Source organism: Paraburkholderia sp. BR10141 (assembly GCF_056155635.1).
Window position 1 is genome coordinate 1 of record NZ_JBMIQH010000016.1, and the last position, 55,329, is coordinate 55,329.

The window sequence follows — 55,329 nt, forward strand, 5'->3', positions numbered from 1 at the left end:
ACGTCCAGAACCCCGGTGTCTCCGAAAGAGAACCGGGGTTCTGGCGTTTGGGCGCCAGAAAGAACGATCATTTTCTGCGACCTGACTTATTCGCAGTCGATAGCGAAAATCTCCAAATCGCTTTAAATAGCATTTCATGCGTGCGTCAATACGCCTCAGAAGTCGCACAAATAAAAATCTAATTCGCATTAAATCGCAGCTTTCCTAAAGTTTTTCCCTAATCCGGCCGATAGACGCGTGTGTAGTCAGCAACTACAAACTAAAGATCACACGCTACACCAATAAAAACCGGGGAGCTTCTGCGCATGCGCTCGCGTGCGGGAAGCGAGAAACATGCACGACCGATGGAATGACTTGCGCGCGCAGCGAGGCACTGCGCCCTCTATCTCCGCCGCAGCGACGCTTGCGAGGACGCCCTGCGTGCTCCGCGTGCACGCCGCCGCCGTCTGGCTCCGCATCTCGCCGATCTCCCTTGTCCAGCCTCTTTTGCCCTGACAACAAGGAGAATTCATGAAGTCGTCCAAGACGTGGGGTGCGCTTCTCGCCGCCGCCACCATCGCAGCCCTTGGCGGTTGCGCGACCGAATCGTCGCGTTCGCTGCCCGTGCCGCCTGTCACCAGCGCGCAGCGCCCGCCCGTCGGTAAGCCGGTGCAGATCGCAGTCGGCAAGTTCGACAATCGCTCGAGCTACATGCGCGGCATCTTCTCCGACGGCATCGACCGGCTCGGCGGGCAGGCCAAGACCATCCTGATCACGTCGATGCAGCAAAGCGGCCGCTTCAGCGTGCTCGATCGCGACAACCTTGACGAGATCCGCCAGGAAGCGGGCTTCACCAGGAAGGCCCAGGCGATCAAGGGCGCCAACTACGTCATTACCGGCGACGTCACCGAGTTCGGTCGCAAGGAAGTCGGCGATCACCAGCTGTTCGGCATTCTCGGCAGCGGAAAGAACCAGATCGCCTACGCGAAGGTGAGCATCAACGTTGTCGATACCACGACTTCGGAAGTCGTCGCTTCGGCGCAGGGTGCGGGCGAGTACAGCCTCTCGAACCGCGAGATCATTGGCTTTGGCGGCACCGCGAGCTACGACTCGACGCTCAATGGCAAGGTGCTCGAGCTCGCGATCCAGGAAGCAGTCAACCATCTGGCCGACCAGGTCGACGCGGGCGCGCTGCGCTCCGCACACTGACCGCCTACGTCGGCCGCGCTTCACGCTGAATCAGAACAACTACTCATACGGGGTTTTCATGAAATACATCGGCACGCTTCGGGGGCTCTGCCTGCCCATCACGGCGGCAACGCTGCTGCTCGCAGGCTGCGCGAACACCACGCCGCCGCTCTACCAGTGGAGCGGCTATCAGCCCGGGGTCTACGACTACCTGAAGGGCGAGAAGGCACCGCAGCAACAGATCGATGCGCTCGAGAAGTCGCTGCAGGAAATCCGCGCGAAGGGCAACACGCCGCCGCCAGGCTTCCACGCGCAACTGGGCATGCTCTACGCGAACGTCGGCAACGACACGCAAGCCATGCAGGAATTCGACGCCGAGAAGCACCTCTTCCCGGAGTCGTCGACCTATATGGACTTCCTCATGAAGAAACCGAAACAACAATAAGCGAGCGTACCGATATGTCCAGATTTTCCACTCTCAAGCTCTGGCTGGCTCTGTCCGCGCTCGCATTGCTGGCCGCTTGTGCACAGCCGGTCAAGCACGCGGATTACACGGCGTTCAAGAATGCGCGCCCGCGCTCGATCCTCGTGCTGCCGCCCGACAACGCGACGACGGATGTGAATGCATCGAACAGCATGCTCTCCCAGATGACGATGCCGCTCGCCGAGGCGGGCTACTACGTGATTCCGGTCGCGGTCATGGAGGAGACGTTCAAGCAGAACGGACTGACGACGGCAGGCGACATCCAGCAGACCCCGCCGGAAAAGCTGCGCGAAATCTTCGGCGCCGATGCGGTGGTGTACTCGAAGATCACGCAATTCGGGACGCAATATCGTGTGATCGACAGCGCGACGGTGGTGACGGCGACGGCGAAACTCGTCGATCTGACAACCGGCAAGGTGCTGTGGCAAGGCGCGGCCAGCGCCAGCAGCAACGAAGGCAACAACAGCGGTGGCGGCGGCCTGATTGGCATGCTGGTGGTGGCGGCAATCAAGCAGGTCGCGAATTCGCTGACCGACAAGAGCCACGATATCGCAGGTGTCACGAGCTATCGTCTGTTGCACGCGGGGCCGCCGACGGGCCTGCTCTACGGTCCGCACTCGCCGAAATACGGCACGGACTGACCGGCGGCGCTCGCGCCGCATAAAGAAAAAGCCCGTCACCGGGAGGTGACGGGCTTTTTTCAATCCAGCTCAAGGGAGCGCAGCAGTAAAACCGCTTAGCGCTCCAGGAACGGACGCAGCTTGTCCGCGCGGCTCGGGTGCATCAGCTTGCGCATCGCCTTGCTTTCGATCTGGCGGATACGCTCGCGCGTCACGTCGAACTGCTTGCCCACTTCTTCGAGCGTGTGGTCCGACGTCGTGTCGATGCCGTAGCGCATGCGCAGCACCTTCGCTTCGCGCGGCGAGAGCGCCTTGAGCGCCTCGTCGATGGCAGCGCGCATGTTCGCGTGAATCGCAGCATCAGCCGGCGAGGCCGAACCTGCGTCCTCGATCATGTCGCCGAGCGTCGCGTCGCCGTCGTCGCCTACCGGGCTTTCGAGCGAGACCGGTTGCTTGGCGATCTTGAGGATGCCGCGCACCTTCTCTTCGGTCATGCCCATGCGCGCGGCGAGGTCCGCCGGATGCGCTTCCATGCCCGTTTGCTGCAGGATCTCGCGCGAAATGCGGTTGAGCTTGTTGATCGTTTCGATCATGTGCACCGGCACGCGGATCGTGCGCGCCTGGTCGGCGAGCGCGCGCGTCACGGCCTGACGCACCCACCACGTCGCGTACGTCGAGAACTTCCAGCCGCGGCGATATTCGAACTTGTCCACCGCCTTCATCAAGCCGATGTTGCCTTCCTGGATCAGGTCGAGGAACTGCATGCCGCGGTTCACGTACTTCTTCGCAATCGAGATCACGAGACGCAGGTTGGCCTTGACCATCTCGCCCTTCGCCTGACGCATCTTCGATTCGGCGACGGTCATGCGGCGATTGATCGCCTTGATCTGCTGCAGCGACAGCGATGCGGCCGCTTCGATCTCGGCGAGCTTGCGCTGCTCCGCCTGGATAGCCGGCAGGCTGCGCTCGATCGACGGACCGTACTTGCTCGACGCGGCTGCGGCGCGCACGCCCCAGTCCAGATCGGTTTCGTGGCCCGGGAACTGCTCGACGAAGGCTTCGCGCGGCATGCCGCAGCGATCGACGACGATGGAGAGCACGTTGCGCTCGATCGCGCGAATCTGCGCGACCTGCTCATGCAGCAGCGAGCACAGGCGGTCGATCGTGCGGGCCGTGAAGCGGATCGGCGCGAGTTCCGTCTGGATGTCGGCGCAGATCTTCATTTCCAGGGCCGTAGCGCGCGCATTGGCGTCCGTCGTACAGGCCATCTGTTCGAACAGCGCGCGAACGCGCGCGAAGATCGCGAGGCTGTCTGCCTTCAGTTGCGCCAGCAGGGCTTCGTTCGCCTTGCTGTTGTCGGCGTCGCTGTCTTCGTCGTCGCTCGAGTCGTCCGACTCTTCTTCTTCCGATGCCTGGGCTTCGACTTCTTCGCTCGCGTCTGCGTCGGCCGCCGTGGCCGGTTCCTGCGCCGCTTCGTCGCTGCCGATGCCGTCGACGAGTTCATCGATGCGCATCTCTTCAGCCGCGACGCGGTCGGCGTCGGCGAGGATGGTCGCGACGATCGACGGGCATGCCGCGATCGCCTGGATCATTTCCTGGAGGCCGTCTTCGATGCGCTTCGCCACTTCGATTTCGCCGGCGCGCGTGAGCAGCTCGCTCGAGCCCATTTCGCGCATGTACATGCGCACGGGGTCGGTCGTGCGGCCGAATTCGGAGTCGACGGTCGAGAGCGCGACTTCGACTTCTTCGTCGGCTTCGTCGTCGGCCTGCTGGTCGGCGCGGGAATCTTCGTTCAGGAGCAGCGTGTCGGCGTCGGGCGCCTGCTCGTACACCTGCACGCCCATGTCGTTGAACGTGGCGACGATCGTTTCCAGCGCGGCCGTCTGCGCGAAGTTGTCGGGCAGATGGTCGTTGATGTCCGCGTGGGTCAGATAACCGCGTTCGCGGCCGAGCTTGATGAGCGCCCGCATTTGATGCTGGCGTTTTTCGAGTTGCGAGCCTGCGTCCATGGGCGTCGTATCGCCGGTCTTGTCTTTGGACGAGCGGCGTGCGGGGCGGGCAGACGAGGTCAGCGCGTCGTCCCGGTCATGGCTTGTCAATACATTCTCCTCGAAGGGATAGCCCGACAAGGGCAAAAAGGGTCACGCGCCAGCGGCGTGGCGTCCTGGCGATGACGAAATTGCAGGGGAGTGGGCGGGGGCGCATGCCGGTCCCGCCAAGCGAGCGCCAAACGTCTGACGACGTGGCAGCCTGGATTTTCGTGCAATGCAGAAAGACCGCGTATGGTAGTGCGTTACGGCATGCGAGGCAACCTGAATCGTCGTGTTTGCGGCACATTGACCGCCTTCAGGGTCGTATCGTTTGGGTAGCGCTTCACCTTACATATTTCCTACATGAGTCCCTTAGACCATTTTTCAAGTGAGAAGTTCACGTTTTTGTCACTCGCCTGGCCTATGGCACGTTGATATTCCCCGCTGATTCCCAGTTGTCCGGTCGCCATGCTGGGCAGCGCTCACGCGCGAATCGCGACAATGCGTTGAACGCGTTTGCCGGAGGACCGGTTGACCGCCTCCTCGTCGAGCGCGATGGTCGTGCCCTCGAGCTGGCTGGTGACGAGCGCCGGATCGAACGCACTATATAGACGCCCCGCTGGGTCGCGCGCGCTGTCGCCGTCGGTGACGCGCCAGCTCAGATAGAGCACGCCGCCCGGCTCGAGCAGTTCGACGAGGCGGCGGCAGGCCGGGCCGATCTGCGCGACGGGCAAATGCATGATCACGGTCTCGCACAGGACGTTGTCAAAGCTCGCGGCGGGCACGCCCTCTAGCTCGGGCAACGTGGCCAGACCGAAAGCGCACTGCGGGTGGTCAGCGGTGGCCCGGGCGATCAGACCCTCCGACGCGTCGTAGCCCGTCGCGGGGTAACCATGGGCGTTCAGCCATGCCACGTCGCGGCCCGACCCGCAGCCGATATCCACGGTCCTTCCGTGGGGCCGGAAATACCGCATGAGACGCGCATAGAGGTCGTCGGGCGCAGACTGGTTCGCCCATTCGGCTGCGTAGTTTGCGGCGCCACTCGTGTACGTCTCGATCGTCATGGAGTCCATATGGGGCTCGCGGTTCCTGTGACAAGAGGAAGGGACGCTTCGAGACTAGCCGATCGACGCAACGAGAGGCAGTCGCGCGGCGATACCGGTATGGCCGCTGCTACGCTCGCCGCTTGGCGCCGCGCGACGGCCACGCTGCACGCAGCGTCGTCAGGGCGGGAATTCGTCGTATTGGGGCAGCGAGTCGGCGATCTCGAACCACGGCGCTTTCGAGCGCACGAAGATATGGCCGGCGGGGCGAATGGCCGGCGGATCGGTCAGCGTGCCGAGCGTCACGTGCACATACGCTCCTTCGCGCACGACTGAATAGAGCAGCGAGCCGCAGCGGCCGCAATGGATGTCGTGGGCGGCCTGCGGATCGCCGTAGACCAGCGTCTGCCCTGCGCCCTCGGTGAGTCGCAGCGCCTCGCTTTCGATGCCCGCAAACGGCTTGAACGCGGAACCCGTGGCGCGGCGGCACTGCGAGCAGTGGCAATTGAATGCGTAGCGGAACGCATTGGCTACCGCATAGCGCACGGCGCCGCAAAGGCACTGGCCGCGCAGCGTGGCGGGAGCATTCGTGTGGGTGGGGGCAGTGTCGGCGGACATGATGGGCGCGGTGCTCTGGTGGCAAGTGTCGAACATTGCGATCGGGCGGCTGCGGTGTGCGCACTCACATCATACGTTTGAGTCGCCCGCGGCGCAGGATAACGCAAAGGTCACCACATATGGGGATTGGCCGGCCAGTCATGGCCTCCGCACGGTTCGTGGCGCCCCTGTAGCCCCGAAATGCACGCCGAATTTCCCATGGATGGTTACCTTTGGCGCCCCCGCGCAAAACGCACCGCCCCAACCCATCCAGGCGAATCTACGCGCCCCGTTCCCTCAAGTCTTTCAATCCCTTGATGACGACAAGCAGCGCGCGGCCGTGCTCTTCCGAACCGTCCCACGCCTCGACGATCGCATTGCGCAGCAATTCGTTGTAGGCAGCCGCGTGCCGGCTGGACGGCAGCGCCTTCACACCATAGAAACTGCATAGCTTATTGAATGATGCGCTCCGGCGTACCCGCCGCCCGTTCGACGTGCGAAGACGCGAGACAGTAGGCTGGCTGACTCCGGAAAGCCGCGCAATTTCGCTGGCAGAGCGTGAATCGTCCGATAACCGCCGCAGCAGTTCCTGCACCGGAAAATGAGTATCTGGGGCTTCCATGTCATGCATTATACCTATACAGTAACGGTTATTGAATTGCTCGCCGAAATCGGCGGGCGGCTGCATTCCGAGGAAGTCGATGGCACTAAAACACCTACCGCCCACGTTTTGCTGGTCCCGTATCGGGCCAGAGGCCGGCGTGGATCTCCCCACGCTGATCCTGCGCAAGGAGTGGGAGCGTCGGCAGGGCGGAGGGCGCTTCCTGTGGGGCATCGGCCAGTCGCTTGGCAACAGCGCTCAAATCGCCGCGCTGCGCACCGGCTCGCTTCTCGCGCTGTTTTCGCCGGCGGCAAGCCGCCCGCGCGCTATGCAAGACAAGCGCGGCAAGCGTGCCGGCGTGGTCGTCTGGAATGCGTGGGTCGACGCGTGCGGTCAGGTGCGCCAGCTTCCGCAGCATGTGTTCGTTACGAGCAGCGCCACGCTGCCCTCGGGCGCCGCACGCGAGCATCACTACGCGCTCGTGTGCGTCTCGCCAACCGAACTGAGCGTCGGCAGCTCACTGCGGGTGGTTCCGGAGCGGCTGCGCAGCGTGAGCACGGCGAAGGCGCCATGCCGCTCGCAGGGCACGGTGGTGGTGGATTGCGTCGAGCGCGCCGCCCAGACGGGCGGCAAGAGCCATCCTCTCGTGTTCACGGCGGAGCTGGAGGCGCCATACTTCGTGCGACTCACACAGCCCACGCTCGTCAAGGCGCGCGACCTCGCGGCCATTCACGAGGCATCGCGCATGGGCGACTTCGACACCTACACAGATCTCACCAAACGCGTGCGCAGCGAAGCCTGCGCGCAGCAGGCGCGCGGCGTCACGCGCGATCTCTTCGACGTGCCGCCTGCCGATCACACGGCGTCTTCACGGCTTGGCGGAGCAAGAACACGCCATGTCTCCCGGGCGGGAGACTGGACCCAGCTCACAATGGAACTCTTCCATGGCGATTCACATCCGTTCACAAGAGGCCGAGGCCGCGCAACGCTTTTTTGAGGCGAGCCGCAACGTCGACCGGGCATTTCGCGCCCTGCGTGCCGAGGCCCACGACCACGTGGCCGCGCCGCTCGCCTATGGCGCCGCGCAATCACGGCTCGATCACGCGCTGGACGAACTGGCGCGTGCCGAGGCGTTGTTCGATTCGGTGACTGACGTACAAACGCGTCAGATGAGGGATCATCAGGATCACTGAGGAACTGGCGCAATGACCCGCGAAGCGGCACTCACCGGTACGGGTCCCGCTACGCTGGCGACCATCCCGAGCCCGCGGCATTCGCGCGGCGCGACTTCGCGCCCATGGGCCGCCCGCTGACTCGCATGCCGCTGGAACGCTGCGTCCTCGCGCAACGCGTGGAGCGCAGCGCTTTCTGAGCGCGCCGCAGAGGCGAGTTCACGAGCTAGCTCAGCCCTTTTCCCCTTCAACTGGCAACTCCAGCACGGCCGCCACGAGCGGCCAGCGCTTCGCGGCCGCCTGCCAGGCGTCCTCGGCTTGAACGTCGAGATAGCGGTCGCGGTCCACGCCCTCGACGAGACGCGCGAGCGCGTCGATATCGCTCGGCAACGCGGGACCACTGCGCGAACGCCGGCCGGACCCCCACAAGCGCATCGCCATCACTTGCCCTCCACCCACACGCCGTCGGGCGTATGGATCACATAGCCGGTTGGCGTCGTCATCGTCACCGTGCCTTCGTTTTCGCCGACCATGCGTGTCTGCGGCAGGTTGTTCGCATACTGCGCGAGCGGCGGCGCGCCGGTGGCGAACGGGCTGTGCGCCACGAGATTGGACAGCAGCTGCGCGAGCGCGAGATAGCTCGTGGGCGTGTCGATCGTCGTCACGCCGCCGGTGTGCTCGCTGCCGGCCGGCAGCCCCACCACCTTCACGCCCACCGGCACGTGGACGATGTTCGGCGTGGGGATCTCGCGCATGCCGGCAATCTGGTTCTCTTCGCCCTGCAGCGCCGCGCCGTGTTCGGGTACGAAGACGATCACCGCCTTGCGGCCCGACTGCGCGACGAGGTCGATCAGCTTGTCGACGTCTCCGAGCAGCCGCTGCAGGCGAATCGGGTAGGACTGCAGGCTCGTGAGCTTGTCGTTCGGCGCGGGCAGCCGGTTGCCGTCGTGCATCGAGACCGTGTTGTAGTAGAGCGCGACTGGCCCGCCGCCAGCGGCAATGCGCTGCTTGTACCAGCGCGAAAGCGCGTCGTAGTCGTCGGCCAGCGCGGAACCGTCGAACTCCTTCATGAACTCCGGGAAGCCTTCGTTCGCGGGGATCGTCACGCCCGGCACGCCGATTTCACTGATCACCGTGCTGCGGAAATTGTCGAAACGGCCGTTGTGGTTGAGCAGCGCGTTCGGCGTGTAGCCGGCCTGCGCGAGCTGCGCGAACAGGTGGCACTCGGCAGGCGCGGGGTCGTAGAGCGCCTTGTGCGGCTCTTGCCCGCAGGTGGCGCGCAGCACGCGGATCGCGGCGGGCCCGCTATAGCTGGCACCCGAGCTGAAGTTCTGGAAGATATAGTCGAAGCGCGAGAAGAGCGGGTTGTTGCGCATCTTCACGACATCCATGTCGTTCCACGAGAGCGAGCAGATGTGCACCATGATGATGTCGAACTGCGCGTTCGCGTCGGTGGTGAGCGGCGTGAAACTCACGTGCCGGCCTTCCTCGTTGGCGCGGAACGCCGCGAGCTGCTGGTCGTAGCTGCCCGACTGCTCGTCGCGCTTCTTGCCGGTGCCGCCGTCCTCGTCGCCGTTGCTGGCGAGTGAAGCGTTGGCGGTCGCATTCGCCACGAACGAGCCCACGCCCTGCCAGACCGGCATGACGACGAGCGCGATCAGCACGAGCGTCGTCACGCGTACCCAGCGGTTGATGAGGAAGTAGAGCAGCACGGCGATCACCGCCGACACGGCCATCGAAAGCGAAATCACGCGCCGCGTGAGCTCGAACATGTACGAGGGCGTGAAGGTGAGGAGCACGGGGATCTGCGAGATCGCCCGGCCGATGTCGGGCATGCTCGACTCGTGGTACGCAATGGCGATGCCCACGATCACGGCGATCACATCGCGCGCAATACGCAGCCACCGCCTGTGCAGCGGCACGAGCAGCAGGATGACGAAGGCGAAGTTCATCCACCACTCGGGCTTGAGCGTGCCGATCGAGTAGAGGTACAGCTTGGCGAGGAAGTAGAGATTCCAGAGACCCATAGTGTTTCGCGTTCCAGGGTGTAGCGGTGGTTCCGGTTATCAGGGCTGGCGGACCTGGCCGGCCCGGCGTCGCGTGAACAAGTTTTCCAGCGCGTCGAAGAACGCGTCGATGAGGCGCATGTAGCCTTGCCAGCTCAGCTCGATCAGCTGAATGAGGCCGTGCAGCGGCGCGTCTGAGGGCGGCACGTCCTCCCATTCGAGCCAGGCATCGGCGCGGCCGAACGTGCATTCCACGAGCTTGCGCTCCATCTCCATCGTCATGCCGACGAAGCGCACGCCGAGGCGCCGGTCGGCCAGACGCGCGACCACGGCGGGGAAGTCATGCTCCAGCACGCCGCGCGCGAGCGTCACGTTGATGCGCTCGCCGGGTTCGAGCTTCGCTACGGCGTCGGCGGGCAGCATGAGACCGAGGCCGCCCATCGAATAGTTCTCGGTCTTGCACGCGAGCGTGCGGCCGTCGGGCAGCGTGAGCATGGCGGGCACGCGCAGCGGAATGCGGTGCGCCACGCGCACCTGCTTCGCCTCTTTGGCCACGCCGAGCGCGAGCCCGAGAATGGTGAGATTCACGCCGGCCCAGAAGAGGTTCATGAACACGGTGGCGGGCTCGTCTGACCGCCAGATCGTGAGGCGGCCGATACCGGCGAGGACAGAGCACACGTTGATCGCGAGCAGCACGAGGTAGGGCTTCGAAATCGTCCAGTCGAGATACTCGTGCTCGATATGGCCGCCCTTCGAGGTCACGTTGAACTTGCCGAGCTTCGGATTGATGAGCGCCATGGTGGTGGGCAGCACGATGTACCACGCGAGCACGGACTCGTAGGCTTCGGCCCAGAACGAGTGCCGGTAGCGTCCCTGGATGCGCGAGTTGGCAATCGCGGCAATCACCAGATACGGCACCACGTAGGCGAGGATCACGGGCGCAGGCGTGTTGATCACGTGCAGTCCGAAATACAGGTACGCGCCGGGCATCACGAGGAAGATGAGCCGCGGGAAGCCGTAGAAGAAGTGCAGCATGGCGTTGCTGTAGCACATGCGCTGGAAGAACGAGAGTCCCTTGCCGATCCACGGATTGTCGACGCGGAAGATCTGCGTCATGCCGCGGGCCCAGCGGATGCGCTGGCCGATGTGGTCGGCGAGGCTGTCGGTGGCGAGGCCCGCCGCCTGCACGGTGCGCAGATAGGCCGACGTATAGCCGTGGCGATGCAGCCGCAGCGAGGTGTGGGCGTCCTCGGTCACGGTCTCGGTCGCGATGCCGCCAATGTGCTCGAGCGCCGAGCGCTTGATGACCGCGCACGAGCCGCAGAAGAACGTGGCGTCCCAGAAGTCGTTGCCGTCCTGGATCAGCCCGTAAAAGAGGCTGCCTTCGTTCGGCACGCGGTGGAACGTGTCGAAGTTGCGCTCGAACGGATCGGGCGAGAAGAAGTGGTGCGGCGTCTGCACCATCGCGCATTTCTTATCGGCGAGAAAGACGCCTATGGTCGTTTGCAGGAAGGAGCGCGTGGGGATGTGGTCGCAATCGAAAATCGCGATGTACTCGCCCTGCGTGAGCGGCATCGCGTGATTGATGTTGCCGGCCTTCGCATGCGTGTGTTCGTCGCGGCGCAGGTAGCCCACGCCCGCCTCGCGCGCGAAGTCGCGGAATTCGTCGCGGTCGCCGTCGTCGAGGATGTAGACGCGCAGCTTGTCGCGCGGCCAGTCGATCGAGCTTGCCGCGAACACGGTTGGCCGCACCACTGAAAGCGGCTCGTTGTAGGTCGGAATGTAGAGGTCGACGGTCGGCCAGTCGGCCGGATCGTCGGGCAGCGGCTGCGGCTTGCGGCGCAGCGGCCACGCGGTTTGCACGTAGCCGAAGATCAGCACGATCCACGTGTAAAGCTCGGCCGCGTAGAGGATGTAGCCGACGATGGCCTCGGCAGGGCTCGAAAGATGCAGTGTTTGCGTGCTGCGCCACCAGACGTAGCGGCCCGTCATGAGGATCGACAGCATCACCATGAGCATGGTGGCGAGGCGCCCCGGCAGGCGGCGCGCGATCATCACCACGACGTACACGAGCAGGAACAGCAGCACCTGGCCGGCGAACGGCAGCGGCGTCGTGCACACGGCGACAGCCGCGACGAACGCGAGCCACAGGAGGCCCTGGCGCAGGTAGGGCACGCTGTCGAGCGCCGCCGAAAGCTTTTCGAGGTGCTGCTCGATGCCTTCCCACGGCACGTCGGGCAGCCGCGCGCCGACTGCCGCGCTCGCGCGCGAGGCGCGGCGATAGACGGGTTCGAGGCGCCTGTCGAGCCACGCGCGCAGTGCGAAGCGATGGTGTCCTTGCGGCGCCTTGTGAAGCTTGCGCAGATCGGCGGCGAGACGCTGACGCGGGCGCCTCGGGCGCAGGAAGATGCGCAGGAGCCACGCTCCAGCGGTGCGGTCGCGGCCGATGTTCAGGCGCTGGCGGATGTCCTTGCCGAGCCGCGCGAAGGCGAGCGCGGGCACGTCGCGCTGGCCAGGGCGCGGCGGCCGGAAGAAGGCGCGCAGCAGCCACTGGCCACCCGGCGCGTCGGGCGCGAGATTGAACTCGGGCGCGCTCACGCGGCGCAGCGACAACCAGAACGCCGTCCACAGGGCAGCGATGCGCTCGCGGATCATGACGTGCTCCCGCGCGCGACGTGTTGCGCGAGCAGTTCGTCGGGCGCATCGAGGCTCGCACCCGTGCTCCAGTGCGAGAGCCACGAGGCGATGCCGTGAAGGTCGTGCGCGGCCTGCGAGCTGGGCGCGCTCAGGCAGAAGTTTTCTCCCGCGGCGAGTGCGGCGGGCACACCGGTGTCCGCATGCACGAGATACGGGAGCATGGCGGCGCCCAGGCGCGCGCGCAGCAGTGAAACGACGTCCATGTGCAACTGGCGCGCGGGCACGACCGCATTGGCGACGAACACGCTGCGCTTCTGTGCGCGCACGAGCGCGGCGATCAGGCGCGGCAGCGTCGCGCACGCGGTGGCGCAGGGTGTGAGGACGCCGAGCACGAGGTCGGCGGCGTCGATTGCCTGACGCGCGTGCGCCGAGGGCCACGTGCCCGCATCGACGAGCGCGATCGTCTGCGCCGGCAGGTCCACGCGGGCAAGCAGTTCGCGCAGCCAGCCGGGGCGCGCGTCGAGCAGGGCGCAGGCGTCATCGTCGCGCGGGTCATCGGATGCATGGCCGTCAGCGAGGCTGCCCCACGGCAGCACGAGCACGCCGTCGTCGCTTTGCAGCGCGGCGCGCGACCAGGCGTCGTCGGCGCCAGGGCCGCCCGCCAGATGCGTGACGAGGCCTTCGCGCGCGCTCTCGCGCAGCCCGAAATGGAGCGCCAGCACGTTGCGCGGGTCGCATTCCGCGGCGAGCGCAACATGTTCGCGCGCCGCCAGCAGACCGGCGAGCGCGGCGGTGAGGGTGGTGCGGCCCGCACCGCCCACGCTGGAGACGATGGCGATGGTCTTCATCGGCGCGGCCCCGTCTGGCTGAAACGGCGCTGGCCGCGAATCAGCAGGGCGTCGACCTGCGGCGGGAGCTGGAGCGGGCGCGAGCGCGCGGGGCGCAGCCACATGGGCACGAAGCGCGCGAGACGCAGGCGCCAGCCGATCCAGTAGAGCGGCACGGCCAGTATCAAGCCCCAGACGAAGTAACCGAGGAAGATGTTCATGTCGCTCTCCTATGCTTTGAGCGGCAGCGGCGCGCGCTGCGGCGCGGCTCGCGGTTTCGCGTTGTCGGTGCGCGCGGCGGCGTCGAGCGCGGGCAACAGGTCGCCGTTTATGGGAGCGATGTTGACGGGCACTGCGGGTTCCGGCACTGCGGTTTCTGTCGTGGCTGCCGTCGCTGAGCCCGATGCGATCGCGGAAGCCGCCGCAGGCGGCACGGTCTGGCCGTTGGCCTGCACCGAGACGGCCGCGGGCGCGGCGGGCTGCCCCTCGTTGATCGCGAGCCAGCCCGAATAGTCGGGCGGCGGCGTGGTGTCGATTTCCTCGCCGAGCGTGTCCAGCGCCTCCGTGATCGCGCGGCCGTCGCCGTAGCGCTCCTCGCCCTGGAACAGCTCCGCGAGCGAACGCTGGAACACGCGCCGGCACACGGCGTCGGCGTCGCTCATACGGCAGGCGAAGAAGAACACGTAGAGGCTGTCGCCGCTCGCCGTCACGATGTCGCCCGCGCGGCGCAGATGGCACGCCTTGAGCGCATCCACGTGCGCGACTTCCGGCATCAGCGCGAGGCGAATCAGCACGCTCGGCAGCTGGATCACGCGGCTGCGCTCCACCGCCGCGCGCACGAGTTCGACGAAGTGTGCCGCGCCCACGTAGCCGCTCTCTTCGCCATGCACCACGGCGGCGAGCGCCGCACGATAGTCGGCGGGCATGGGCCGCGAATACACCTGGCCCTGCAGACTGTCGACGATGGCCTCGACCTGCGCGAGCGGCGTCTGCCGCGCGATCACGCGGTTCGCGCCCAGGTTCAGCATGAGCGACTCGTAGCGCATGGCCACGGCGTCCTCGCGCACGATGATCTTGAGCGCTTCGCCGCACTGCAGCCGCAGCGTGTGCACCTGCTCCGCGAGCATTTCGAGGTCGCGGTTCACGCTGAATTCGAGAATCACCGTGGCCGCGACCGAAGTGCGCGCGGCGGCCACGGCGGCCTCGTTGTTATCGACGATCTGCCAGGCCGGCGGCAGTACGCGCTCGTGCAACATCGCGTCGCGCGAAACGATCACGCGGCCTTCGTCGGGTGCGAGCAAGCCCGCCTCGCCGATCTCGGTTTCGAAGGTGCCGCCGGAAACCGTGAGCCGGTGATCGGCGGCGGAAAAGCGCAGCGGCACGCTCCGGCTGCCGTGCACGGCATCGCCCGCGCGCCAGAACGCGACTTCCCAGTGATACTGCCCCTGCACCTGGTGCAATTGTGCGGCGCCCGCGAAGCGCGCCTGGAAGGCGGCGAGTTCGGGATGCTCCTGATCGTCGCCGAGGCCGGGCGGCGCTGCCACCATCAGCACGCCGTAACGATGCTGCGCGCACCAGCCCGCGAGCTGCGCGCCCTGAGCTGCGAGCGCGGCGGGGTCCTGCCAGTTGAAGAACGCCTCCGCGCCTTCGATGAAGAACTGGCTTTCGGGCGCGGCGCACTGCCCGGCGAGCGCGTTGAGCGCTTCGATCAGCACCTGCGCGCCGTCGCGCTCCGGCAGTGTGCGTAGCGCGCATACGTTTGCCCATGCATGCGTCGAACCGCTCTTGTCGAGATCGACGCCTTGATCGCGCAGCGCCGCCGTGAGGCTCGCGCCGTCGCGCGTGGAAAGGACGGTGGCGGGACCTGTGAGCGCGGCGGCGGCGGTCTGCCAGAACAGCGCGTCGCGCGCGGGCGAGGCGCTCGCGTAGACCACGTGCACCTGGCCCGCGCCGAGCGAAGCGAGCGAGGCCGGCAGGCCGTCGATCGCGAGCGGCTCGCGGCGCGCGAGCCGCGAGAACAGCGAGCGGCGCGTATCGCGGCCGGCGCCGGCGGGCGCAGCGGAAAGGGTGGCGGGATCGTTCATCGTATTGCTCGTCTCGCGGATTGCATCGTCGCGGGTTTCATCGTCGTCATGCGCGCTCGCTCCGTGGCCATGTCAGTAGGCCGAATAAGGGACGACCGGCCGCGGCGGGAACGGCACCGGACCCTTTTGCGGGGAGAAGAAGTAGCGCAGGTAAAGCACACCTACGTTCGGCGCATAGTCGCGCGAGCGGTCGAGCCGGAAGCGGCCGCCCACCACGAAGTGCTCTGTCACGCGATATTCGGCCGCCGCTTCGACCGCATAGCTGAAGCCGCCGCCCGAGCCGCCGCCAAAGAACGGCGAACCGAGGTCGTTGGCGCTCATGAACGCGAGCGCCTGGGCCTGCAGGCCTGGGCGCGTCGGGTAGAACGGCGACTCGTTCTCGTTCGTGAACGACATGCCCACCGATCCGTCGATCTCCCAGGAAAGCTTCTTGTAGCGTCCGGTCCAGTCGAGCGGAATGCTGACCGAAAAATAGCTCTGCGGACTGTAGTAGCCGCCGTTACCGAACGTGTAGTTGTGTTCGTTCTTCGAGTATTTCCAGTAATTGAGCGTGAGGCCGCTCGACACGATCTGGTCGGGCCGCTTGAACACCGACCAGTCGTAGCCGCTGCGAACCTTGAACTCCTGGTTCGTCTCCACATTGGTGCCGGTCAGCAGGCCGAAGCCGATGCTCGTGAAGATCGTGCCCGGCCCGAAGTCCTGCGCGCCGCGCACGGTGAAGCCGTTGCGCACGACACCGCCCCACTTCTCGCCCGTGACCGGATCGATGCCGCCCGCATAGGAAACCAGGCTCGCGGTCACAGGGCGGCGCGAGACGTCGAGCGAGAGCGACGAACCGCTCGGGAAGTCGTGGCGGTACTGAATGCCGCCCAGCACGCTCGTGATCGGGAAGCCCACCGGCGTGCTGCCGATGTCGGCGCGCCAGCTATTGTTCGCACCGCTGAACTCGTAACCCGCCGCGAGCGCGACGCCCGTCGCGGTCTCGTTGACAGAACCGAGCCCGGCGTTGCCGAGCGCGGCGATCTTGCCGTACTTGTACGCGATGTCGAGGTCGTTGCCGGGCAGCGTGCCCGCATTCAGATAGACCGTATCGGCGTGGAAGAAATAGTGGCCCGTATAGCCATCAGGAATGCGAACGTATAGCGGGACTTCGGTGGCGTGCAGCTCGGAAATGCCGGGGTCGCCCGAGAGGTTCGACTGATACCACCCGGTCGCGACCTGCCCCTGCTTGCGGTCTTCCAGGCCCTGCAGCGCGCGGCCTGCCGACGTCGTGCCGTCGGCGTCGGGCCGCGTGCCTTCGGCCACTTCCTGCGTGCGCGAGGTGCGATAGAGGCTCGCGGCTTCGTTGTAGTTGCCGCGCGCCTGCGCAACGCGCCCCGCCTGGATCGTAATGTCCGGGTTGTCCGGATACTGCTCGCGCAACGGATCGACCACGGCGGAAGCCTCGTCGTTCAGCCCGAGCGCGGTGAAGCGCCGCGCCACGGCAAGGCGCGTGTCGATGTCGTTCTCCGCGGTGTCGGCCAGCACTGCGCGCACCATGTCGGCGGCCTCCCGGTCTCGGCCCATGCGCTCCAGCATACGCGCAACGGCGAGGCGTGCATCGGCGTCGTCGGGTTGCGTCACGAGCACCTTCTGCGCGGAGGCCATTGCGCCCTTGTAGTCGCCCTTCGCCTCGCGCAGATCGACGTCTTCGAGCCGCCAGCGCTTGGTCGTCTTGAGGCGGTCCGGCACGGCGTCGAGCGTATGGCGGGCGCCCGTCAGGTCGCCCGCCTCGATCTGACGGCCGGTTTCGCGCGCGACGAGGCGCAGCTCCTGGTCGTCGAGACTGGCCTTCTGTTCGTCGGTGATGCCGGGCTGATCGCGCGTCGCGTCGATCCAGTTCGCCCACGCGTCGTCGCGGTTGGCCGCCGCCAGCAGCTCGCCGTAGCGCACGCGCGCGCCGTTCGCCGCCGGGTCGTCGGGGTGCGCCGCGAGCCAGTCCTGCACGAGCTTCAGGCCCCGGTCCGGCTCGCCGATCGCGATCCACTCGCGCCCGACCGTGGCGAGCATCTGCGGGTCGTTGGCCGCGTTCGCGTCGGCGGCGGCGGAATCGAGCAGCGCGCGCGCCTCGTCTTCCTTGCCCTGAGCGATGAGCTGGCGGGCCTGCGCGATCTTCTTCTGCGCGGCGAGATTGCCCATTAGCTCGCGCATGCCTTCGCTGCGCTGTGCTTCGGGCACCGCGTCGAGTTGCGCGGCGGCCGCTTCGACGTCGTCCACGGAATTCAGATAGAGCGCCGTGGCGTAGCGCATGTCGGGCGCCTGCGAGACCTTCAGGCCGTCTTCCATGACCTGGCGGCCCAGTGCGGGCAGGCCCAGATCGCGATATTGGCGCGCGAGCCTGAAACGCGTCCATGCGTCGTCGGGCGTGAGGCGCACGGCTTCTTCGAGTTTCGCGATGGCCGGACTCTTGCGGTTGTCCGCGAGCAGCTGGTCCGCCTGGATCGAGAGCAGTTCGGCGTGCAGCTGCTTTTGCTCCGCGCTCGAACCGCTCACGCGCGGCGTCGTGGCGGCGATGAGCGGCTCGATCTCGCTTTCGCGGCCCGTTTCGCGCAGTACGGTCACGAGGCCGCGTAGCGCGTCCATGTCGGGCTTGGGCGCGTTCACGAGCGGCCGCAGCACGGCTTCGGCTTCGGGCCACTTCTTCTGCGCGATGAGCGCGTTGCCGAGGATATCGCTGGCGGTCGTGTTGCCCGGATCGAGCTTGAGCGCCTCGCGCGCGAGCGTTGCGGCTTCTTCGGGCTTGCCCTGCGAATTGGCTTCGCGCGCCTTCGCAATGGTGCCCCAGATGGTGGCCGTCTTTTCGAGGCTGCGCCACTTGCCGGCGTTGTCCGGGTCGAGCTTGAGGGCGCGCGCGAACAGCTCGCGCGCTTCGTCGTGGCGGCCTTCGCGCAGCCGCACGAGACCGAGCGCGCCGATGGTTTCGCCGTCGTTGGGGTTCGCGCGCTGCGCGCTTTGCAGCGAGGTTTCGGCATCCTTGAGATCGCCGCGATCGAGTTGCGCCAGACCGCGCGCACGATCGGCGGCGCCGGGGCCGGGGGGCCGTGCACGCGCCTGGGTTGACGCTCGCGCGTTGCCTGCGGCCGTGGCCGGCGGCGCGCTAATGACGGCCGATGGGTTCTGCGCCAGGGCTTGCGCCTGCGCCTGGCCCTTCGCGCCGAGCTTCTTGCCGAGATCGGCGACGGTCTGCTTCGCGTCGGAGTCGTCGGGTACTTCCTGCAGATAGCGCAGATACCACACGTAATAGGCGGGATCGTCGTGCCCCGCGCTCGCGAGCGCGCGCCGCCACAGTTCGAGCGCGAACGCGCGGTTGCTGTCCTGGCGCTGGTACACGTGATAGATGAGGTTGAGGCCTTCCATGCGCGTGTCGGCGCGGTCGGTGAGCAGGTCGCCAAGGATCAGCGCGAGGCGGGGATCGTTCGGATTCTGCTTCACGCGCGTGCGCAATTCGCTGATCGCCTGCGCGCGGCCCGCGGTCGTGCCGGCCAGGATGCGGTAGTAGTCGCCCGCGAGATCGCCTGCGGGCGCGCCGTTCGGAAAGAGCTTGAGCAGGCGCGCCGAGGCTTCCTCGCTCTTGCCGGCGGCCGAGAGCAGGCGGATCTGAGCCATCTCCATCTTGCCGCTCGTGGCGACGCGGTAGGCGTCGTCGAGTTCTTTCGTTGCGTTCGCATTGGGCGCGATCTTCTTGAGCTGCGCGAGGATTTTCGCGGCTTCGGCCGGGCGGTTCGAGCGCAGCTCGATTTCGCCGAGCAACGCGAGCGCCTCGGGTTGCTGCGGGTCGAACAGCAGCGCTTTTTGCACGAGCCCGCGTGCGATATCCGGACGATTCTTGCCTTCCCACATGCGTGCGGCCGAGAGCAACTGCGCGGCCTGGGCGGAGGGCGTGGCGGCGTTGGCCGCCGGCTGCGGACCCGCCTGCGCGGATGCCAGATACGGCGAGGCCGCGAAGAGCAGCGCGACGATCGGCGCGAGTCTGGGTGCGAATCCTGGTACGCGTTTTGGTACGAGTTTAGGTACGAGGCGCGGTGCGATGTTCGGCAACAAGCGTTGCGGCATGCGTGAAACCGCTTCGCCTCGCAAGGCGTGCGCAGCCGCGCGCCGCGCCTCACGGCGCGCACTGCGCAGATGGGCGGCGCGGCGGGCAGACACGAGGGCGTTCAGCGCGGCGTGGGGCATGCGCTCGTCCATGCTGGGGCAACGCGACCTTGCGCGTCGAAATGGTAGAGCCCGTCGAGGTAGCCGAGCCCGAACAACATCAGCACGCTGCTGTAGTAGCCAGGCGGCGACTTTTGCGCGAGCGTGCGGCTGCGGTCGACCTGGGCGTTCGCGAGATCGCTGCGGCCGAGTGCCGACAGATACGGCGCGACCGCGGCGGAAAAGCCGCCGTTGCCCTCGTTGGGCCCCGCTGTGCCCGTGGTCGTGTCGACGCGCTCCGGCGGAAAACCGTGCGCGCCGACGAAATCCGCGAGCGGCCTGAAGGTGGCGAGCGTGCTGGCGCGCAGAGGGTCGTCGCCCGCGAGCATGCCGGCCCACAGATACACGCGGATAGCGTTGTACGCGCTTTCGGCGTGCGTTTGCGCGTCGGGGGCGAAGCCGCCTTTCGCGTGATATTCGACCCAGTCGGGCGAGTAGCCCTTGGGCGCGGTCTCGTTGACGAGTCTCGCCGACGAGGCGAGCAGCGCCTTCCATTCGCCCGCCTCCGGCAGCGCGAGCATGAAACGCCGCATGACCTGGAGCGGCACGTAGCTCGGGTTCAGGCGCCAGCCGTCCTTGCCGATCGTAAAGCCCACGGGTCCCGGCAGCACCGTGCGGCCGAGACCCGGCAGCACGGCGGTTTCCTCGCGCACGATGTTGCGGGCCATCACCGTGCCGAGCGCGGTGTAGCGGCGCTCGTTCCAGAGGCGTCCGGCTTCGAGCAGCGTGTAGGCGATCCAGAGGTCGGCGTCGCTGGCGGGGTTGCTGTCGATCACGCCCCACTGCGGCTCGCCGGCATGCGCGGCGCCTGAAGTGCCAGACGCTGCCGACGCCGCAACCGGCTTGCCGTCCTCGCCGATGTCGCGCCGTCCCCAGATCCATGCCGGCAGATGCGTGGCGAGGTCGCCCTGCGCAAGGTTGTTTTCGGTCCACGTAAGGACTTTGTCGAAGCTCGCGCGGTCGTTCGCGACCAGCGCAAAAAAGAGCGCGTAGGACTGTCCTTCGGAAACGGTCACCTGGCGCGGCGTGCTCGCGTCGATCACGCGGCCGTCGGCGCTCAGCAGCGTGCTGCGAAACGCGTTCCACGCGGGCCAGGCGCAGGCCGCGGGGCTGGCGGATTTTGCCGCGCTGCCGCTGGCGCTGGCGGCCGGCGCGGCCGCGTGCGCTGTCGCAGCCGGCATCAGCAGCGCCAATGTTGCGAGCGGTGCGCAGGCAAACGCGCCCGCCGCGAGCCAGCGCATGAGCCGGGGCGCCAGAGCGGGCGCGAGCGTAGCCAAACCCGGACGCATCGTCAGGTCCCGGAGCGGCGGGAGGCCATGCGGCCGAGCGCCCAGAACACGGTGAGCGCAACGATCAGACCGGCCAGAATGCCCGCGAGCGCCATCAGTGCCGGGTAGCGCGAGATAAACACCCAGGCGCGCGCATACCACGGCAGATCGCCGACAAAATAGCGGTTGCCCACGCGCAGGCCCTCCACCTGGCCTTCGCGCACGAGCGTGAGATCGCCGTGCATCTGCGAGATCTTGCCGCCGTCCTGGAGCGCGTCGAGCACGTCGCCGAACTGCGCCGACGAAGTCGCGGCGAGCGCCACCACGCTCCTGCCTGACTTGAGCGGCGACTCGAAGGCGATCAGCGCCGCCATCGGTCCGCCGAGCGTAACGATCGAGCGGCCCGACGGCGTCGGGTCCTCGTCCTCGGTGCCGCCGAGCCAGCCGGGCCAGCCGCTGCGCTGGTCGCGCGTGGTCACCTCGGTCTTGCCGCGCTCGATGAGAAGCGGCAGGTCATTGCCCCACTTCTCGAGCAGTTGCGCGCCCGAGCCCGAACCGATCACAAGCAGGTTGCTGTCGCGCACGCTGTCCACCTGGCTGGCGGGCACGATCGTCAGGCGCAGCGAGGGGAGGCCCGTCCACTGGCCCATGTGGCCGAGCAGCGTGAGCACGGCTTCCTGATCCTTCGTGTCGGGTTGGTCCGGAATCACGAAGGCCGTGTCGGAGAGGTCGGCCATGCGCGTGAACGGATAGCCGCTGTTCGCGAAGTAGGCGAGGTTGGGCAGCGACGTGTAGTGCGCGAAGCCGCTGAAGTCGATGACCGAGTCGGGATCGACGGCCGCGCGCGCAACATCGTTGGCAGTCGAGGTGCACAGCCCCGTCTTCTGCGAATCGATATGGAACTGGAACTGGAACTGGTTGTCGCTGCCCACGCGGAACGCGGGGATTTCCAGATTCGTTGATGAACGGGTGTCCGAGCCCGAAAGCAGCGGCACGTTGATGCGCGCTTCGTCGGAGGCGCGCGTGACGGGACGCAGCCGTTGCGAGCGCACGAGTTGATCGTTGATGCTCACGTTGAGCACCGAGTCGTTCCATGCGGAAGGCGCCGTGTAGCGATAGCGGATGTCGAGCGGCACGTTGCCCCGCGCCCACGCATAGAGGTCGGCGGGCACGCGCAGATTCACGCGGATCGCGGGCGGGTTGTAACCCGATACCTGGAGCTGCTGCGGGTCCGTCACCAGCTCGCGGAACAGCACGGGGCGGTCGGTGGGCACCCAGTTCGGCGCGTCGTAGGGCTTGCGCGCCGGGCCGAGATCGATCGACTTCACCATCACGCTGTTGCCGGCCATGCCGGCCTGCCCGAGCGCGACCGCGTAGGCGGCGTTCAGCAGTTCCTCGGGCGTGCGGCCCGCGAGCACGAGGAGCTTGCGGCCCGACTGCGGATCGGCGGCTGGGTTCGCCATGACCGAGACCGTGGGGCCCTTGATTTCCGGCAGGTTCAGCCCCTCCGGCACCTGGCCCGGCAGCACGAGCGCAATGGCGTTGGCGTCGGGCGGCACGGTGCGCGAGACCGGAAAGCGCGAGCCGCGATAGCTCGCGAGCGCGCCAAGCCACGACGAGACGACGCCCGCCGCGTGCAACACGGGCACGCCCGCGTTGGCGGCGAGTACGAAGGGCACGCGCACGAGGCGGTTGTCGTGGCGGTCGAAGAACGGCACAGGCAAGAGCCCGAGGTCGTCGGGCAGAACGATGCCCGCCGTGTTGAGCGTGAGCGACGTGTCGGGGCTGATGTCGGCCCAGAGGCTCGAATGATAGGCATCCTCGCAATGATCGAGCGTGTAGTGCGCGATCATCTGCACGGTGATGCGGTTGTAGTCGGTGAAAAGGCGCGGATCGAGATCGATCTCGCTCGTCACGAGTTGCCCGGCCGTCTCCTTCACGAGCGGAATCGTCGCGACGACTTCACCGTTCACAAACACCCTGAGATGCGAAAGCGAAAAGATCAGCGAGGGCGAGTAGGTGTAGACGAGCTTGAGCTTTGCGCTGGTCACGACTTCGTCGGTGCGAACGTCTACATTCATGCCGCCGGTGGGATCGAGGCCGCGCAGCGGGATCGGCCCATACGCACCCATCTGGCGCAACGTGAACGTGCGCGTGCGCGGCTGCCCGAGCGGCGTCGAAGCGGCAGGCTCGGGAATGACGGAGCCCGGTGCCGTCTGGATGACAACGGGCCCCGTCACAGGGGCGGAAGCAGCGGCCGCAGCGGAGGCCGTAACTGGCGCTGCGGCGGGAGCGGAGGCGGGAACGTCGCTTGCTCCCGCCGCCTTTGTCGTCTGCGTAGCGGCGACAGCCGATTTGTCCACCGCGAAAAGGCTCGCCCCCAGCAGTAATCCGGCGACGAGCGCGCCCAGCCCAACTTGAACGGAGAGTCGCATCGCAACAGCCCTTTGTTTTCTTCGCAGTGGCTGTCTTTATCTTGCAAAGACAGCGGCTATGGTTATTGGCGGCGTGGTGCCGCCAAGCGTTATCTCGAAACGGCGTCAATGTGTGGTGGAGTTTAGCGGAGAGCCAAGGATCGCGCCCTATGAATGCGCGTGTTTATGCCCGTTGCGTAAAGCGCGCAGATGACGGGCTGGCGCGGCCTGACGGCCGGTTTGACAGTTGGGCGCTCGGATTGGGCTGGCGGGTCGGCGCGATTGACAATTCCTGCGCGCGCAACGAAAGGCGGTGGCGTTGCGAGCGCGCAACGCGGTCGCCGGAGATGGTGCGCCAAAAGCCGGCCCTCCGGTCCATTCAATTACTAAGGACGTCGAATCGATGGGGCATGCAGCCACCTCGCGCATGTGCAGTGTCGCGAGCGGTGAGGTAATCTCGGCGGCTCAGATCCAGAAGCGGAGCAGGGTAATGAACGAGCAAACGTGGCAAGCAGTGGACGACTGGTTCTGCGAGCGGCTGATCGGTCCCGATGATGCGCTCGACGGCGCGCTCGCCGCAAGCGCCAAAGCGGGCCTTCGCGCGATCAACGTGGCACCGAATCAGGGCAAGTTTCTGCATCTGCTCGCGCGCATCCAGGGCGCGCGGCGCATCCTCGAAATCGGCACGCTGGGCGGCTATAGCGCGATCTGGCTCGCTCGCGCGCTGCCCGATGACGGCGCGATGGTGTCGCTCGAATTCAGCCCGGAAAACGCGGCCGTTGCGCGGGCCAACATCGCGCGGGCGGGGCTCGATGCGAAGGTGACGGTCATGACGGGCCTCGCGCTCGAATCGCTCGATGCGCTCATCGCGCAAGCCGTGCCGCCGTTCGACTTCGTGTTTATCGACGCGGACAAGAGCAACAACCCGAATTACCTCGAACGCGTGCTGCAGCTTTCGCGCCCGGGTACGGTGATCGTGGCCGATAACGTGGTGCGCGAAGGGCGCGTGGCCGACCCCGCGCATCACGAGGACGATGTGGTCGGCTTGCGTCGCTACTTTGACATGCTTGGAAACGACAGGCGGCTTGCGACCACGGCTGTGCAGACGGTGGGCAGCAAAGGCTGGGACGGGTTTGCGATCACGGTGGTGGGCGGGTAGCAAACGTCGATCGCCCATACACATGCGCCAAAGGCAAAAAGGGCCTGGCAGATGAACTGCCCGGCCCTTCGTCCGTCTAGCTACGCGCTGACGATCGCCGGTCAGAAGTCCGTCGTCATCGAGAACAACACGGTACGCGGCGCGCCCATCGTCAGATAGCCACCGTTGGTCGACGACCAGTACGCCTTGTTGGCGAGGTTATAAACATTGGCGCGGAACGTAGTCGGACGGCCGAACACGTTCGTCGCATAGCGCGCGCCGATGTCCACGGTGTCCCACGCCTTGATCGACATGGTGTTGGCCGCATCGAAATACTGCGGACCCGTATGCGTCCAGCGTGCCGAAAGCGTGAGGCCCTGCACCCCGGGCACGTCGTATTCGGCGCCCAGGTTGAGCAGGAAGCTCGGCACGCCTACCGGGGTCTTGCCGTCGGTCGACCCCCCGTCGGTGTCGAGTTGCACGGCGTTGATCCAGGTTGCGCCCGCGATCAGACGCACGCCCTTGTACACCTCGCCGAACACCGACGCTTCCACGCCGCGATGGCGCTCGTTGCCGTTGGCCACATAGGCGCCCGCGCTGTTGGTGTAGGTCTGCGGCTTTTCGAGCTGGAACAGCGCGAGCTGCGCGCCGTACTTGCCGTTGTCGTACTTCGCGCCCACTTCATACTGCTTCGTGCGCTCCGGCGCGAGCTGGTCGCCGTAGTTCGTCGTGCCCTGAGGCGCAATGCCGCCCGCCGAAAGCGACTCGCTGCGGTTCGCGTAGATCGAGACGTTCTCCCACGGCTTGACGACGAGGCCGAACAGCGGCGTGGTGATCGAGTCGTTGTAGTTCGAGGTCTGCAGCAGCGTCGACGACGAGTAGCCGTTCGACAGGATCTCCTGGTGACGCACGCCCACCGTAAACAGCACGCGGTCGTGGAAGAAGCCGAGCGTGTCCGAGGCCGAGACGCTGCGCATCAGGTTCAGTGCCGTGATCGGCGGGTTGCCGTCCATGCCGGCCTGATAGGCCGTCGCCGGATACGGCACCTGCACGCCGCTGTAGAGGCTGGTCGGGAACGAATTGGAAAGCGTCCAGCCCGACTGCGTTTCCACGCGCACGATCGAGGCGCCCGCGGTTACGAAGTGGCTCACCGGACCGGTGTTGAAGTGGCCGCGCACGCCCGTTTCCGCCGAGGTCGCGCCTTCCTTGCGCACGACGCCCAGGCGCGAGCCGGTGGTGGTCGTGGGATCGGTGTAGTAGGGCGAGAAGTATTCGCCGTGCTCGTTCGTGTGGCGCACGCCGCCCGTCACATACGCGGTCCAGCCGGGCAGGAAGTCGTATTCGGCGCGCAGGATGCCGACGGTGTCTTCCGCGTCGCTATACGACCAGGTCTGCGCGTAGTTGTGCGTCGCCGAGGGCACACCCGGAATTTCGTCGCCGAGCACATAGACGACGGGGCGGCCGTCCGAAACGTGCTGACGCTGATACATGAAGTCGCCTTCGAGACGCAGCTTCTCGCCGCGCCAGTCGAGCGCCACGGCCGTCTGGTTGGCGCGGCGCATTTCGCTGTCGATGCTTGTTTCGCCGTCGCGGTTGTACTGGTTCACGCGAATGCCGAACTGGTCGTTGTCGCCGAAGCGGCGCCCCACGTCGATATGCGTGCCGAACTCGCCCGAGGCGCTGCCTTCGAGCGTCACGCGCGTGAGCGGCTTGTCGTCGGCGCGCTTCAGTTGCAGGTTCACGCTGCCGCCGATCGAGGTGCCGTTGGGCGCCGCGCCGTTCAGGAATGCGCTCGCGCCCTTGAAGATGTCCACGCGCTCGAGCGCAGCCGTCTCGACGAGCTGGCGCGGCGTGATGCCGTACAGGCCGTTGAGCGAGATATCGTCGCTGTCGAGCGTGAAGCCGCGAATGACGTATACCTCCTGGAAGTTGCCGTAACCGTAGGCGGTGCGCACGGCCGGATCGTTCGAGAGCACATCGGCAATGGTGCGCGCCTGCTGGTCCTCGATCAGCTTCGCGGTGTACGTCGTCATGCTGAACGGCACGTCGATGTTCTTCTGCGAACCGAGCACGCCGAAATCGCCGCCGCGCGCCACGTGGCCGCCGCCAAAGGTCGGCTGCAGGTCGCCCGGCAGCGTTTCCTGGGACGCCTGCACCTTCACGGTGGGCAGCGTGGCGTTGCTGGCGCTACCGGTTGCGGCGGCGCCGCTCGCTGCGGCGGGCGCGTCGGCGGTTTGCGCGAACGCCGCGGCGGGCAGGCTGAACGCGACGGCGATGGCGGCGAGGATCGCAACCCGGGAAGCGGGGAAATGCGAAGGCAAATTGAAAGGCGGGTGCAGACGGGATGCGGACATAAAAAAGGTCGTAGCGAAGGTAGCGCTGGCGCCTCGTGATGCCTTGGCGCTGTGCGCAGGCTCCGGGCGAATGGTTATGCTTTGCCGGCCAGACAGGGCTCGCGGAGCTGGCCCCATGAGCGGCCCGGAAAAGTATGCGGATTGTATTGCAAATGAGAATGCGTGTTATTTAAATATTGCTGTCAGTAGGTGTATTCGGCGTTTACGCAACAATTTCAGTGTCGGGCATTCGATGTGGGCGCAACGAAAGCTTGGGAAATTCGGGGGCACAAGGTTTGCGTGCGCCGCGCGAACGCGCGGCGTCGTCCAGCGTCGTTGCGCGCTCAACCAATGCACAGCGCGACGCTTGACGCCGCATGGGCAAGACGCGGCCTGGCCCGTTTTCGAGGCGCGTTCCATGCGGCGCCGATAAGCAGATTCGATGCCTTTCGGCAGTCCTTTCGTTGGTTCGCACGGCGCGCTCAAACCTACAATGAGGCTTCGTGATGTTCGACGTCTGGTGAACCGGAAATGACTGAAAAATCGATGCTCGTGGTGAGCGCACACAGCGCGGATTTCGTATGGCGCGCGGGCGGTGCGATTGCCCTGCACAAGAAGAACGGCTATCGCGTGAAGGTGGTGTGTCTCTCGTTTGGCGAGCGCGGCGAGTCTGCGAAGCTCTGGCGCAAGGGCCCCGACATGACCATCGAGAAAGTGAAGGCCGCGCGCCGCGAGGAGGCGCTCGCCGCCGCCGAGATTCTGGGCGCGGAGTGCGAGTTCTTCGATCTGGGCGATTACCCGCTGCGCGTTTCCGATGAAGCGCTTCTGCGCCTCGTCGACGTTTATCGCGACGTGCAGCCCGCGTTCGTGCTGAGCCATTCGCAGAAAGACCCGTACAACTTCGATCATCCGCTCGCGATGCACGTGGCGCAGGAAGCGCGCATCATCGCCCAGGCCGAAGGCCACAATCCGGGGCAGAAGATCGTCGGCGCGCCGCCGGTCTACGCATTCGAACCGCACCAGACCGAGCAGTGCGAGTGGATTCCGAACACGTTCCTCGACATCACCGAAGTGTGGGACGTGAAACGCCGCGCCATCGAATGCATGGCGGGCCAGGAACACCTTTGGGAGTACTACACGCGTGTCGCGCAACAGCGCGGCGTGCAGGCCAAGCGCAACATCGGCATTACGGCGAAGCGCGACATTCAATACGCGGAAGGCTATATGCGCCTGACGCCCGCAGTGGTGGGAGATCTGTCATGAAACGTGGTGTCGTCGTCACCCAGATTCCGCGCGCCGACGCGCGTCACATCGAAATCCTCAAGGAAGCCGGCACGGCCACCGTGCACGAGGCGCAAAGCCGTCTCGGCCTGCTCGCCACGTATCTGCGGCCCATTTATTCGGGCGCCGCGATCGCGGGCTCGGCCGTGACCGTGCTCATGCCGCCCTCGGACAACTGGATGCTGCACGTGGCCGTGGAGCAGTGTCGCGAAGGCGACGTGGTGGTGGCTGCACCCACTTCGCCTTGCGAAGATGGCTACTTCGGCGAGCTGCTCGCCACCTCGCTCGCGGCGCGCGGCGTGCGCGGCCTGATCATCGACGCGGGTTGCCGCGACGTGCGCGCTCTGAAGGCGATGGACTTCCCGGTGTGGTCGAAGGCCGTTTCGGCGCAAGGAACGGTGAAGGAAACGCTCGGTTCGGTGAACGTGCCGGTGGTGTGCGCGCAGCAGATCGTGCATCCGGGCGACGTCATCGTGGCCGACGACGACGGCGTGGTCGTGGTGCCGTTCGCCACCGTTGCGAAGGTCGTGGAAGCGACCCAGGCGCGCCTCGCCAAGGAAGAAAAGACGCGCGCGGTGCTCGCGGGCGGCACGCTCGGCCTCGACTATTACGGCATGCGCGAGCGCCTGGCCGAAAAGGGTCTGCGCTACGTCGACACGCCGGCAGACGCCTGAGTCCGCAGCGTTTGACTTCACACGAGGCGCCGACAACGAGCGCCGCAAGGGCGCTCGTTTCGCTTCGCGATGACCTGACGAAGCGGGTTAAAGAATGCGGTCCAACGCCTTCGCGAACCTCGCGACCGTGCCTTCGATGTCATGCAGTTTTTCGAGGCCGAATAACCCGATACGGAAGGTCTTGAAGTCTTCAGGCTCGTCGCATTGGAGGGGAACGCCAGCCGCGATCTGCACGCCGGCATCGGCGAACTTCTTGCCGGATCGTATGCCGTCGTCGTCCGAATAGCTGACCACGACGCCCGGTGCCTCGAAACCTTCGGCCGCGACGCTTCGGAAACCCTTGCTCGCGAGCAGCGAGCGAATACGCTTGCCGAGTTCGAGCTGCTCCACCATTACCTTGTCAAAGCCGTATGCCTCGGTTTCCTTGATCACGTCGCGCAGCGTCGCGAGACTGTCCGTGGGCATGGTCGCGTGGTAAGCGAATCCGCCGCTCTCATAGGCTTCCATGATCTGCAGCCACTTGCGAAGATCGCAGGCGAAGCTGGTGCTGGTCGTTGCGTCGATCCGTTCGCGCGCGAGCGGCCCGAGCATGACGAGCGCGCAACAGGGTGACGCGCTCCAGCCCTTTTGCGGTGCGCTGATCAGGATATCGACGCCGCTTTTCTCCATGTCGACCCAGACCGTACCGGAGGCGATGCAGTCGAGTACGAACATGCCGCCTACGGCATGCACGGCGTCGGCCACCGCGCGCAGATACGCATCGGGCAGCATCATTCCGGATGCGGTTTCGACATGCGGCGCAAAGACCAGATCGGGCTTGTTCTCCTTGATCGCCGCGACGACTTCTTCGACCGGGGGCGGCGCATAGGCGGCCTGCCTTCCCTGTTCGACCGGGCGCGCCTTCAACACGATCGATTCAGAGGGAATGCTGCCCATGTCGAAAATCTGCGACCAGCGGAAACTGAACCAGCCATTGCGAATGACGAGGCACTTCCTGTTCGTCGCGAACTGCCGGGCAACGGCTTCCATGCCGAAAGTCCCGCTGCCTGGGACGATCACGACCGACTTCGCGTTGTAGACTTTTTTCAGGGAGCTGGAGATATCCCGCATGACGCCCTGAAAGAGCTGCGACATGTGATTGATCGAGCGGTCGGTGTAAACCACTGAATATTCGAGGAGTCCCTCGCGGTCGACATTGGGAAGTAAACCTGACACGCTCGCCTCCGATAAAGGATGAACAAGGTGAGCAGCATGTGCGATTCGATGCTGCTGCACCCATGCAGATGGGTTTGTTGTCGCGACGAAAATAGATTCTAACGAATGCCGTCTGCAGGCTGGGGCATATTTTTCTGTGCTATCTGGCGCAAGTACAAAGCGCCTGGTGGCCCGGGGCAATGGTGCGATGCGGCAGAACCGGTGTCTGTCTCACGTGCGCGCGGGCGGCTGCGGATTGTTGGCCGGGTTCGTGTCGAACCGGTTCACGCTTTCGATGCCCAGCTGGTCAGCGAGGGCCGAGAGCCGAGCATACAGCCCGTCGGCGCTTTCCCTGTCGTAGACCGCTTCACCGCGAACGTATATCGCGAACGACTTCAGGTACTTCGCCTTTTTCGCTGGATTGGCGATCGTCTCTTTCGTCCATTGATATAGCGGATAACGTTCCCGCCCGGCGCGTTCCGCCTCTTCGACATAATCGGCGAATGCGTCGAACTGGCACTTCAAGGAGGCGTCGTGATCGCGCAAGACGGCTTCGAGTAAGTCGCGCCCCGCGTAGGAGCGGTTGTCCCGCAGCGCATCGGCCAACTCGGGCACGACGGTGATGCGGACCTGGAATTGCCACGTTTCTGCCATGCATGCCTCCTGCGTTGACGCACAGCATAACCGCTCTGACGCGGCCGCATGCTGCCGCTCATGGCTATTCTCGTCGGGAATCGGGCTTATGAAGAATCTGCGAATTATCGCTCCGTCATGTGGCCACTACGATCTACCTGTCACTCATCACCCGGCAGAAGATTTTCATGTCCACACCCGCAGGCAAAGTCGCCGCGAATAGCGGCGCCACGACTGGCACCGGTTCGAGCCATCCAATGCTGTTCACGCCGATACAGATCGGCAACCTGAACCTCGCCAACCGGATCGTGATCGCCCCGATGGCCCAGTACTCGGCCGAAGAAGGGCTGATGAACGATTGGCACCTGATTCATCTCGGCCAACTGGCGCTTTCCGGTGCGGCGGCGCTCACCATCGAGGGGACGGCGGTCACCCCCGGGGGGCGCACGAGTTACGGCGACGTAGGGCTCTATTCCGACGAGAGCGAATTCGCCATGGCGCGCGTGCTGCAGAGCGTTCGGCGCTGGTCCGACACGCCGATTGGGATCCAGCTCAACCATGCCGGCCGAAAAGGCTCGCGGCAGAAGTTATGGGACGGCGGCGCACAGATTCCTCATGGTCGCGCAAACGGCTGGAACACCTACGGCCCATCCCCGGTTGCTTTCGCGGCCGGTGAGACACCACCCACTGCCCTGGACCGCAGCGGACTGGCCGCGATTCGCGATGCCTTCGCGGCCGCCGCGCAACGCGCCTCACGGCTCGACCTGAACTTCATTCAAATCCTCGGTGGGCACGGGTATCTGCTCCATCAATTCCTTTCGCCGCTCTCGAACCACAGGGACGACGAGTACGGCGGCTCGCTGGAAAACCGCATGCGCTTTCCACTCGAGGTCTTCGAAGCCGTGCGAGACGCGTTTTCGCACGATCGCCCCGTGACGATGCGGATCTCCGCGACGGACTGGATGGACGGCGGGTGGTCCGTGCACGACGCGATCGCTTTTGTCCACGCACTGGAGGCCAGGGGCTGCGCCGCGATCAATGTCTCGAGTGGCGGCTCGAACCCCGCCGCGCAAATTCCCGTCGGGCCCGGCTATCAGGTTCCCTTCGCACGGGCCGTGAAGCAGGCGACGACGCTCCCTGTCATCGCCGTCGGCATGATCACCGAGTTCGAACAAGCCGAATCCATCCTCAGCACGGGAGACGCCGATCTGATCGCGCTGGCCCGAGCGGTGCTTTTCGACCCGCGCTGGCCATGGCACGCTGCCGCTCACTTCGGAGCCCAGGTCAGGGCGCCGAAGCAGTATCTTCGCGCTCAACCCAGTCGGCTGCAAAAGGTGTTTGTTTGAAGCGGCGATGTCGATGTCCGCGGGCCAGGCCGCCTCAGCGCGCTTGGCCCAACTGCTCGTCGATCGTCCTCGTCAACGGCGATTCCACGCGCCCGGTATGCAATGTCTGCACGGGCTCGATCAGCACGACCCAGCATTCGTCCTCTGCGACGGGATTGTGCAGCGTGCCGCGCGGCACGACGTGCATCGAGCCCGCGGGCAGATCGACGACACGCCCGTCCTCATACTCGATTTTCAGGTGCCCGCGCACGACGAAGAACAGTTCGTCCTCGTGCTCGTGGTCGTGCCACACGAGCTGCCCGCGCACTTTGGCGACCTTCACGTACTGATCGTTGACCTGGGCGACGACTTTCGGCGACCAGTAATCGGACACGCCGGCGAATGCGGCTTCGAGGTCGAACGATTCGGCAAACGGATGACCAGACATCGTTATCTCCATGCTGGAATGACGGATGCGGCGAGCAGTACGCCCATCGCAAGGTTAAGGATGCGCCAATGGCGCGGCGTGCGAAAGAGGCGGGCGAGCAGCACGCCAAGCGCACACCACAGCGCGAGCGAGACGCATGCGGCCACGCCGAACGCAGCGCTGAGCAGCAGCGCGAGTCGGTTCGGACTGCTTGCGAGCAGCGCGAACGACGCCGCGGCGCCGATCGTCATCGCCCAGCTTTTCGGGTTGAGCCATAGCAGCAGGAATCCGTTGACGAGCGTGATGGGGTGCGCGGGGCCGTTACCTGCGTTCGGCGGCCCGCTGCGCGCGATGCGCCACGCGAGCCACAGCAGATACGCGGAGCCGACTGCCTTGACCGCCGTTTGCAGCGACGGCAGCGCGAGCAGCAGACCGCCCAGGCCGAGCCCGGCGACGGCGGCGAGCACAGCCAGGCCGATCGCGATGCCGAGCATCAGCGGAATCGAACGCGCGAAACCGAAGCGCGCACCCGAAGCGGTGGCGAGCGTGGTGGCGCCGCCGGGCGTCACGGTCGCAATGACGACAAACAGGAGAAGCGGCAGGATCGAGGTCATCGGTGCAGATCCGGAAGAATGAAACTTGCACTGTACTGATCGCCGACGCATCATCAAAGGCAATAATCCTGATGCGATTCATTACGCGGCATAATGCATCCATGAGCCGAAACCTCGACCTCGATCTGATCCGCACCTTTGTTGCCGTCGCCGACAGCGGCAGCATGACGGTCGCCGCGAATCTGCTGCATATGACGCAAGGCGCCGTGAGCCAGCAGGTGAAGCGTCTCGAAGACGTGCTGGATTGCCTGCTGTTCGTGCGCAAGACGCGCAAGCTGGAGCTATCGCGCCATGGCGAGTCATTTCTCGTGAAGGCGCGCCAGCTGCTGCAGTTGAACGACGAAATCTGGGCCGATATGACGGGCGGATCACTGCGCGGCAGCCTGCGCGTGGGCGTGCCATACGATCTCGTGACACCGCTCGCCCCGGCGATGAAGGCGTTCGCCGATGCGCATCCGCAAGTGGAGATTTCGCTCGTGTGTGCGGCGTCGCCGGAATTGAGCGAAGCGGTGCATAGCGGCCGCGTGGATATATCGCTGGTCGAATATGTCGAGAGCGAAGCCGAAGGCGAAGTCGTCCGCATCGAGCCGTTGGTGTGGGTCAAGGGGCGCGGCAGCGATGCCTGGCAGAAGCGGCCGTTGCCGCTGTCGATGGTGGACGAGCGATGTGCCTTCCGGCCGGTCGTGCTCGGCGCGCTTGCGGAGGAGGGCATTGCGTGGCGCACGGTATTCGAGAGCGGCAACATCGAGGCGACCGCTGCGACGGTGCGTGCGGGCCTCGCGATCACGACCTGGCTCGCCTCCACGGTGCCGGCCGACCTCGAGACGCTCGCGCCTCAAGCAACCGGCTTGCCCGCGCTGCCACCGTTCGCGATCTGCCTGCGATTGCCCGCGACGGTTCAGCCCGCGGCGCAGGAATTCGCGCGCCACGTGCGCGAATCGATGTCGAACGACGCAGGCACTCGACGCCCGCAGCTCGCGAGCGTTGCCTGATCTCTTGCGTTCGAGGCCGTCGCGCTTCTACAAGCGCTGCGGTAGGGCATCCGCAAAAAAGTCGGTGATCCGGCGCACGCGCGCAGGCACGAAGCGACGGCTCGGCCAGACGATGCTGACATCACGGGCGTCCCCAATGAAGTCGTCCAGCACGGTGACGATGTCGGGATGCTCGAGTTCGGCGGAGAGCGAGAGCTTCGCGAAGAGGCCGATTCCCACACCCGCGAGCACGGCCGATCGTATCGTCTCGACGCTATTGGACGACAGGTTGCCTTGGACCGGCACGTTGAAGCGCCCTTGCGGCCCATGAAACGGCCAGTTCGCCGATTCCATCAGACCGCCATAGACGAGGCAATTGTGCCTCGCGAGTTCCGCAGGATCCTTCGGTATGCCGTGCTGCTCGAAATAGCGGCGCGATCCCACGCAGACCAGCGGGGTGCTCGCGATTTTCCGCACGACCGAATCTGGATCGTTGATGGTACCCACGCGAATCGCGAGATCGATTCGATCCTCCACCATATCGCGAACGAAATCCGACAACACGAGATCGACCCGAAGACCAGGATGGCGCGACAGCAGTTCGGGAATGAGCGGGAGAACGTGCAGGCGGCCGAACGTCGAGGCGGCGGCGATGCGGGCCAGGCCCGAGACATCGAGCGTGCTGCTGCTCAGTTCGTTGTCGGCTACCTCGATTTCGTCGAGCAACGGCTTGGTGCGCTCGTAGTATTTCTGCCCTTGATCAGTGAGAGTCACGCTGCGTGTGCTGCGGTTCAATAGCTGCACGCCGAGGCGTTTTTCCAGCGCACCGATCGCCTTGCTGATGGCGGACTGTGAATCGCCGGTTCTACGCGCCGCTGCGGAAAAGCCGCCCGCTTCGACAACGGCGATGAAGGCGTTCAATTCGTGAAATCGATCCATTGCATGTCTCTCGTGAGACCCATTCCCTCGAAGAATAGATCTCATGATAACTCCGCTGATTATCATTCGTTGGGGCGGCAATTACGATGTCGATTCCGTTCACCAACAAGCAGGAATTTCAATGTCGACTCTCACAGGCAAGGTCGCCGTCATTAGCGGCGCAACGACAGGTATCGGCTTGGCGATTGCCCAGCGGTTCGTCGCCGAAGGCGCGCACGTCTTTATCTTTGGCCGTAGGCAAGGTCCGCTCGAAGAGGCTGCCAAACTGATCGGACGCAACGTGACTGCGATTCAGGCCGACGCCGCGAACCTCGATGACCTCGACCGCGTCGCCGCGGCGGTCAGGGAAGAAAAGGGTGTCGTGGACATCATCGTGTCGAACGCGGGTTTTACCGAGCAGGCTTCGATCGACACCATCACCCCGGAGCATTTCGACAAGGCATTCAACCTCATGGCGCGCGGCCCCGTCTTTCTGGTGCAGAAGCTGCTGCCGATGATGACAGGGGGCGGATCGATCATCCTGGTTTCTTCGGCCATGCACGTCATGGGCATTCCCGGGCACACGGCCTACGCGGCGACCAAGGCCGCGTTGCGTTCCTATGCGCGCACCTGGGCCGCCGAATTCAAGGATCGCGGCATTCGCGTCAACATGCTCAGTCCTGGCGTCACCGACACGCCGATACTCGACGCCCAGTCGGCGACGCGCGAGGATCTGGTGAGCATGTACAAAAGCATGGTCCCGCTCGGTCGACTCGCCCGCGCCGAGGAGATGGCCAGCGCGGCACTCTTTCTCGCCTCCGAACAGAGTTCGTATATGACGGGCGCGGATCTGATGAATGACGGCGGCATCGGCCAGGTCTGACAACCGATGCACACAATCGGCCAAAGTGATTTCCTGTTATTCAGGAATACGAATGGAGGGTGCAATTAGCTATGCAATCATCGGGCTCGGCAAGATCGGCACGGCCATCGCGCAGGCATTTGCCGATCAGGGCATCGAGGTAGCCATGGCAGGCAGACGCCCGGTCGATTCGCTCGCAGCGCAGATTGGGCCGTCGCTGGATTGACCGGCCGCGCGCTAACTCGCTTGCCGCGAGAGCGCTTTCATAACGGGCATGGCGTTGCTTGTGGACGGACGCTGCCCGTTCGCCATGCGGGAGCATGGCTCACTGTACCCGCTCCGGCTGGGCCCGAAGCTTGTCCTTGATTGCGGTCAGGCAGTTCGTGAACTGGGTGCGAAGTCCCACGGAGTTGCCGCTCGGTGCGGCAAGGCTGTCGGTTGTCACAGTCCATCCGTCGGGCGTACGCGAGACATCGAGTTCGAAGTACTCGGCCGATTCGCTGTCGAGGACCACCGACTCGCGAAAGCTGCCCTTCGCCGAACGAACGACCGCCTCGCAGCCCTGCTGGAGCCTGGCTGGCGCATGAGCAGACAAACCGGGTGAGCCGTCGCGAAAGGGGACCGCGCCGTACATGCGGAACGCCTCGAACTGCGCCGGCATGGCGGCCGTGACGAACTGGATGTCCGAATCCGAAACGGCATTTCCGCATCCCGCGAGGGCGGTGACGAAGGCTGCGAGCGCGATGCGGGCGCAATGACTCCGGTTAGCGAGTTCGTGGTTCCTGCCTGCTCGTAGTCTCTGCGCAAACGTTAGCGTTCTCATCTCCACTATTACGGCGTGCGTTATGCATATATTTATCGAGGTTAACCCTGGCATCGCATTTGTTTGACTCGACGAGCGGGCAACGCATGCGCGGTTGACGGATTCGATATCTCTGACTAGAGTCAGAGATATGAGCGCGTCCTCGATTCCTCAGATTCGTCGGTTTAACCGCATCGTCGCGGAAAGCATCGGCGCTATCGACGATCATTTCCTCGGACGAGGCCGCCCGATGGGTGAATCGCGCCTGCTATGGGAGATCGGTGTCGAAGGGGCGGATATCCGTACGCTGCGCGCGCGGCTGAGTCTTGATTCGGGTTATGTCAGCCGTACGCTGGCGTCGCTCGAGCGGCAAAAACTGGTCGTTGTCCTCACCGATTCGAAAGACCGCCGGGTTCGCCGGGCTTGCCTGACTGAGGCGGGTCTCGTCGAAAGGGCTGAACTCGAACGGCTCTCCGACGCGGTCGCGTTACGCGTGCTCGAACCTCTCGGAGAGAAACAGCGTCAGCGACTGGTCGAAGCCATGTTCGAGGTCGAACGTTTGCTGCAGGCATCGCTCGTGCATTTTGCGCTCGAGGACCCGGACAGCAGTGACGCGCGGTGGTGCTTCGAACAGTACTTCAGCGAACTCGACCAGCGTTTTGAAGCCGGATTCGACCCGTCCCTGAGCCTGTCGGCAGATGCTGTCGAACTGACGGCGCCGGCAGGCGCGCTAATCGTCGCAAGACTCCATGGCGACCCGATCGGCTGTGTCGCGCTGAAGTTCCACAAGAAGTCCGCGGCCGAACTCAAGAGAATGTGGGTGAGTCCTTCCGCACGCGGTATGGGCGTCGGCCGCCGCTTGATCGTCGAGGCGGAGAAACGTGCCCGCCAGGCCAAGGCGCGCGTTATTCGTCTGGAGACGAATCGAACGCTGTGTGAGGCGATATCGCTATACAGGCAATCTGGATTCGTCGAAGTCGATGCATTCAACGCCGAACCGTATGCTCATCACTGGTTCGAAAAGCGCCTGGACTGAACGAGCGCAACGCTTTGCACTACGGACTTTCGATTCTCGCTGACGATCGTCTCATGGGCTTGCGGATTCACCCCGCGCGCCGGCCCTCCACCACACGCGTTGCGGGCGCAACCTCCATCACCGCGAGCCGGATCGCGTCGATCAGCGCGCGTGCCGCAGGCGAGGGCGAGCCCTGCGCGCGCAGTGTCAGCCCGATATCGCGGCGTGTGTGCTGCAGCGGCACGTCGAGAATCACCAACTGGCCCGATTCGATTTCGTAGTGCAACTGCTGCGCCGAGAGCGCCGTGATCATGTCCGTGCCAAGCAGCAACCCGCGAATCACGGCGAGATCGGCGGTTTCGACGGTGGGCAGGGGCGGCTTGAGCTTCACGCGGCGGAACTGCGCTTCGAGCAGCCCGCGCGAAGGCGAATGCGTGCGTGAAAGTATCCATTGAGCATCACGCAGATCGTTGAGCGTGAGGCCATGCTTTTTCGCGAATGGATGATCGCGCCGCGCGAGCACGACCATGTCTTCCGACATCAATCGTTCGTTGCCGAGGCCGCTTGCCGCATCGTTTTCGCGCAGCGCGCCGAGCACGAAGTCCACGTCGCCCGCGCGCAGGCCCGCCACGAGCAGTTCATACGCGCTTTCGTCGGTCACGACGCGCACGCCCGGATGCTGCGCGGAAAGGCGCGCGATCGCGGCCGGCAGGATCAGCGTGCGGCCCAATGGCAGCGCGCCCACGGTCACCGCGCCCTGGATATTGCCGTGCAGCGCCGCAATATCGTCGGGTACGTGACGCAGTTCGTTGAGCGCGCGCCGCACGTGCAGCAGGAAGGTCTCGCCCTCGGCCGTGAGCAGCACGCCGCGCGGTCCGCGATGGAAGAGCGTGACACCCGAGCCGCTTTCGAGCACGCGCATGGCGCTGCTCACGGCGGGCTGGCTGATGCCGAATGCATTGGCCGTGCTCGGCATATGGCGGTGCCGCGCGAGAGCGACGAATAGCTGCAGCCGCCGGGTGTTGAGCAGATACGCGGGAAGCGTGCCTTCGCTCAACGCGCGCCGGCGCGCCTGGCGCGCTGAGCACCACTGCGCGAGTTCTTCCAGTTCGCCAAAAATTCGCGCGCAGCGCTCGAGCACCACGCGGCCCACGGCCGTGGGCAGCATGCCCGACGGTTTGCGCTCGAAGAGCGGCGCGCCCAGCGCCGTCTCCAGTTCCTGCACCGAGCGCGTGACGGCCGATTGCGCGCGATACAAGGCCGAAGCGGCGCGCGTGGCGCTGCCCGTGTCGGCAACGAGGCGAAAAGCGCGCAGATGCGCGAGGTTCAGGAGTTCGGGCTGGCTCACGGCTCGATCATGTCGTTTTGGGTGGGATACGCGCCGTGTCTCATGCGGCGACCGTGGCAACCATGGCAACTGCGGCGGCGGCGCCATCGTCGACCGCGCTCAGATGCAGCCGGTCGACCGAAAGATTGAGGCTCTCCTTCGAAATATGCGTGTGCTCTTTCATCAGCGCCTCGACGCGTGCGCCTTCGCCGTTGACGAGCGCGCCGACAATGGCGTGATGCTGGCGGTGCGCATACGAGAGCATCATGAACTGACGCTGCTGCGCGGCCTTGTCGAACACCACCGTGCCCGGCGAGACGAATGGAATCTTGTCGTTGAGCCCGAGCGCGGCACTCACCGCAAGATTGTGCGCCGCTTCCACAATCAGTGCGTGGAAGCGGCCGTTCATCGCGGCGTAGCGCGTTTCCGCTTCGCTGTCGAGCACGCCGGCCGCGAAAATCGCGTCGCCTTCGCGCAGACAGTCTTCGAGTGCGCGCGCGAGCGCCTGGTCCACGCCGCGCTCGGCGACCGTGCGCGCGGCGAGCCCTTCGAGCACGCCGCGCACGTCGATGGCGTTGAGCACGTCGGTCACCGAAAAGCGCCGCACGGTGTAGCCGCGCGCGCCCGAGCGCTCGACGAGGCCTTCGGTGGCGAGCACACTCAGCGCATAGCGCAGCGGCGTGCGCGAAATGCCGAGGCGCTCGGCGAGTTGCGCCTCGACGAGCCGCTCGCCGGGCTCGAGTTCGCCGGAGAGGATGCGCGTGCGCAGCGCCTGCACGATGGTTTGCTGGGTCGTCCCGTTCATGTCATGCGTGAATCGCAGCGGGCGAGGCGCGCGGCGTATGGCGCGCGCGGCCCTTGCGAGTTCGTTCTTTTGATATCTGTTTCGTTTATGAGGAGGTTGCCGGGGCGGATCGGCCGCACTTCCCGCAACAGGGTTTCAGGATACCAAAAACCGTTGCGGCGCGCGGGTTTGCGCGATCGGCCGAATGTGCGCAAGCGCGCACAAGCCTTGAATTCATGAGGGAAAGGGAAAAAATCGTGGTTAACCCTTGCTTACGGTCTGGGCGGCGTTTTTGTAATTTCGTATCCCAAGTGATGGATCGAAGGCGTCTGCCGACGCATCGGGTCCAGCGCGGCGCGAGTGCGCCGCATGAACAGCAGCAGAGGGCAAGATCATGGCAAGAATAGTGGGCGGCATCGGCACATCGCACGTGCCGACAATCGGCATGGCGTACGACAAGGGCAAGCAGAACGAACCCGCGTGGGCGCCGCTCTTCCAGGGGTACGAACCGGTGGCGAAGTGGCTCGCCGAGCGCAAGCCGGACGCGCTCGTGATGTTCTACAACGACCACGCCAACAGCTTCTTCTTCGACTGCTATCCCACCTTCGCGCTGGGCGTTTCCGCCACGCACGAGTTCGCCGACGAAGGCGCGGGCAAGCGCGCGCTGCCGGACATCGCGGGCCACCCCGATCTCGCGATCCATATTGCCGAGCAGCTCGTCAACGACGAGTTCGATCTCACGATCTTCCAGGACAAGCCGCTCGACCACGGCTGCAACTCGCCGCTTTCGCTCATGCTGCCGCACGAAGGCGGCTGGCCCGCGGCGCTGGTGCCGATCCAGGTGAATGTGCTCCAGTATCCGCTGCCCACGGCGAACCGCTGCTACCGGATCGGCCAGGCGCTGCGCCGCGCGATCGAATCGTTCGAGCAGGATCTCGACGTGGTGGTGGTCGGCACGGGCGGTCTTTCGCACCAGGTGCACGGCGAGCGCAGCGGTTACAACAACACCGAATGGGACATGGAGTTCCTCGACCTGATCGTGAACGATCCGGAGCGCCTCGCACGCATGAAGCACGTGGACTACGTGCGCCTTGGCGGCGCCGAAAGCGTGGAGACGATCATGTGGCTCGCCATGCGCGGGGCGCTGGGCGGCAAGATCCGCGAAGTCCATCGCAACTACTATCTCGCGACCAGCACGGCGATGGCGGTCACGGTGTACGAAGAAGAGGGCCAGCAATGAATCCGCAACTGGTTGGCATCGAGGAACTGACGGGCACCTACCCCTTCGACATTCGCCAGAGCATGAAGGCCATGCGCCTGAATCGCTTCTTCTGGGAAATGCGTCTGCCGCAAGCGCGCGATCTGTGGCTGCGCGACCGCACGGCCGCCTACGACGCCGCCGCGCTCACCAGCGAGGAGCGCGCGCTCGTCGACGCTACGGACTGGCTCGGCCTCATTCAATACGGCGTGTGCTTTTTCGTGCTCGAGAAGTTCGCGCGCGTGGTGAAGATCACGAATCTCGGCATGTACGCCAGTATGCGCGGCGAAACCCTCGAAGCGTTCCTGAAGACGCGCAAGGTGCCCGACGCAGTCTGAGCGTTTGCCCGACCGTTTGATTTCCTGATTGACTTTTGCGCTCGGGTGGGCATTTTGCCCACTCGAACGCGTTTGACCCGCGTGGCCCCACATGCCGCGCGCTCGCTTGCGGCTCGCCGGATCTCGGGGCGGCGAGAGCGCTACCCTTCGATGCTCGAATAAACATGTTTGTTCAAAACAGGAGACCTGGAGAATGCAGGATCATAAGCAGTACAAAAAGATTGCATGGGCGATTACGGGGGCCATCGGTGTGATGGCGTGTGCTGCACCGGCGTTCGCGCAGAGCAGCGTGACGCTCTACGGCATGATGGACACGGGCATTACCTACGTGAGCAACCAGGGCGGCAAGCACAACGTCAAGATGGACGACGGCGTGAACGGCCCGAACCTGTGGGGCATGACCGGCACGGAAGACCTGGGCGGCGGCACGAAGGCCTTCTTCCAGCTCGTCAACCAGTTCCAGGTGGACAACGGCGCGTTCATGCCGAACAAGAGTCTCTTCAGCCGTACGTCGATTCTGGGTCTGAGCAACGACAAGCTGGGCAAGCTCACGCTCGGCAACCAGTACGACTTCATGACGGACTCGCTGTATTTCGCGGGCAACGATCCGGCGGAGCTCTCGGGCCACTTCTACGATTTCCGCGCAGGTCCGTTCCGGAAGCTCGCGCTGCCGAACAACCCGACTGGTTCGTTCGACTGGGACCGCATGGCTGGCGAAACCGTCAACAACTCGGTGAAGTATCTGTCGCCGACGTTCGGCGGCTTCAGCGCGGGCGCGATGTACAGCTTCGGCGGCGTGGCCGGTTCGATCGGCACGGCCAATGGCACGAGCTTCGCGCTGAACTACTCGGCACATGATTTCGGCGTGAACGCGGCCTATACGAACCTCAAGACCGTCGTGACGGGCGAAGGCGACGTGAGCGTGCGCAACTGGGGTATCGGCGCGCACTACCGTTTCGGCGGCTGGATCACGAACGCGCTCTTCACCACCGTGCACAACTCGGCCAACGGCGGCTCGGTGTATCAGGGCTCGGTGGGCGCGCACTACAACTTCACGCCTGCACTCAGCGCCGGCGCGTCGTACATGTACATGAAGGGCAACGACGTGGTCGACAACAATCACGCGCACCAGGTCGCGGCGATCGTCGATTACGCGCTTTCCAAGCGCACCAGCGTGTACGTGCTGGGCGTGTACCAGCGCGCCAGCTCGGGCGGTCTCGCGCAGATCAACGGCATGAACTCCTCGGACGGCGCTTCGAGCGGTCAGAGCCAGGCGGTTGCGCGCGTGGGCCTGCATACGCACTTCTGATGCACCGCTAGCTTCATCATCTCCGGCAGTTGTTTGACGCCGCCCGATCGGCTGATCGGGCGGCGTTTTTTCATGGTGCGCATCCTTTCACGAAAGGCTCGCGAATTGGGCAAAATAACGCCAGTCGCAACAGCACTCGCGTGACGAGAAAGGAAGTTTCATGACGGATACGGTGGATTGCGTCGTGATCGGCGCGGGCGTGGTCGGTCTCGCGGTTGCGCGCGCGTGCGCGCAGCAGGGCTGGGAAACCGTCCTCGTCGAGGCGGAAAACGCCATCGGCACGGGCACCAGCTCGCGCAACAGCGAAGTGATACACGCGGGCATTTACTACCCGCAAGGCTCACTCAAGGCGCGGCTGTGCGTGCAAGGCAAGCACAAGCTTTACGCGTATTGCGAAGAGAAGGGCGTGGAGTTCAGCCGTTGCGGCAAGTTCATCGTCGCGACGCACGAAGGGCAGCTCGATGCGCTGCGCGCGATTCGCGCGGCGGCCGCCGCCAATGGCGTGGACGACCTGCGCTGGCTCGACCGTGGCGAGGCGCGCGCACGGGAACCCGCGCTCGAGTGCGTGGCGGCGCTCGAATCGCCCTCCACGGGCATTGTCGACAGCCACGGTTTGATGCTCGCGCTACAGGGCGACTTTGAAGCGGCGGGCGGCATGCTCGCGTTTTGCTCGCCGGTCACGGGGGGCCTCGTGCGGCCGGGCCAGCCGACGCTCCTCAAGGTAGGCGGCGACGAGCCGATGGAATTGCTCGCCACGCGCGTGGTGAACAGTGCGGGCCTCTACGCGCAGCAGATCGCGGCATGCATCGAAGGCGTGCCGGCGCAATCGATTCCGCCGGGGCGCTACGCGAAGGGCAATTACTACTCGCTGGCGGGCGCGGCGCCGTTTTCGCGGCTCATCTATCCGGTGCCGGAGGAAGGGGGCCTGGGCGTGCATCTGACGATCGACCTGGGCGGCCAGGCGCGCTTCGGTCCGGACGTGGAATGGATCGACACGATCGACTACACCGTGGACCCAGGCCGCGCGGCGAAATTCTACGAGGCGATTCGCACTTACTGGCCCGCGCTGCCTGACGACGCGCTGCAACCGGGTTATGCTGGCATTCGCCCGAAGCTGGCCGAGGGCAAGCATGGCGGCGACTTCGCGATCCAGGACGCGCGCGAGCACGGCGTGAGCGGGCTCGTGAACCTCTACGGCATCGAGTCGCCTGGGCTGACGGCTTCGCTCGCGATTGCGGACGAAGTCATCGAACGCCTGAAAACACACTGACTGCAGTGGCGGATCAAACGCGAATCAACGCGAATCAACGCGAATCACAAGGAGAACAGGATGGTCTACGAGATGGCGCATATCACGGTGAGCGCAGGCAAGAACGCCGAATTCGAGGCAAACGTGGCGCAGGCGCTGCCGCTCTTTCATCGCGCACGCGGCTGCCGCAGCGTGGAATTGCAACGCGGCGTGGAAGAGCCGAACCAGTATGTGCTCGTCGTGCAGTGGGATACCGTCGAAGATCACATGGTGCACTTTCGCGAGTCCGATGACTTTCAGGAATGGCGCCGGCTCGTCGGCCCGTACTTCGAGAAGCCGCCTGTCGTGGGGCACACGCAGGTCGTCGTGAAGTAAGCGGCTGGGCGCGGCCAGCCGCGCTTACGCCTTGATACCGAATCCCTCCACATACCCCACCGCGTCCTCCCCGTCCCAAACGCGTCCATCGACGAACGGCGCGGTGGCCGTCTCTGCCGGCAGCGCGATTCCCATCGCCGCCGCCGCTTGCCCGTACAGCGCGGTATGGTTCAAGCCGCGCGCGATCTCGCGATAGTCGCTTCGGCGCGCGAGCATGCCCCATCGTTCGAACTGTGTCAGAAACCATACGCCTTCGGATTCGTGCGGATAGTTCACGCGGCCTTCCTCGAAGAACTTCATGCCCGGCGCGCGTGATGCCGGGTCCGCTTCGAGCCGTGCCGCGATCAGCGCGGCGTCCACCCCCAGCATCTCCGGGCGCGCGAGCCATTGCGCAATCTCGCGTCGATTGCCTTCGCCGTCCAGCCAGCGGCACGCTTCGAGCATCGTCTGTACGAGCGCGCGCGCCGTGTTCGGATGGCGCACCACGAAATCGCGCCGGCAGGCGAGCACCTTCTCGGGATGATCCGGCCAGATCGCCCCGCTCGCGATGATCGTGCGTCCTACGCCGCGCTGCTGCGCGAGCCCTGGCCACGGCTCGCCCACGCACAGGCCGTCGAGGCGATCTTCGGCGAGCGCGGCCACCATCTGCGGCGGCGGGATCACCACGCTCTCGATGTCGATCAGCGGATGCACGCCTTGCGAAGCGAGCCAGTAGTACAGCCACATCGCGTGCGTGCCGGTGGGGAAGGTCTGCGCGAACACGGGCTTGCGCGCGAGCGTGGCGAGCGCGCGCGGCAGCGAGCCGTGTTCGGCGAGCGCATCTGAGAGACGGTTCGAGAGCGTAATGGCCTGGCCGTTGCGGTTGAGCACCATCAGCACGGCCATGTCGGTCTGCGGGCCGCCCAGGCCGAGCTGCACGCCATAGACGAGGCCGTAGAGCGAATGCGCGGCGTCGAGTTCACCGGACAGCAGCTTGTCGCGCAGCGCCGCCCACGAGGGCTGGCGCGAGAGCTCGAGCGTGAGGCCGTGCGCGTGGCCGAACTCCAGCAGCTTCGCGGCGACGAGCGGCGCGGCGTCGGCGAGCGGCACGAAGCCGATCTTCAGATGGGTTTTCTCGGGCGCGGCGAGGGTAGGGGTGGCGTTCATGGGCGAGCTTCGTTCCTGCTCAATCGGGTCGTTCCTGCGCTTGCGCGAGCGCGACGATCTGGCGGGCGACTTCGGCGAGCTTCACGCTCTCGTTCATCGCGCGTTTGCGCAGCGCCGCGTAGGCCGCGGGTTCGGTCAGCTTCTGTTGCTCCATCAGGATGCGCTTCGCGCGGTCGATCAGCTTGCGCTCGGCCAGTTCGTTTTCGGCCTGCGTGAGACGCTCGCGCAACTGCGCTTCCTGTGCAAAGCGCGCGAGCGCGACTTCGAGGATCGGTGCAAGGCGCTCGCTCGCGAGCCCTTCCACGAGATAGGCGGTCACACCCGCATTCACGGCCGAGCGGATCAACTGCTGGTTGGCGTCGTGGCTGAACATCAGCACCGGGCGCGGCGCGGTGGCGTTCATCACCGCGAGTTGTTCGAGCGTGTCGCGCGAGGGCGACTCGGTGTCGATGATGATGACGTCGGGCCGCTCGCGCTCGACGACGCGATGCAGCGCCTGCGGCGTGGCGGGCTCGGCGAGCATGTCGTAGCCGAGCTTGGCGAGCGCGTCGCGCAGGTCGCCGATAGGCTTGTCGGTGTCGGTTACGAGCAGTACGCGCAGCATGAGGATTCGGTGGTCGTCGGCATGACGTCTTCGACGGTTAATCGGTGCATTGCGCGCCATCGCTGGGCGCGCATGAGGGTTCAGCAAGGTGCGTGCCAGTTTGTCCGTTGGCCGCGAAGCCATGCCCGTTGGGGTTTTGGGTGCGCCTCGCAAAAACTCGGCGCGAGATGTGTTGTGCACCGCAGCAGTGCGATGGGCGATACGGCGCACCCCGTTGGCGCAGTGGTCGCGCGCGATGCCCGAAAAAGTGCGGGAGGGCAGCATGAATCCGCGCTCAGGACTCCGGCGTCAAGACAGGGGGACCGCGGCGTCTTTTGTGACACGCATATTTCACCTATTCTTTTTAGCGCACGCCGTCGGCTCCACGATTCCCAGCGCCAGCATTCTCACGACAATTAACCGGCCAATGGAAATGGAAAGACCTGCTTCCCCCAACGCACAGCCCGCCAGTGCCAGCGCAAGCCAGCCCTGGTTGCGCTGGCTGCCCGGCGTCACGTTGTTCAGGACTTATCAACGCGCCTGGTTGCTCAACGATCTCGCTGCGGGACTCGTGCTGACCACCATGCTCGTGCCGGTCGGCATCGCCTACGCGGCGGCGTCCGGTGTGCCGGGTGTATACGGTCTCTATGCCACGATCATTCCGCTGCTGGCCTACGCCATTTTCGGGCCCAGCCGCATTCTCGTGCTCGGCCCCGACTCCGCGCTTGCCGCGCCGATACTCGCCGTGGTGGTGCAGGTAGCGGGCGGCGACCCCGCACGCGCCATCGGCGTGGCGAGCATGATGGCGATCGTTTCCGGGCTTGTCTGCGTGGTCATGGGGCTGTTGCGCCTCGGCTTCATCACGGAGCTGCTGTCCAAGCCCATTCGATATGGCTACATGAACGGCATTGCGCTCGCCGTGCTCATTAGCCAGTTGCCGAAGCTCTTCGCCATCTCCATCGACGAGCAGGGGCCGATGAGAGACCTGCTCAGCCTCGCCCAGGGCGTCGCGCGCGGCGAGGCGAACTGGTACAGCTTCGCCGTGGGTGCGGGAAGCCTCGTGCTGATCCTCGCGCTCAAGCGCTTCGATAAAGTACCCGGCATCCTGATTGCCGTGATCGTGGCCACGCTCTCGGTCAGTCTCTTTCATCTCGACACCGTGGGCGTGAAAGTGCTGGGCACGATTCCCCAGGGTTTGCCTGGACTCTCGCTGCCATGGGTCGCCAACGCGGACCTGGTCAAGATCGTGCTGGGCGGCGCGGCCGTCGCGTTGATCGCTTTCGCCGATACGAGCGTGCTCTCGCGCACCTATGCAGCGCGCTTTCATGCGCGCGTCGACCCGAACCAGGAGATGGTGGGCCTCGGCGTGGCGAACTTCGCGGCCGGCTTGTTCCAGGGCTTTCCGATCAGCAGCAGCGCCTCGCGCACGCCGGTTGCCGAAGCCGCAGGTGCACGCACCCAGCTAACCGGCGTAGTCGGCGCGCTCGCCGTGGCGGCGCTGCTCATGGTCGCGCCCAATCTGTTGCGCTATTTGCCCAATAGCGCGCTCGCCGCCGTGGTGATCGCCGCCGCGCTCGGCCTGTTCGAAATCGCGGATCTCAAACGCATCTACCGGATTCAGCAGTGGGAGTTCTGGCTGTCGATCGGTTGCTTCGTGGCAGTCGCGGTCTTCGGGGCGATTCCCGGCATTGGACTTGCCGTCCTGATCGCCGTGATCGAATTCCTCTGGGACGGCTGGCGGCCCCATTTCGCAGTGCTCGGCCGTGTGGAGGGCGTGCGCGGCTATCACGACATCGAGCGCTATCCCGAAGCGGTGCGCACGCCGGGACTCGTGCTGTTTCGCTGGGACGCGCCGCTGTTTTTCGCGAATGCCGAATTGTTTCAGCAGCGCCTGATGGAGGCGGTGGAAGCGTCGCCCACGCCGGTGCGCCGGGTCGTGGTGGCGGCGGAGCCCGTGACGAGTGTGGACGTCACGTCCGCCGACATGCTGCGCGAACTGGCTCATACGTTGCGCGAGCGCGGCATCGCGCTGCATTTCGCTGAGATGAAGGACCCGGTGCGCGACAAGCTCAAGCGCTTCGATTTGCTCGAAGACATCGGTCCGGAGCGCTTCGATCCGACCGTGAGCAGTGCTGTCGATCGCTATGTCGACGAGACCGGCCTCGCGAAGGACGAGGCCGGGCCGCAAACGGGACGGTAGTGAAAAGCCGATGCGGTGCCAGCCTCCCAGCGCCGCATCGCACCGCACTTCGCCTCGATGCGCGTCAGGCGCCGGGCTTGAGCACCACGCGAAAGCGCGCCTTGCCGCTCATCATCCGTTCATAGGCTTCTGCCGCGCGCGACAGCGGATATTCTTCGATCATCGGCTTCACCCCCGAGAGCGCGCTGAATGCCAGGGTATCCTGAGAATCGGCGGCGGTGCCCGAGGGCCAGCCCTGCACTGAGTGGCGGCCCATGATGAACTGCGTGATCGGCACTTCCACGGGCTCCTCCGATACGCCGATCATGATCAGCTTGCCGTTCAGGCCGAGCCCGCCCAGCGCAGCGCTCATGGCTTTGCCGCTCGTGGCCGTGGCGAGGATCACGCGCGCGCCGCCCAGCGCGAGCAAGGCTTGCGCGACGTCCTGCGAGGAACTGTCGATGTAGTGATGCGCGCCGAGCTGTTTCGCGAGCGGCGCCTTGTCCTGCCCGCGCGCGATGGCGACGGTGACGAAGCCCATTTTGCGGGCGTACTGCACGCCGAGATGGCCGAGACCGCCTATGCCGAGAATCGCCACGACATCGCCCGCGCGTGCGCCGCTGTTGCGCAGCGCGTTGAAGGTGGTGATGCCCGCGCACAGGAGCGGCGCGGCGTCGACGTCGGAGAGGTCGTCGGGCATGCGTGCGAGCGCTTCCTGCGGCGCCACCATGTAGTCGGCATAGCCGCCGTCGTAGCTGATGCCGGGAATCTGCCCGTTCTTGCAGAGCACGAAGTCGCCGTGACGGCAGTGTTCGCAATGGCCGCAGTGTCCGCCGTGCCAGCCCACGCCGATGCGCTGACCAACCTTCCATTCGTCGACGCGCGGGCCAAGCTTTTCGATCACGCCTGCGATCTCGTGGCCGGGCACGCGAGGGAACTGCAGGCCGGGCCACTGGCCTTCCTTCGTGAGGGAATCGCTATGGCAGATCCCGCAGGCCTGCACCTTGACGAGGACGTGTCCCTCGGACGGCTCGGGAATATCGCGCTCGACCAGTTCGAGAGGGGCGCCGGGTTTTGCTACCTGCACTACGTGCATCTTTGGCATCGTCTGCTCCTGGGAAAGAGAGGTTTGCACCGGTGATGTCGTGGCGACGTATGGCTATGCGACATTGTAGGACGATGGTGCGAGCGCTTCGCGCTGCGCGGCGTAGGGGATGTTTGTTAGCGTTCGGCGTTTGTGAATGCTTTGCGGCATCAGCTTTCTATTCGCGACCCTGCGCGTTTTGCATCAGCTTTTACGCGGACTTTTCCATCGCCCGCCGTGCGGCTCTTCATATGGTCGATGAACGCGCGCAGTTTCGGCATGACCTGCCGGCGGTCCGGATAGCAGAGAAACACCCCGGGCCTCATCGGCGCGTAGGCCGCCAGCACCTCGATCAGTTCACCCGATCTCAACCCGGCAGCGGCCAGCGGCTCGGGTACCTGGGCGAGGCCCAGTCCTTCTAACGCAGCGCCCAGCACGGTGGGAAAGTCACTGGCGATGAGGGGGCCGGATACGGCGATCTCGATCGGCTCGTCTTCGTCGTTGAAGGACCATAGGGCGAGCGCGCCGTTGGACCGCCGCCATCGCAAGCAGGCATGCTGGCGCAGGTCGTTCGGGTGAGCGGGCGGGCCTGACCCGGCGAAGTAGCCCGGGCTGCCGACGACGATGAGACGGAACGGCGGCGTCATCGGCACCGCGACCATATCGGGAGCAACGAGATGACCCTGCCGGACAGCGGCGTCGAAGCCTTCGGCAGCAAGGTCGGTCACCTCCTTGCTCGCAGCAAGCTCCACCTCGACCTCGGGATAAGCCTTGCAGAACGATGTGACCAGCTCAAGCAGAGTGGGGATCACCGCGCGCGGCGCCGAGAGGCGCAGCAATCCCGCCGGTCGCTGGCCGAGTCCACGCGCCAGCTCACTGGCGGCGACCAGCTCCTCGAAGGCGGGCTTGGCGCGCGCGAAAAACCGTTCGCCGGCTTCGGTCAAGCCGACACTGCGCGAGTTGCGGATGAAGAGCGCTGCGCCAATGCGCGCTTCGAGTACACGTACTGTCTGGCTGATAGCCGAGGGCGTCACACCGAGCTCCGCGGCCGCCTTGCGAAAACTGCGATGCCGGGCAACGCTCAGGAACACTTCCACGCCGTCCAGCGCGCCCTGCCTGACTGTGAAGTTCTGCTTCATGGCCCGTCAACAATGTGATGGATAGCCGCGTGCGAATAGCGATGATACCTTGGCACCAGCCATTGGGCCGGAGCATCAGCGGCTCGCACCACAGTCACTGGACGCTGAATGAAACGCCTTCTTCTTAATTCGACCATCGCCTCTGTGCTGGTCGCTTCTGCTGGAGTTTCCATGTCGCAAACCATGCCTATGCCTGCCACGCCAACCACGAAGATTCTGGCGATCGGCACTTTTCCGCCGGGCACGGACATGCAACTTGTCCAACACACGCTGCCGACCGAAGTGCGCGAGACGGCGCAGCTTTACCTCGAGGGCAAGATTGATCAGTGGTATTCACTGCAAGACCAGCCCGGGGTGGCATTCATCCTGAACGTAACGGACGTCGACCAAGCGCATGAAATGCTCGAGGCACTGCCCTTGGGGAAAGCGCATTTGATGACGTTCTCGCTCTTCCCAATAGGCCCGCTGAAGCCGTTGAGCAAGCTTTTGAATTCGCCTGCCCCCCAGTAGCAGGCACTGGAGCGTCCGGAGCATGCTTGCTTGCATCACATATCAACGTTTTGAAACCCCTTTCAATCATGACTGGAAACGCCTTCTTCTCGACCAACCTGCTGCTTGCCTACACAGCGTATTTCGTCGGCACCGCGAGTGCCGGGCCGAGCAACGCTTTGGGCGACGGTCGCAGCGCTGTCGTATTCGGGATCGCCGGGATCAAACTCCTGGCGACGCGTTTCTAGTCCGGTTTCAGACTTCGCCTTCGCGTTGAACTGACGTTCGCTCTTCGGGGCGCGCCAGCTACTCACGCAACGTTGCGAGGGGAAGTCTGGCAACCAGTTCGTCGAATACGACACGGACTCGCCTCGACACCGGGCCGCGTTGGGGACGGTAGACGTATAGCTTCCAGGGATCGGGATCGAGGCGAGGTAGAAGCCGGACGAGTTGACCTCGCTGAATGTAAGGCCGAATCAGATATTCGGTGCATTGGCTGAAGCCAATTCCAGCGCAAGCTGCTTCGACCTCCACGGAAGTATCGTTGGTTACGAATGCAGGTGCAGCCGGCTGGAAGTGGCGTTCGCCGCGGAACATCCATGGCCACGGACGACCGCTTGCGGGGTCGATCAGGCACGTGACAGGCAGTGCTTCGAGGTCCTTCAAGTTCTTCGGTTCTCCCAACCGCGCGATCAATGCAGGCGACGCGACAGTCCACACCGGTAGTGGACCGATAGCGCGCGCGACAAACCGGTTGTCGCCAATTGCGCCCACACGCACGCCCAGGTCGATCTGCTCGTCCACGACGGCCGAGGGGGCATCCGAGAGTCTGAGATCGGCAATCAGACCGGAATGGCGGGCCATCAATTCCATCAAAATCGGCTGTACGTAGTAGCGGCCCAAGGCTGACGGCGCAGTAATGCGCACAACGCCCATTGCGTCATCGCTCATGCTTGCCTGGCCGAACAGACCGTCGACGCCTGCTAGCGCGGCCTGCGCGCGTGCGACGAACGACTGGCCGAAGGTCGTGATCTGCACGCGTCGCGTATTGCGATGGAACAGGGTTTCCCTCAGTTGCTCCTCCAGCTCACGCACCGCGCGCGTGACCACTTGCGGCGAAACGCCGAGTCGCGCGGCGGCTTCGCGAAAGCTCGTACATGACGAGGCGGCCAGGAAGATCCTCAGGAGATCAAGGCGATTGAGCATGATTGTTCCTGCGCTGAGAATGACGAGTCATTGTCGTTGAAAATTCCCAAATCAGGAATTGTGAAAGCGCGATTATTCCATTCACCTTCGAGGGCTGGGTATCCATACTTCGTTCCAGGCGTGAGGCAATGTAGCCGTGACAAGCGCGCCAGACCCTGCGCAATATCCACTGGAACCAAGGACGACATCATGAACACGATCAGCACACAACGGCAGCTCGAAGGCAAGATTGCACTCGTGACCGGCGCAAGCTCCGGTATCGGCCGCGCTTCGGCCGTCGAACTCGCCCGCCGCGGCGCAAAGGTCGTCGTGGCGGCCCGCCGCAAGGACGAACTCGACCAGCTCGTGCAGCAGATTTCGGGCGAGGGTGGCGAAGCGTCGACCTTCGTGGCGGACGTTTCGAAAGAGGTCGACATCGAGCGTCTCGTCGATTACACGGTGCAGACCTACGGGCGCCTTGACATCGCCTTCAACAATGCGGGAACCGAGGGCGTATTCGCGCCGCTCATCGAACAGGATTCCGAAAGATTCGACATGGTCTTCGACCTGAACGTGCGCGGCGTGCTGAACGCGATGAAATACGAAGCGCAGGTCATGCTCGAGCAAGGCGCGGGCAGCATCATCAACAACGCCTCGATGGGCGGCCTGATCGGTTTCGCGAACGCGTCGGTGTATATCGCGAGCAAGCACGCGGTAGTCGGCATGACCAAATCGGCGTCGATCGAATGGTTCCGCCAAGGCATACGCGTAAACGCACTGTGCCCGGGGTTGATCGAGACGCCGTTCCATCATCGCGGCATCTGGCCATCGGCCGAAGTGCAGCAGCAGTTCGCCGCCGGCACGCCCGCTGGCCGCTGGGGCACCGCGCAGGAGATGGCGACGATCGTGGCGTTCCTCGCCTCCGACGACTCGAGCTACGTTTCAGGCCACGCGCTGGTGGCCGACGGCGGCTACTCGGTCGCCTGACCGGTGGAGCGGGTGCGTTTGCGAGGCTTGACCAGTCTTTCGACCGCATCCTCGGTCACCTGCTTGAACAGCTCGACGTTCGCATACGCCCGCGCGGCGAGCATGGCGCCGTAGACCAGCGAGACGAGCGTGGCCGCTTCGGCGTGAACCGACGACTCCAGTTTGAGGAGATCGCCCTTCACGCCGGCTTCGAGCACCCGCTCGAGCCACGCCGTCAGGTGATCGAAGAACGTCTTCACACCTTGAGCCACTTCTTCGGGCAGCGAAGGCAGTTCGGCGCCCAGCATGCCCGCGACACAGAACGGAGCCGTGTCGTCGGCAATGCAGCGCTCCCAATGGCCGATGTAGGCGCGCAACTGTGCGATGGCGTCCGCGCCGCTCGCCTCCAGCGCCGCCACATCGGCGTCGAGCGCTTCCTGCCACGCGTCCAGCACCGCCACCACGAGATCGGTCTTGGCGGGGAAATGGTGGTGAATGCTGGCCTTGCGAATGTCGATCGCATCCGCGATGTCGGCATAGCTGAAGCCGTTGTAGCCGCGCCGCATGATGAGCTGCCGTCCCGCCGCGATGATCCTGTCGGCCGTCAGTTCGCCGCTTACTGTCATTTTGCCTACCATCTAGTCGGTTGAATTACCGACAGCTTACGCGGAGCGGGAGCCCATTGCCACCCCCAAGCCCCTGCAAAATTTTTCTTGCTCCTAAGCCATCCTACTAGTAGGATGGCTGCATCGAACAGGCGACGCCCTGTCGAGCCCTCAAAATCACCTGGAGCATGAAAATGAAGATTTCCTCATACGTCACCCGCATGGCCGCCGCCGTTGCCCTTTGCGCCGCCGCGCTCGGCTCGCAGGCCGCCACGGCCGCACCGGTCAAGAACATCGTGCTCGTGCACGGCTACTTCGCCGACGGTTCGGGCTGGCAGGCCGTGTCGAAGATCCTCACGCGCGACGGCTATAAGGTGTCCGTCGTGCAGGAGCCGGAAACGTCCTTCGACGACGACGTGAAGGCGACGACCCGCGTGATCGACGCCCAGGACGGCCCGAGCATCCTCGTCGGCCACAGCTACGGCGGCGCGGTCGTGACCGAGGCGGGGAATGACGAGAAGGTCGCGGGTCTCGTCTATGTGGCCGCGTTCCAGCCCGATACGGGAGAATCGCCGCTCGAACTGACGAAGAAGACGCCGCCGGCCACCCAGGCGATCAAGGCCACCGCCGACGGCCACCTGTATATCGACCCGGCGAATTTCCACGAGGATTTCGCCGCCGACCTGCCCGCCGCCGAGGCCCGCTTCATGGCCATCTCGCAGGTCACGCCCGCAGCGCAGTCATTCGGCGTTCCGATCGCGCACGCCGCCTGGCGAACGAAACCGAGCTGGGCCGTCGTGGCGACGGCGGACCGCGCGATCAATCCCGATCTGGAACGCTTCATGACCCAGCGCGCAGGCAGCAAGACGGTCGAGATCAATTCGAGCCACGTGGTCTACATGTCGCATCCGGCGGAAGTGGCGAAGGTCATCGAGCAAGCCGCCGCGCAGTCGGCCAAAGAGTGATGCAGCGTGACGAGCCGCCTCCGGCCGTGATACCGGCCGAGGCGGCGCAATTGTCGCTAACGAACTTTTTTCGCCCCAATGTCACACGCGGCCCAGGCTGTCTCGTCATGTCATGGCAACCCAACCGAAAGGAGATGCAACATGACTGCCAAGCTCGACCTGTTCGCCGCCGCCCCGACCCTGATGAAGTCCTGGATGGGCACTTCGCTCGCCGTGTCCGGGAGCCTCGAGCCGAGCCTCATTGCGCTGGTGGAGGTGCGCGCGTCGCAAATCAACGGCTGCGCGAATTGTCTTAACATGCATACCGCCCACGCTCGCGAGGAAGGCGAGACCGAACAGCGTCTCTACCTGCTTTCCGCGTGGAAAGAAGCGCCTTGCTATACCGACCGCGAACGCGCGGCGCTCGGCTGGACCGACGCCCTCACGCGCCTTTCCGAAGGTCATGTGCTGGAGGAGGCACGCGCGGCGCTCACCGACCACTTTACCGAGGAGGAGCAGGTGAAGCTCACGCTGATGATCAATGTGATCAACGGTTGGAACCGCCTTGCGGTCGGCTTCGGCCTGTGGGTCGATCCGGCGGCGGCGAAGGCCATGGCCAGGAAGATGGTTGCCGCATGACGGACGCTGGCCTCACGGACGCCGCGGCGAGTTTCGATCCGCTGCGGCGCAAGCTGATCCGCGTGGCGTACCGCATGCTCGGCTCGGTCGCCGACGCCGAGGACATCGTGCAGGACGCGTTCATCCGCTGGGCGGACGTGGAGCGCGACGAGGTGCGCGTGCCCGAGGCGTTCCTGCGTCGCATGGTGATGCGCATGTGCCTCGACCAGCTCAAATCGGCGCGGCATCAGCGCGAAACCTATGTCGGTCCGTGGCTGCCCGACCCGGTCGTCGAAGAGGACGAGCAGGAGGACGTCACGCTGCCGCTCATGCTCGCGCTCGAACGCCTCTCGCCGCTGGAGCGCGCGGCGTTCCTGCTGCACG

The 55,329-nt window shown here is 65.1% G+C and carries 54 protein-coding genes (1 of these 54 only partly in view); 26 read left to right on the forward strand and 28 right to left on the reverse strand.

Features of this window, described 5'->3' with window-relative positions; all coding sequences use genetic code 11:
• The 4 genes from ACOJB8_RS21780 to ACOJB8_RS21795 form a co-directional block, all read left to right on the forward strand.
• Positions 1-182, forward strand: a 182-nt coding sequence (locus ACOJB8_RS21780) for a hypothetical protein (RefSeq protein ID WP_475014145.1), incomplete at its 5' end; no start/stop codon positions are given.
• A gap of 328 nt (positions 183-510) precedes the next feature.
• Positions 511-1,188: a CsgG/HfaB family protein gene (locus tag ACOJB8_RS21785; RefSeq protein ID WP_069265752.1), complete on the forward strand. Its 678-nt coding sequence runs from the start codon at positions 511-513 to the stop codon at positions 1,186-1,188.
• Between the two features lie 58 nt (positions 1,189-1,246).
• A complete protein-coding gene (locus ACOJB8_RS21790) occupies positions 1,247-1,612 on the forward strand; it encodes a DUF4810 domain-containing protein (protein ID WP_069265753.1) in 366 nt (121 codons plus the stop codon).
• A gap of 14 nt (positions 1,613-1,626) precedes the next feature.
• On the forward strand, positions 1,627-2,292 hold the full coding sequence (locus ACOJB8_RS21795) for a DUF799 domain-containing protein (protein WP_069265754.1): 666 nt from the start codon (positions 1,627-1,629) through the stop codon (positions 2,290-2,292).
• 95 nt (positions 2,293-2,387) lie between these two features.
• Here the strand turns inward: ACOJB8_RS21795 and rpoD are convergent, their stop codons facing one another.
• From rpoD to ACOJB8_RS21815, 4 genes are all read right to left on the reverse strand, one after another.
• Complete coding sequence (gene rpoD / locus ACOJB8_RS21800) at positions 2,388-4,370, reverse strand: RNA polymerase sigma factor RpoD (RefSeq protein ID WP_069265967.1); 1,983 nt, start codon at positions 4,368-4,370, stop codon at positions 2,388-2,390.
• Between the two features lie 413 nt (positions 4,371-4,783).
• Complete coding sequence (locus tag ACOJB8_RS21805; protein WP_069265755.1) at positions 4,784-5,374, reverse strand: class I SAM-dependent methyltransferase; 591 nt, start codon at positions 5,372-5,374, stop codon at positions 4,784-4,786.
• Between the two features lie 150 nt (positions 5,375-5,524).
• A complete protein-coding gene (locus ACOJB8_RS21810; protein ID WP_342949094.1) occupies positions 5,525-5,962 on the reverse strand; it encodes a GFA family protein in 438 nt (145 codons plus the stop codon).
• Positions 5,963-6,221: 259 nt separating this feature from the next.
• Complete coding sequence (locus ACOJB8_RS21815) at positions 6,222-6,563, reverse strand: helix-turn-helix domain-containing protein (RefSeq protein ID WP_069265969.1); 342 nt, start codon at positions 6,561-6,563, stop codon at positions 6,222-6,224.
• Positions 6,564-6,642: 79 nt separating this feature from the next.
• On the opposite strand from ACOJB8_RS21815, the gene ACOJB8_RS21820 reads away from it, so the two are divergent.
• The gene (locus tag ACOJB8_RS21820) at positions 6,643-7,539 is read left to right on the forward strand and encodes a hypothetical protein (RefSeq protein WP_475014149.1); all 897 of its coding nucleotides are present in this window, start codon (positions 6,643-6,645) and stop codon (positions 7,537-7,539) included.
• Positions 7,487-7,735, forward strand: a complete 249-nt coding sequence (locus ACOJB8_RS21825; RefSeq protein ID WP_069265757.1) for a hypothetical protein — start codon at positions 7,487-7,489, stop codon at positions 7,733-7,735. Before ACOJB8_RS21820 ends, ACOJB8_RS21825 begins: the two co-directional genes overlap by 53 nt.
• A gap of 210 nt (positions 7,736-7,945) precedes the next feature.
• On the opposite strand, the gene bcsR is transcribed toward ACOJB8_RS21825, so the two are convergent.
• From bcsR to bcsB, 9 genes are all read right to left on the reverse strand, one after another.
• Complete coding sequence (bcsR, locus tag ACOJB8_RS21830; protein ID WP_246089262.1) at positions 7,946-8,155, reverse strand: BcsR/BcsP family cellulose biosynthesis protein; 210 nt, start codon at positions 8,153-8,155, stop codon at positions 7,946-7,948.
• Positions 8,155-9,741 (reverse strand): cellulose biosynthesis protein BcsG, encoded by a 1,587-nt coding sequence (gene bcsG, locus ACOJB8_RS21835; RefSeq protein ID WP_069265758.1) that lies wholly within the window; start codon positions 9,739-9,741, stop codon positions 8,155-8,157. Before bcsG ends, bcsR begins: the two co-directional genes overlap by 1 nt.
• 39 nt (positions 9,742-9,780) lie before the next feature.
• Positions 9,781-12,375, reverse strand: coding sequence for a UDP-forming cellulose synthase catalytic subunit (gene bcsA, locus ACOJB8_RS21840; protein WP_475014152.1), 2,595 nt, complete (start codon positions 12,373-12,375; stop codon positions 9,781-9,783).
• Positions 12,372-13,205, reverse strand: a complete 834-nt coding sequence (gene bcsQ / locus ACOJB8_RS21845; RefSeq protein WP_475014154.1) for a cellulose biosynthesis protein BcsQ — start codon at positions 13,203-13,205, stop codon at positions 12,372-12,374. Before bcsQ ends, bcsA begins: the two co-directional genes overlap by 4 nt.
• Entirely contained in the window at positions 13,202-13,405 is a 204-nt protein-coding gene (locus tag ACOJB8_RS21850; protein WP_069265761.1) for a hypothetical protein, read from the reverse strand. The genes bcsQ and ACOJB8_RS21850 overlap by 4 nt, the downstream gene beginning before the upstream one ends.
• A 9-nt stretch (positions 13,406-13,414) precedes the next feature.
• A complete protein-coding gene (gene bcsE / locus ACOJB8_RS21855) occupies positions 13,415-15,268 on the reverse strand; it encodes a cellulose biosynthesis protein BcsE (RefSeq protein WP_475014157.1) in 1,854 nt (617 codons plus the stop codon).
• A 72-nt stretch (positions 15,269-15,340) separates the two neighbouring features.
• Positions 15,341-19,480: a cellulose synthase subunit BcsC-related outer membrane protein gene (locus tag ACOJB8_RS21860; RefSeq protein WP_475014159.1), complete on the reverse strand. Its 4,140-nt coding sequence runs from the start codon at positions 19,478-19,480 to the stop codon at positions 15,341-15,343.
• On the reverse strand, positions 19,462-20,787 hold the full coding sequence (bcsZ, locus tag ACOJB8_RS21865) for a cellulose synthase complex periplasmic endoglucanase BcsZ (RefSeq protein WP_475014160.1): 1,326 nt from the start codon (positions 20,785-20,787) through the stop codon (positions 19,462-19,464). The genes ACOJB8_RS21860 and bcsZ overlap by 19 nt, the downstream gene beginning before the upstream one ends.
• A gap of 2 nt (positions 20,788-20,789) precedes the next feature.
• On the reverse strand, positions 20,790-23,201 hold the full coding sequence (gene bcsB / locus ACOJB8_RS21870) for a cellulose biosynthesis cyclic di-GMP-binding regulatory protein BcsB (RefSeq protein ID WP_475014162.1): 2,412 nt from the start codon (positions 23,199-23,201) through the stop codon (positions 20,790-20,792).
• Between the two features lie 469 nt (positions 23,202-23,670).
• Here bcsB and ACOJB8_RS21875 point away from each other — a divergent pair, with 469 nt between their 5' ends.
• On the forward strand, positions 23,671-24,339 hold the full coding sequence (locus ACOJB8_RS21875; RefSeq protein WP_475014163.1) for an O-methyltransferase: 669 nt from the start codon (positions 23,671-23,673) through the stop codon (positions 24,337-24,339).
• Positions 24,340-24,440: 101 nt separating this feature from the next.
• Here the strand turns inward: ACOJB8_RS21875 and ACOJB8_RS21880 are convergent, their stop codons facing one another.
• Positions 24,441-26,672 carry a TonB-dependent receptor gene (locus ACOJB8_RS21880; protein WP_406952012.1) on the reverse strand — a complete coding sequence of 744 codons (2,232 nt, stop codon included), beginning with the start codon at positions 26,670-26,672 and terminating at the stop codon, positions 24,441-24,443.
• Positions 26,673-27,182: 510 nt separating this feature from the next.
• Here ACOJB8_RS21880 and ACOJB8_RS21885 point away from each other — a divergent pair.
• Together ACOJB8_RS21885 and ACOJB8_RS21890 are read left to right on the forward strand one after the other, a co-directional pair.
• Positions 27,183-27,914 (forward strand): PIG-L deacetylase family protein, encoded by a 732-nt coding sequence (locus ACOJB8_RS21885; protein WP_368707530.1) that lies wholly within the window; start codon positions 27,183-27,185, stop codon positions 27,912-27,914.
• Positions 27,911-28,606, forward strand: a complete 696-nt coding sequence (locus ACOJB8_RS21890) for a 4-carboxy-4-hydroxy-2-oxoadipate aldolase/oxaloacetate decarboxylase (RefSeq protein ID WP_069265766.1) — start codon at positions 27,911-27,913, stop codon at positions 28,604-28,606. The genes ACOJB8_RS21885 and ACOJB8_RS21890 overlap by 4 nt, the downstream gene beginning before the upstream one ends.
• An 87-nt stretch (positions 28,607-28,693) precedes the next feature.
• On the opposite strand, the gene ACOJB8_RS21895 is transcribed toward ACOJB8_RS21890, so the two are convergent.
• A complete protein-coding gene (locus ACOJB8_RS21895) occupies positions 28,694-29,821 on the reverse strand; it encodes an aminotransferase class V-fold PLP-dependent enzyme (protein WP_406952045.1) in 1,128 nt (375 codons plus the stop codon).
• Between the two features lie 210 nt (positions 29,822-30,031).
• A complete protein-coding gene (locus ACOJB8_RS21900; RefSeq protein ID WP_475014165.1) occupies positions 30,032-30,454 on the reverse strand; it encodes a hypothetical protein in 423 nt (140 codons plus the stop codon).
• Positions 30,455-30,690: 236 nt separating this feature from the next.
• Here ACOJB8_RS21900 and ACOJB8_RS21905 point away from each other — a divergent pair, with 236 nt between their 5' ends.
• Entirely contained in the window at positions 30,691-31,779 is a 1,089-nt protein-coding gene (locus ACOJB8_RS21905) for an oxidoreductase (RefSeq protein ID WP_141710732.1), read from the forward strand.
• Between the two features lie 34 nt (positions 31,780-31,813).
• On the opposite strand, the gene ACOJB8_RS21910 is transcribed toward ACOJB8_RS21905, so the two are convergent.
• Both ACOJB8_RS21910 and ACOJB8_RS21915 read right to left on the reverse strand, forming a co-directional pair.
• Positions 31,814-32,206 carry a cupin domain-containing protein gene (locus ACOJB8_RS21910; RefSeq protein WP_069265769.1) on the reverse strand — a complete coding sequence of 131 codons (393 nt, stop codon included), beginning with the start codon at positions 32,204-32,206 and terminating at the stop codon, positions 31,814-31,816.
• 2 nt (positions 32,207-32,208) lie between these two features.
• Entirely contained in the window at positions 32,209-32,799 is a 591-nt protein-coding gene (locus tag ACOJB8_RS21915; RefSeq protein ID WP_069265770.1) for a LysE family translocator, read from the reverse strand.
• 101 nt (positions 32,800-32,900) lie between these two features.
• Here ACOJB8_RS21915 and ACOJB8_RS21920 point away from each other — a divergent pair, with 101 nt between their 5' ends.
• Positions 32,901-33,791, forward strand: a complete 891-nt coding sequence (locus ACOJB8_RS21920; RefSeq protein WP_368602354.1) for a LysR substrate-binding domain-containing protein — start codon at positions 32,901-32,903, stop codon at positions 33,789-33,791.
• Positions 33,792-33,818: 27 nt separating this feature from the next.
• Here ACOJB8_RS21920 and ACOJB8_RS21925 read toward each other — a convergent pair whose 3' ends face one another.
• On the reverse strand, positions 33,819-34,709 hold the full coding sequence (locus ACOJB8_RS21925; protein WP_069265772.1) for a LysR substrate-binding domain-containing protein: 891 nt from the start codon (positions 34,707-34,709) through the stop codon (positions 33,819-33,821).
• Between the two features lie 121 nt (positions 34,710-34,830).
• Here ACOJB8_RS21925 and ACOJB8_RS21930 point away from each other — a divergent pair, with 121 nt between their 5' ends.
• Together ACOJB8_RS21930 and ACOJB8_RS21935 are read left to right on the forward strand one after the other, a co-directional pair.
• A complete protein-coding gene (locus ACOJB8_RS21930; protein WP_069265773.1) occupies positions 34,831-35,571 on the forward strand; it encodes an SDR family NAD(P)-dependent oxidoreductase in 741 nt (246 codons plus the stop codon).
• A gap of 52 nt (positions 35,572-35,623) precedes the next feature.
• Positions 35,624-35,776, forward strand: coding sequence for an NAD(P)-binding domain-containing protein (locus tag ACOJB8_RS21935; RefSeq protein WP_370684288.1), 153 nt, complete (start codon positions 35,624-35,626; stop codon positions 35,774-35,776).
• Between the two features lie 99 nt (positions 35,777-35,875).
• Here ACOJB8_RS21935 and ACOJB8_RS21940 read toward each other — a convergent pair whose 3' ends face one another.
• A complete protein-coding gene (locus tag ACOJB8_RS21940) occupies positions 35,876-36,373 on the reverse strand; it encodes a hypothetical protein (protein ID WP_475014169.1) in 498 nt (165 codons plus the stop codon).
• A gap of 130 nt (positions 36,374-36,503) precedes the next feature.
• On the opposite strand from ACOJB8_RS21940, the gene ACOJB8_RS21945 reads away from it, so the two are divergent.
• Positions 36,504-37,388, forward strand: a complete 885-nt coding sequence (locus tag ACOJB8_RS21945; RefSeq protein ID WP_475014170.1) for a bifunctional helix-turn-helix transcriptional regulator/GNAT family N-acetyltransferase — start codon at positions 36,504-36,506, stop codon at positions 37,386-37,388.
• A gap of 67 nt (positions 37,389-37,455) precedes the next feature.
• Here ACOJB8_RS21945 and ACOJB8_RS21950 read toward each other — a convergent pair whose 3' ends face one another.
• On the reverse strand, positions 37,456-38,715 hold the full coding sequence (locus ACOJB8_RS21950) for a LysR family transcriptional regulator (RefSeq protein ID WP_475014172.1): 1,260 nt from the start codon (positions 38,713-38,715) through the stop codon (positions 37,456-37,458).
• A 40-nt stretch (positions 38,716-38,755) separates the two neighbouring features.
• Entirely contained in the window at positions 38,756-39,499 is a 744-nt protein-coding gene (locus tag ACOJB8_RS21955; RefSeq protein ID WP_069265776.1) for a GntR family transcriptional regulator, read from the reverse strand.
• Between the two features lie 373 nt (positions 39,500-39,872).
• On the opposite strand from ACOJB8_RS21955, the gene ACOJB8_RS21960 reads away from it, so the two are divergent.
• The 5 genes from ACOJB8_RS21960 to ACOJB8_RS21980 all read left to right on the forward strand — a co-directional run bounded on the left by ACOJB8_RS21960 (position 39,873) and on the right by ACOJB8_RS21980 (position 44,007).
• Positions 39,873-40,718: a gallate dioxygenase gene (locus tag ACOJB8_RS21960; RefSeq protein ID WP_069265777.1), complete on the forward strand. Its 846-nt coding sequence runs from the start codon at positions 39,873-39,875 to the stop codon at positions 40,716-40,718.
• A complete protein-coding gene (locus tag ACOJB8_RS21965; protein ID WP_324157852.1) occupies positions 40,715-41,074 on the forward strand; it encodes a protocatechuate 3,4-dioxygenase in 360 nt (119 codons plus the stop codon). The genes ACOJB8_RS21960 and ACOJB8_RS21965 overlap by 4 nt, the downstream gene beginning before the upstream one ends.
• Positions 41,075-41,327: 253 nt before the next feature.
• A complete protein-coding gene (locus ACOJB8_RS21970; RefSeq protein ID WP_475014327.1) occupies positions 41,328-42,383 on the forward strand; it encodes a porin in 1,056 nt (351 codons plus the stop codon).
• Between the two features lie 160 nt (positions 42,384-42,543).
• Positions 42,544-43,653 carry an NAD(P)/FAD-dependent oxidoreductase gene (locus tag ACOJB8_RS21975; protein ID WP_342949070.1) on the forward strand — a complete coding sequence of 370 codons (1,110 nt, stop codon included), beginning with the start codon at positions 42,544-42,546 and terminating at the stop codon, positions 43,651-43,653.
• 60 nt (positions 43,654-43,713) lie between these two features.
• Positions 43,714-44,007 carry an antibiotic biosynthesis monooxygenase family protein gene (locus ACOJB8_RS21980; RefSeq protein WP_028202455.1) on the forward strand — a complete coding sequence of 98 codons (294 nt, stop codon included), beginning with the start codon at positions 43,714-43,716 and terminating at the stop codon, positions 44,005-44,007.
• Between the two features lie 24 nt (positions 44,008-44,031).
• On the opposite strand, the gene ACOJB8_RS21985 is transcribed toward ACOJB8_RS21980, so the two are convergent.
• Positions 44,032-45,153, reverse strand: coding sequence for a CmpA/NrtA family ABC transporter substrate-binding protein (locus ACOJB8_RS21985; RefSeq protein WP_475014174.1), 1,122 nt, complete (start codon positions 45,151-45,153; stop codon positions 44,032-44,034).
• A gap of 19 nt (positions 45,154-45,172) precedes the next feature.
• Positions 45,173-45,757: an ANTAR domain-containing response regulator gene (locus ACOJB8_RS21990; protein WP_069265976.1), complete on the reverse strand. Its 585-nt coding sequence runs from the start codon at positions 45,755-45,757 to the stop codon at positions 45,173-45,175.
• A 412-nt stretch (positions 45,758-46,169) separates the two neighbouring features.
• On the opposite strand from ACOJB8_RS21990, the gene ACOJB8_RS21995 reads away from it, so the two are divergent.
• Entirely contained in the window at positions 46,170-47,936 is a 1,767-nt protein-coding gene (locus ACOJB8_RS21995) for a SulP family inorganic anion transporter (protein WP_475014176.1), read from the forward strand.
• Between the two features lie 64 nt (positions 47,937-48,000).
• On the opposite strand, the gene ACOJB8_RS22000 is transcribed toward ACOJB8_RS21995, so the two are convergent.
• Positions 48,001-49,020, reverse strand: a complete 1,020-nt coding sequence (locus ACOJB8_RS22000) for an alcohol dehydrogenase (RefSeq protein WP_475014178.1) — start codon at positions 49,018-49,020, stop codon at positions 48,001-48,003.
• A gap of 149 nt (positions 49,021-49,169) precedes the next feature.
• On the reverse strand, positions 49,170-50,138 hold the full coding sequence (locus tag ACOJB8_RS22005; RefSeq protein WP_475014180.1) for a LysR family transcriptional regulator: 969 nt from the start codon (positions 50,136-50,138) through the stop codon (positions 49,170-49,172).
• A gap of 108 nt (positions 50,139-50,246) precedes the next feature.
• Here ACOJB8_RS22005 and ACOJB8_RS22010 point away from each other — a divergent pair, with 108 nt between their 5' ends.
• Both ACOJB8_RS22010 and ACOJB8_RS22015 read left to right on the forward strand, forming a co-directional pair.
• Positions 50,247-50,648 (forward strand): hypothetical protein, encoded by a 402-nt coding sequence (locus tag ACOJB8_RS22010; protein WP_475014181.1) that lies wholly within the window; start codon positions 50,247-50,249, stop codon positions 50,646-50,648.
• A 26-nt stretch (positions 50,649-50,674) separates the two neighbouring features.
• Entirely contained in the window at positions 50,675-50,875 is a 201-nt protein-coding gene (locus tag ACOJB8_RS22015) for a hypothetical protein (RefSeq protein ID WP_475014183.1), read from the forward strand.
• A gap of 58 nt (positions 50,876-50,933) precedes the next feature.
• Here ACOJB8_RS22015 and ACOJB8_RS22020 read toward each other — a convergent pair whose 3' ends face one another.
• The gene (locus ACOJB8_RS22020) at positions 50,934-51,833 is read right to left on the reverse strand and encodes a LysR family transcriptional regulator (RefSeq protein ID WP_069265786.1); all 900 of its coding nucleotides are present in this window, start codon (positions 51,831-51,833) and stop codon (positions 50,934-50,936) included.
• Positions 51,834-52,022: 189 nt separating this feature from the next.
• Between ACOJB8_RS22020 and ACOJB8_RS22025 the strand changes: the two genes are divergently transcribed.
• The gene (locus ACOJB8_RS22025; RefSeq protein WP_069265787.1) at positions 52,023-52,799 is read left to right on the forward strand and encodes an SDR family NAD(P)-dependent oxidoreductase; all 777 of its coding nucleotides are present in this window, start codon (positions 52,023-52,025) and stop codon (positions 52,797-52,799) included.
• Here the strand turns inward: ACOJB8_RS22025 and ACOJB8_RS22030 are convergent.
• The gene (locus tag ACOJB8_RS22030) at positions 52,784-53,404 is read right to left on the reverse strand and encodes a TetR/AcrR family transcriptional regulator (protein WP_475014185.1); all 621 of its coding nucleotides are present in this window, start codon (positions 53,402-53,404) and stop codon (positions 52,784-52,786) included. The genes ACOJB8_RS22025 and ACOJB8_RS22030 overlap by 16 nt on opposite strands.
• Positions 53,405-53,577: 173 nt before the next feature.
• On the opposite strand from ACOJB8_RS22030, the gene ACOJB8_RS22035 reads away from it, so the two are divergent.
• From ACOJB8_RS22035 to ACOJB8_RS22045, 3 genes are all read left to right on the forward strand, one after another.
• On the forward strand, positions 53,578-54,348 hold the full coding sequence (locus tag ACOJB8_RS22035) for an alpha/beta fold hydrolase (RefSeq protein ID WP_475014187.1): 771 nt from the start codon (positions 53,578-53,580) through the stop codon (positions 54,346-54,348).
• Between the two features lie 141 nt (positions 54,349-54,489).
• Positions 54,490-54,966, forward strand: coding sequence for a carboxymuconolactone decarboxylase family protein (locus ACOJB8_RS22040; RefSeq protein ID WP_069265790.1), 477 nt, complete (start codon positions 54,490-54,492; stop codon positions 54,964-54,966).
• Positions 54,963-55,329, forward strand: the start of a protein-coding gene (locus tag ACOJB8_RS22045; protein ID WP_342949063.1) for a sigma-70 family RNA polymerase sigma factor. It continues 491 nt past the right edge of the window; the window shows 367 of its 858 coding nt (coding positions 1-367); the start codon lies at positions 54,963-54,965; the stop codon falls past the right edge of the window. Before ACOJB8_RS22040 ends, ACOJB8_RS22045 begins: the two co-directional genes overlap by 4 nt.

Bases quoted from the DNA above. Each gene is read 5' to 3' on its own strand.
- ACOJB8_RS21785 (WP_069265752.1), top strand. From the start codon at position 511: ATGAAGTCGTCCAAGACGTGGGGTGCGCTTCTCGCCGCCGCCACCATC.
- ACOJB8_RS21790 (WP_069265753.1), top strand. From the start codon at position 1,247: ATGAAATACATCGGCACGCTTCGGGGGCTCTGCCTGCCCATCACGGCG.
- ACOJB8_RS21795 (WP_069265754.1), top strand. From the start codon at position 1,627: ATGTCCAGATTTTCCACTCTCAAGCTCTGGCTGGCTCTGTCCGCGCTC.
- ACOJB8_RS21805 (WP_069265755.1), bottom strand. From the start codon at position 5,374: ATGGACTCCATGACGATCGAGACGTACACGAGTGGCGCCGCAAACTAC.
- ACOJB8_RS21810 (WP_342949094.1), bottom strand. From the start codon at position 5,962: ATGTCCGCCGACACTGCCCCCACCCACACGAATGCTCCCGCCACGCTG.
- ACOJB8_RS21815 (WP_069265969.1), bottom strand. From the start codon at position 6,563: ATGGAAGCCCCAGATACTCATTTTCCGGTGCAGGAACTGCTGCGGCGG.
- ACOJB8_RS21820 (WP_475014149.1), top strand. From the start codon at position 6,643: ATGGCACTAAAACACCTACCGCCCACGTTTTGCTGGTCCCGTATCGGG.
- ACOJB8_RS21825 (WP_069265757.1), top strand. From the start codon at position 7,487: ATGGCGATTCACATCCGTTCACAAGAGGCCGAGGCCGCGCAACGCTTT.
- bcsR (WP_246089262.1), bottom strand. From the start codon at position 8,155: ATGGCGATGCGCTTGTGGGGGTCCGGCCGGCGTTCGCGCAGTGGTCCC.
- bcsG (WP_069265758.1), bottom strand. From the start codon at position 9,741: ATGGGTCTCTGGAATCTCTACTTCCTCGCCAAGCTGTACCTCTACTCG.
- bcsA (WP_475014152.1), bottom strand. From the start codon at position 12,375: ATGATCCGCGAGCGCATCGCTGCCCTGTGGACGGCGTTCTGGTTGTCG.
- bcsQ (WP_475014154.1), bottom strand. From the start codon at position 13,205: ATGAAGACCATCGCCATCGTCTCCAGCGTGGGCGGTGCGGGCCGCACC.
- ACOJB8_RS21850 (WP_069265761.1), bottom strand. From the start codon at position 13,405: ATGAACATCTTCCTCGGTTACTTCGTCTGGGGCTTGATACTGGCCGTG.
- bcsE (WP_475014157.1), bottom strand. From the start codon at position 15,268: ATGAACGATCCCGCCACCCTTTCCGCTGCGCCCGCCGGCGCCGGCCGC.
- ACOJB8_RS21860 (WP_475014159.1), bottom strand. From the start codon at position 19,480: ATGCCCCACGCCGCGCTGAACGCCCTCGTGTCTGCCCGCCGCGCCGCC.
- bcsZ (WP_475014160.1), bottom strand. From the start codon at position 20,787: ATGCGTCCGGGTTTGGCTACGCTCGCGCCCGCTCTGGCGCCCCGGCTC.
- bcsB (WP_475014162.1), bottom strand. From the start codon at position 23,201: ATGCGACTCTCCGTTCAAGTTGGGCTGGGCGCGCTCGTCGCCGGATTA.
- ACOJB8_RS21875 (WP_475014163.1), top strand. From the start codon at position 23,671: ATGAACGAGCAAACGTGGCAAGCAGTGGACGACTGGTTCTGCGAGCGG.
- ACOJB8_RS21880 (WP_406952012.1), bottom strand. From the start codon at position 26,672: ATGTCCGCATCCCGTCTGCACCCGCCTTTCAATTTGCCTTCGCATTTC.
- ACOJB8_RS21885 (WP_368707530.1), top strand. From the start codon at position 27,183: ATGACTGAAAAATCGATGCTCGTGGTGAGCGCACACAGCGCGGATTTC.
- ACOJB8_RS21890 (WP_069265766.1), top strand. From the start codon at position 27,911: ATGAAACGTGGTGTCGTCGTCACCCAGATTCCGCGCGCCGACGCGCGT.
- ACOJB8_RS21900 (WP_475014165.1), bottom strand. From the start codon at position 30,454: ATGGCAGAAACGTGGCAATTCCAGGTCCGCATCACCGTCGTGCCCGAG.
- ACOJB8_RS21905 (WP_141710732.1), top strand. From the start codon at position 30,691: ATGCTGTTCACGCCGATACAGATCGGCAACCTGAACCTCGCCAACCGG.
- ACOJB8_RS21910 (WP_069265769.1), bottom strand. From the start codon at position 32,206: ATGTCTGGTCATCCGTTTGCCGAATCGTTCGACCTCGAAGCCGCATTC.
- ACOJB8_RS21915 (WP_069265770.1), bottom strand. From the start codon at position 32,799: ATGACCTCGATCCTGCCGCTTCTCCTGTTTGTCGTCATTGCGACCGTG.
- ACOJB8_RS21920 (WP_368602354.1), top strand. From the start codon at position 32,901: ATGAGCCGAAACCTCGACCTCGATCTGATCCGCACCTTTGTTGCCGTC.
- ACOJB8_RS21925 (WP_069265772.1), bottom strand. From the start codon at position 34,709: ATGGATCGATTTCACGAATTGAACGCCTTCATCGCCGTTGTCGAAGCG.
- ACOJB8_RS21930 (WP_069265773.1), top strand. From the start codon at position 34,831: ATGTCGACTCTCACAGGCAAGGTCGCCGTCATTAGCGGCGCAACGACA.
- ACOJB8_RS21935 (WP_370684288.1), top strand. From the start codon at position 35,624: ATGGAGGGTGCAATTAGCTATGCAATCATCGGGCTCGGCAAGATCGGC.
- ACOJB8_RS21940 (WP_475014169.1), bottom strand. From the start codon at position 36,373: ATGAGAACGCTAACGTTTGCGCAGAGACTACGAGCAGGCAGGAACCAC.
- ACOJB8_RS21945 (WP_475014170.1), top strand. From the start codon at position 36,504: ATGAGCGCGTCCTCGATTCCTCAGATTCGTCGGTTTAACCGCATCGTC.
- ACOJB8_RS21955 (WP_069265776.1), bottom strand. From the start codon at position 39,499: ATGAACGGGACGACCCAGCAAACCATCGTGCAGGCGCTGCGCACGCGC.
- ACOJB8_RS21960 (WP_069265777.1), top strand. From the start codon at position 39,873: ATGGCAAGAATAGTGGGCGGCATCGGCACATCGCACGTGCCGACAATC.
- ACOJB8_RS21965 (WP_324157852.1), top strand. From the start codon at position 40,715: ATGAATCCGCAACTGGTTGGCATCGAGGAACTGACGGGCACCTACCCC.
- ACOJB8_RS21970 (WP_475014327.1), top strand. From the start codon at position 41,328: ATGGCGTGTGCTGCACCGGCGTTCGCGCAGAGCAGCGTGACGCTCTAC.
- ACOJB8_RS21975 (WP_342949070.1), top strand. From the start codon at position 42,544: ATGACGGATACGGTGGATTGCGTCGTGATCGGCGCGGGCGTGGTCGGT.
- ACOJB8_RS21980 (WP_028202455.1), top strand. From the start codon at position 43,714: ATGGTCTACGAGATGGCGCATATCACGGTGAGCGCAGGCAAGAACGCC.
- ACOJB8_RS21985 (WP_475014174.1), bottom strand. From the start codon at position 45,153: ATGAACGCCACCCCTACCCTCGCCGCGCCCGAGAAAACCCATCTGAAG.
- ACOJB8_RS21990 (WP_069265976.1), bottom strand. From the start codon at position 45,757: ATGCTGCGCGTACTGCTCGTAACCGACACCGACAAGCCTATCGGCGAC.
- ACOJB8_RS21995 (WP_475014176.1), top strand. From the start codon at position 46,170: ATGGAAAGACCTGCTTCCCCCAACGCACAGCCCGCCAGTGCCAGCGCA.
- ACOJB8_RS22000 (WP_475014178.1), bottom strand. From the start codon at position 49,020: ATGCCAAAGATGCACGTAGTGCAGGTAGCAAAACCCGGCGCCCCTCTC.
- ACOJB8_RS22005 (WP_475014180.1), bottom strand. From the start codon at position 50,138: ATGAAGCAGAACTTCACAGTCAGGCAGGGCGCGCTGGACGGCGTGGAA.
- ACOJB8_RS22010 (WP_475014181.1), top strand. From the start codon at position 50,247: ATGAAACGCCTTCTTCTTAATTCGACCATCGCCTCTGTGCTGGTCGCT.
- ACOJB8_RS22020 (WP_069265786.1), bottom strand. From the start codon at position 51,833: ATGCTCAATCGCCTTGATCTCCTGAGGATCTTCCTGGCCGCCTCGTCA.
- ACOJB8_RS22025 (WP_069265787.1), top strand. From the start codon at position 52,023: ATGAACACGATCAGCACACAACGGCAGCTCGAAGGCAAGATTGCACTC.
- ACOJB8_RS22030 (WP_475014185.1), bottom strand. From the start codon at position 53,404: ATGACAGTAAGCGGCGAACTGACGGCCGACAGGATCATCGCGGCGGGA.
- ACOJB8_RS22035 (WP_475014187.1), top strand. From the start codon at position 53,578: ATGAAGATTTCCTCATACGTCACCCGCATGGCCGCCGCCGTTGCCCTT.
- ACOJB8_RS22040 (WP_069265790.1), top strand. From the start codon at position 54,490: ATGACTGCCAAGCTCGACCTGTTCGCCGCCGCCCCGACCCTGATGAAG.